Source organism: Salinivibrio sp. ES.052 (assembly GCF_900141775.1).
Taxonomy (GTDB): Bacteria; Pseudomonadota; Gammaproteobacteria; order Enterobacterales; family Vibrionaceae; genus Salinivibrio.
Genome location: NZ_FSRI01000003.1, coordinates 57,672 through 115,342 on the forward strand (window position 1 = coordinate 57,672; position 57,671 = coordinate 115,342).

Annotated in this window: 40 protein-coding genes and 1 pseudogene (2 of these 41 cut by a window edge); 13 read left to right on the plus strand and 28 right to left on the minus strand. The window is 47.9% G+C overall.

Annotated elements, in window-relative coordinates:
* Positions 1-506: the 3' portion of an OFA family MFS transporter gene (locus BUQ98_RS13225; RefSeq protein ID WP_074214279.1), read on the plus strand. It extends 721 nt beyond the left edge of the window; the window shows 506 of its 1,227 coding nt (coding positions 722-1,227); its start codon lies off the left edge, out of view; its stop codon occupies positions 504-506.
* Between the two features lie 329 nt (positions 507-835).
* A complete protein-coding gene (locus BUQ98_RS13230) occupies positions 836-3,514 on the plus strand; it encodes a bifunctional diguanylate cyclase/phosphodiesterase (RefSeq protein ID WP_074214280.1) in 2,679 nt (892 codons plus the stop codon).
* Between the two features lie 179 nt (positions 3,515-3,693).
* Here BUQ98_RS13230 and tssD read toward each other — a convergent pair.
* The 16 genes and pseudogenes from tssD to tssB all read right to left on the minus strand — a co-directional run.
* Positions 3,694-3,888: pseudogene (gene tssD / locus BUQ98_RS13235) on the minus strand (type VI secretion system tube protein TssD); the annotation flags it as partial.
* 59 nt (positions 3,889-3,947) lie between these two features.
* Positions 3,948-5,234: a type VI secretion system ImpA family N-terminal domain-containing protein gene (locus BUQ98_RS13240; protein WP_074214281.1), complete on the minus strand. Its 1,287-nt coding sequence runs from the start codon at positions 5,232-5,234 to the stop codon at positions 3,948-3,950.
* Between the two features lie 47 nt (positions 5,235-5,281).
* On the minus strand, positions 5,282-8,782 hold the full coding sequence (gene tssM / locus BUQ98_RS13245; protein WP_175566336.1) for a type VI secretion system membrane subunit TssM: 3,501 nt from the start codon (positions 8,780-8,782) through the stop codon (positions 5,282-5,284).
* Between the two features lie 61 nt (positions 8,783-8,843).
* The gene (gene tssA / locus BUQ98_RS13250; protein ID WP_074214283.1) at positions 8,844-10,253 is read right to left on the minus strand and encodes a type VI secretion system protein TssA; all 1,410 of its coding nucleotides are present in this window, start codon (positions 10,251-10,253) and stop codon (positions 8,844-8,846) included.
* Positions 10,254-10,255: 2 nt separating this feature from the next.
* Positions 10,256-10,930, minus strand: coding sequence for a type VI secretion system-associated protein VasI (gene vasI, locus BUQ98_RS13255; protein WP_074214284.1), 675 nt, complete (start codon positions 10,928-10,930; stop codon positions 10,256-10,258).
* Positions 10,927-12,507, minus strand: coding sequence for a sigma-54 interaction domain-containing protein (locus BUQ98_RS13260; RefSeq protein WP_074214285.1), 1,581 nt, complete (start codon positions 12,505-12,507; stop codon positions 10,927-10,929). Before BUQ98_RS13260 ends, vasI begins: the two co-directional genes overlap by 4 nt.
* A 2-nt stretch (positions 12,508-12,509) precedes the next feature.
* Complete coding sequence (tssH, locus tag BUQ98_RS13265; RefSeq protein ID WP_074214286.1) at positions 12,510-15,155, minus strand: type VI secretion system ATPase TssH; 2,646 nt, start codon at positions 15,153-15,155, stop codon at positions 12,510-12,512.
* 38 nt (positions 15,156-15,193) lie between these two features.
* Complete coding sequence (gene icmH, locus BUQ98_RS13270) at positions 15,194-15,964, minus strand: type IVB secretion system protein IcmH/DotU (protein ID WP_074214287.1); 771 nt, start codon at positions 15,962-15,964, stop codon at positions 15,194-15,196.
* The gene (gene tssK / locus BUQ98_RS13275; protein WP_074214288.1) at positions 15,964-17,298 is read right to left on the minus strand and encodes a type VI secretion system baseplate subunit TssK; all 1,335 of its coding nucleotides are present in this window, start codon (positions 17,296-17,298) and stop codon (positions 15,964-15,966) included. Before tssK ends, icmH begins: the two co-directional genes overlap by 1 nt.
* A gap of 5 nt (positions 17,299-17,303) precedes the next feature.
* Positions 17,304-17,780 carry a type VI secretion system lipoprotein TssJ gene (gene tssJ, locus BUQ98_RS13280; protein ID WP_074214289.1) on the minus strand — a complete coding sequence of 159 codons (477 nt, stop codon included), beginning with the start codon at positions 17,778-17,780 and terminating at the stop codon, positions 17,304-17,306.
* Between the two features lie 2 nt (positions 17,781-17,782).
* On the minus strand, positions 17,783-19,249 hold the full coding sequence (tagH, locus tag BUQ98_RS13285; protein WP_074214290.1) for a type VI secretion system-associated FHA domain protein TagH: 1,467 nt from the start codon (positions 19,247-19,249) through the stop codon (positions 17,783-17,785).
* Between the two features lie 2 nt (positions 19,250-19,251).
* Positions 19,252-20,253: a type VI secretion system baseplate subunit TssG gene (gene tssG / locus BUQ98_RS13290; RefSeq protein ID WP_083605295.1), complete on the minus strand. Its 1,002-nt coding sequence runs from the start codon at positions 20,251-20,253 to the stop codon at positions 19,252-19,254.
* Positions 20,217-21,986: a type VI secretion system baseplate subunit TssF gene (tssF, locus tag BUQ98_RS13295; RefSeq protein WP_074214291.1), complete on the minus strand. Its 1,770-nt coding sequence runs from the start codon at positions 21,984-21,986 to the stop codon at positions 20,217-20,219. Before tssF ends, tssG begins: the two co-directional genes overlap by 37 nt.
* A 5-nt stretch (positions 21,987-21,991) precedes the next feature.
* Positions 21,992-22,429, minus strand: coding sequence for a type VI secretion system baseplate subunit TssE (gene tssE / locus BUQ98_RS13300; protein ID WP_074214292.1), 438 nt, complete (start codon positions 22,427-22,429; stop codon positions 21,992-21,994).
* A 2-nt stretch (positions 22,430-22,431) separates the two neighbouring features.
* On the minus strand, positions 22,432-23,904 hold the full coding sequence (tssC, locus tag BUQ98_RS13305) for a type VI secretion system contractile sheath large subunit (RefSeq protein WP_074214293.1): 1,473 nt from the start codon (positions 23,902-23,904) through the stop codon (positions 22,432-22,434).
* Between the two features lie 43 nt (positions 23,905-23,947).
* A complete protein-coding gene (gene tssB / locus BUQ98_RS13310; protein WP_074214294.1) occupies positions 23,948-24,457 on the minus strand; it encodes a type VI secretion system contractile sheath small subunit in 510 nt (169 codons plus the stop codon).
* Between the two features lie 786 nt (positions 24,458-25,243).
* Here tssB and BUQ98_RS13315 point away from each other — a divergent pair.
* Positions 25,244-27,331 carry a methyl-accepting chemotaxis protein gene (locus tag BUQ98_RS13315; RefSeq protein ID WP_083605296.1) on the plus strand — a complete coding sequence of 696 codons (2,088 nt, stop codon included), beginning with the start codon at positions 25,244-25,246 and terminating at the stop codon, positions 27,329-27,331.
* A 103-nt stretch (positions 27,332-27,434) separates the two neighbouring features.
* On the opposite strand, the gene BUQ98_RS13320 is transcribed toward BUQ98_RS13315, so the two are convergent.
* Together BUQ98_RS13320 and lamB are read right to left on the minus strand one after the other, a co-directional pair.
* A complete protein-coding gene (locus BUQ98_RS13320) occupies positions 27,435-28,262 on the minus strand; it encodes a MalM family protein (protein WP_074214296.1) in 828 nt (275 codons plus the stop codon).
* Positions 28,263-28,325: 63 nt separating this feature from the next.
* Positions 28,326-29,501, minus strand: a complete 1,176-nt coding sequence (lamB, locus tag BUQ98_RS13325; RefSeq protein WP_074214297.1) for a maltoporin LamB — start codon at positions 29,499-29,501, stop codon at positions 28,326-28,328.
* 412 nt (positions 29,502-29,913) lie between these two features.
* On the opposite strand from lamB, the gene BUQ98_RS13330 reads away from it, so the two are divergent.
* Positions 29,914-31,878 carry a glycogen debranching protein gene (locus BUQ98_RS13330; protein ID WP_074214298.1) on the plus strand — a complete coding sequence of 655 codons (1,965 nt, stop codon included), beginning with the start codon at positions 29,914-29,916 and terminating at the stop codon, positions 31,876-31,878.
* Between the two features lie 42 nt (positions 31,879-31,920).
* Here the strand turns inward: BUQ98_RS13330 and BUQ98_RS16840 are convergent.
* From BUQ98_RS16840 to malE, 4 genes are all read right to left on the minus strand, one after another.
* Positions 31,921-33,149, minus strand: a protein-coding gene (locus BUQ98_RS16840) for an IS3 family transposase (RefSeq protein WP_139294610.1) whose coding sequence is annotated in 2 segments (ribosomal slippage) — positions 31,921-32,798 and positions 32,798-33,149 — 1,230 coding nt in all. Because the reading frame shifts where the segments join, the coding sequence is not laid out codon by codon here.
* A gap of 115 nt (positions 33,150-33,264) precedes the next feature.
* Positions 33,265-34,155, minus strand: coding sequence for a maltose ABC transporter permease MalG (malG, locus tag BUQ98_RS13345; protein ID WP_074214299.1), 891 nt, complete (start codon positions 34,153-34,155; stop codon positions 33,265-33,267).
* Positions 34,156-34,166: 11 nt separating this feature from the next.
* Positions 34,167-35,741 (minus strand): maltose ABC transporter permease MalF, encoded by a 1,575-nt coding sequence (gene malF / locus BUQ98_RS13350; RefSeq protein ID WP_074214300.1) that lies wholly within the window; start codon positions 35,739-35,741, stop codon positions 34,167-34,169.
* Between the two features lie 62 nt (positions 35,742-35,803).
* Positions 35,804-36,985 carry a maltose/maltodextrin ABC transporter substrate-binding protein MalE gene (gene malE / locus BUQ98_RS13355; RefSeq protein WP_074214301.1) on the minus strand — a complete coding sequence of 394 codons (1,182 nt, stop codon included), beginning with the start codon at positions 36,983-36,985 and terminating at the stop codon, positions 35,804-35,806.
* 500 nt (positions 36,986-37,485) lie between these two features.
* Between malE and malK the strand changes: the two genes are divergently transcribed.
* Entirely contained in the window at positions 37,486-38,625 is a 1,140-nt protein-coding gene (malK, locus tag BUQ98_RS13360; RefSeq protein WP_074214302.1) for a maltose/maltodextrin ABC transporter ATP-binding protein MalK, read from the plus strand.
* A 172-nt stretch (positions 38,626-38,797) separates the two neighbouring features.
* Here malK and glgB read toward each other — a convergent pair whose 3' ends face one another.
* The 3 genes from glgB to BUQ98_RS13375 all read right to left on the minus strand — a co-directional run bounded on the left by glgB (position 38,798) and on the right by BUQ98_RS13375 (position 45,558).
* Positions 38,798-40,702 (minus strand): 1,4-alpha-glucan branching protein GlgB, encoded by a 1,905-nt coding sequence (gene glgB / locus BUQ98_RS13365; protein ID WP_254813950.1) that lies wholly within the window; start codon positions 40,700-40,702, stop codon positions 38,798-38,800.
* A gap of 102 nt (positions 40,703-40,804) precedes the next feature.
* On the minus strand, positions 40,805-42,991 hold the full coding sequence (gene malQ, locus BUQ98_RS13370) for a 4-alpha-glucanotransferase (protein ID WP_074214304.1): 2,187 nt from the start codon (positions 42,989-42,991) through the stop codon (positions 40,805-40,807).
* Between the two features lie 116 nt (positions 42,992-43,107).
* Entirely contained in the window at positions 43,108-45,558 is a 2,451-nt protein-coding gene (locus tag BUQ98_RS13375) for a glycogen/starch/alpha-glucan phosphorylase (protein WP_074214305.1), read from the minus strand.
* Positions 45,559-46,063: 505 nt separating this feature from the next.
* Between BUQ98_RS13375 and malT the strand changes: the two genes are divergently transcribed.
* The 7 genes from malT to BUQ98_RS13410 all read left to right on the plus strand — a co-directional run bounded on the left by malT (position 46,064) and on the right by BUQ98_RS13410 (position 54,842).
* Complete coding sequence (malT, locus tag BUQ98_RS13380) at positions 46,064-48,772, plus strand: HTH-type transcriptional regulator MalT (RefSeq protein WP_074214306.1); 2,709 nt, start codon at positions 46,064-46,066, stop codon at positions 48,770-48,772.
* A gap of 195 nt (positions 48,773-48,967) precedes the next feature.
* Positions 48,968-51,844: a pullulanase-type alpha-1,6-glucosidase gene (gene pulA, locus BUQ98_RS13385; RefSeq protein WP_074214307.1), complete on the plus strand. Its 2,877-nt coding sequence runs from the start codon at positions 48,968-48,970 to the stop codon at positions 51,842-51,844.
* Positions 51,845-51,945: 101 nt separating this feature from the next.
* Positions 51,946-52,875 (plus strand): polyprenyl-phosphate transporter, encoded by a 930-nt coding sequence (locus BUQ98_RS13390; protein ID WP_074214308.1) that lies wholly within the window; start codon positions 51,946-51,948, stop codon positions 52,873-52,875.
* Positions 52,876-53,358 carry a hypothetical protein gene (locus tag BUQ98_RS13395; RefSeq protein ID WP_139294758.1) on the plus strand — a complete coding sequence of 161 codons (483 nt, stop codon included), beginning with the start codon at positions 52,876-52,878 and terminating at the stop codon, positions 53,356-53,358.
* Complete coding sequence (locus BUQ98_RS13400) at positions 53,355-53,942, plus strand: SCO family protein (protein WP_074214309.1); 588 nt, start codon at positions 53,355-53,357, stop codon at positions 53,940-53,942. The genes BUQ98_RS13395 and BUQ98_RS13400 overlap by 4 nt, the downstream gene beginning before the upstream one ends.
* 2 nt (positions 53,943-53,944) lie before the next feature.
* Positions 53,945-54,421, plus strand: a complete 477-nt coding sequence (locus BUQ98_RS13405; protein WP_074214310.1) for a copper chaperone PCu(A)C — start codon at positions 53,945-53,947, stop codon at positions 54,419-54,421.
* A gap of 175 nt (positions 54,422-54,596) precedes the next feature.
* A complete protein-coding gene (locus tag BUQ98_RS13410) occupies positions 54,597-54,842 on the plus strand; it encodes an Lpp/OprI family alanine-zipper lipoprotein (protein ID WP_074214311.1) in 246 nt (81 codons plus the stop codon).
* Positions 54,843-54,934: 92 nt separating this feature from the next.
* Here BUQ98_RS13410 and BUQ98_RS13415 read toward each other — a convergent pair whose 3' ends face one another.
* Together BUQ98_RS13415 and BUQ98_RS13420 are read right to left on the minus strand one after the other, a co-directional pair.
* Complete coding sequence (locus BUQ98_RS13415) at positions 54,935-55,954, minus strand: L,D-transpeptidase family protein (RefSeq protein WP_074214312.1); 1,020 nt, start codon at positions 55,952-55,954, stop codon at positions 54,935-54,937.
* 16 nt (positions 55,955-55,970) lie between these two features.
* A complete protein-coding gene (locus BUQ98_RS13420; RefSeq protein ID WP_083605298.1) occupies positions 55,971-56,399 on the minus strand; it encodes a hypothetical protein in 429 nt (142 codons plus the stop codon).
* A 392-nt stretch (positions 56,400-56,791) separates the two neighbouring features.
* On the opposite strand from BUQ98_RS13420, the gene BUQ98_RS13425 reads away from it, so the two are divergent.
* Positions 56,792-57,445, plus strand: a complete 654-nt coding sequence (locus BUQ98_RS13425; RefSeq protein ID WP_074214313.1) for a hypothetical protein — start codon at positions 56,792-56,794, stop codon at positions 57,443-57,445.
* Here BUQ98_RS13425 and BUQ98_RS13430 read toward each other — a convergent pair.
* A protein-coding gene (locus BUQ98_RS13430) for an SgrR family transcriptional regulator (protein ID WP_074214314.1) crosses the window boundary here: on the minus strand, positions 57,442-57,671 show its 3' end. It continues 1,468 nt past the right edge of the window; 230 of the gene's 1,698 nt are visible here — the last part of the coding sequence; the start codon falls outside the window, past its right edge; its stop codon occupies positions 57,442-57,444. The two genes, BUQ98_RS13425 and BUQ98_RS13430, sit on opposite strands and share 4 nt — an antisense overlap.

Here is a 57,671-nt window from a genome sequence, read left to right on the forward strand (position 1 = left end):
GTGAACTTTATGTCCACCTTGATGCTGCCACCGCTGCGGAAGCCGTTGCCATTATCGCACTGGCAAATCTAGGCGGCCGTCTGGTGCTGGGTGTGCTGTCTGACCGCATGGCGCGCAGCAAAGTGGTTGGCTTAGCGCTGTTGGTCTGCGCCGCCGGTGTCGGCATGCTCCGCTTTATGCCACTTGACCAATACAGTTTCTATCTATCAGTTGCTTGTGTCGCATTCAGCTTTGGTGGCGCAATTACGGTCTTCCCAACCTTAGTCAGCGACTATTTTGGTATGAATCATCTCAGCCAGAACTACGGGTTTATTTATCTTGGCTTTGGTGTGGGCAGCTTTATGGGCTCTGTCATTGCTGCGCTATTTGGTGGCTTTGTCGCCGCGTTCAGTGTCATGCTGGTGATGATCGCCATTTCACTTTGTATCGCTTTCACTATTCAGTCGCCCAAAGACAAAAAAAACACCGTCGCACATCATTGGCAGCTGGAATCATCCATCCATTAAACACTAGCCCCAGCCTCCTCGCCCTCGTATTCAGCTTAATACGAGGGCGTTTATACCCCATCCCATTCTAGCCCCCTAACCGATAGACTTAATACGATTATACGTATCAGCAACTGGTTTTCTTTTTCAAATCAAAGTGTGACAATGTCACTTATGTGGTCGAGTTTACACTGTAAAGTGCCTTAATATACTCCACCATCAGTACCATTCATGTTTAAATTCTCTTTCATATCTCAATACATAGCTGACTATATTGATAGTTACACTGTATTCACCTAGTTTGAGAACAACGGTGATTGGCCACCTTTATTTTCTGGCTAGGTGTTTATATGACACGCACGCGGTTTATCACGCTTCACAGCAAAGCAGCACTCATTTTTGTATTAGGTTTACTCGGTATCATTTTCAGTAGCCTGTTGCTAACACGCTATTTCTTTTTATTTGGCATTAATCATTTAGAAGACATAGAAATCACAAAGGCCAACCAACAAGCCAAAGCCGTCATTCAGCGGGTGATAGATAACCAAGTCGAATATGCCATTGATTGGGCTTATTGGGACGATACCTATGAGCTCCTTACGACGACCAGTAGTGACTATGCTGAGAGAAACTTAGAGGATGAAACGTTAATCGCCCTAGGACTCGATATGATGGGATTTGCCGACTTAAATGGCCACGTCGTTGAAGCAAAAGTCATTGGAGATGCGAATGAAAAGTCGATTATTGATGCTATATATCGTTCGCCTGCTGTTGCAGCTCATATTAACCAATCACTACCGGACCAGGCGCTATCGCCTCTTTCTGGCTTACTAAAGTTAAGAGGGCACATTTGGGTCGTTAGTGTTAATCCAATCCGAGACAGCTCTGGTGCTACTCCGGCTGTCGGCTGGATGGTGTGGGGACAAACACTAACGGGAAGATTCCCCTCCGCCTACGACAACATATTAGCGGGTAACAACCGTCTCGCTGACAATGATTATGCCGCAGGAAGAGCGGCAGTTGATCGCATTATCCGCACTGATGATAAAATAACTCGTTATACGTCTTTATACGATTTGAGTCATCTTCCTATTGCGGCCTTAGAAACTTCCGAGCCTCGCCGTTACTTCCAAAAAGGAAAGCAAGTATTTCAATACCTTATCTTAGCCTTACTGGCGATGACCTCTTTCATTGCTTTATTGGTTTATCTACTTTATCGGCACAATATTGCTAGGCAATTTATCTCTTTTGAAAAAAGTGTTAACGCATTGCTTGGTGACACCGCTCCGCAGGCAACACCAAAAGATACCTTTACCCGCATCACTGAACAAATCGAGGCGCTGGCAAGCGCCTCTTCTCACGCCGAACAGCAACTTCAAGAAACATTGGCAAAATTTGATGCGTTATACCATAGCCAGCACCTCGGTATGATCATTCTAGAAAATGAGCGCATTGTGGATGTTAATCAGGCGCTACTTAAGCTGCTTGGCCATCAACGAAAACAGCTAGTAGATACATCGCTCGATACGCTCCTGAGCAATACCGACGGCATACACGCTCTCTTGACCGCATTCCAACATCAAAAAAATCAAAGCGTTGTGAATTTTGAAACAAACCTACGATGTGCAACAGGGCAAGCCATTACCTGCAACATAGAGGCGATACGACTTGATAGCCAAGCTCCCCACACTGCCATGCTCGCGGTAAAAGATATCAGCCAGCAAAAGCAACAAGCCGAGCTAATAGAAACACTCTCACACCATGACACCTTATCTGGTTTGCTCAATAGGCCGTCGACAACCAAGGCATTAAACGAGGCGCTAGATGAAAGTAAGACTGTTTTCACCCTCTACTTTATCGCCACACGCCTTCGCGAAATTTACGAGATATATGGGCATGAAGCCTACGACAGTACGGTTAAGCATATCGCCGACTCTTTACAGAACCAGTTTCCGCATGCAACGGTTGGCAGACTTAGCGAAAACGAGTTTATCGTGTTTACGGATGGTATGGCAGAGTATGAGTTTGTGCGTCACGCACATACGGTGCTTAAAGCCAGTGCGAATCATCTATTCGCGACGAGCGCAGAATTTGATATCGGCCTAAAAGCCGCAATGCTGGGACCAGCATTAGCGTTTACACATTTTGAGCCCCTTGTTCACTGTGGCTACTTTGCGATTGAGCAACAGGAAGGGCCAAATCACAATGTCACTATTGTTGATGACAATACAGCAAAAGCGGCGCAAGAAACCTTGGTGATCAACCGCAACCTTGTTTCGGCGTTGAAAAATAATGAGTTCACCGCCTACTTCCAACCCATTGTTAACGCCACATCCAACCAAGTGATTGGCTTTGAAGCACTAGCACGATGGCATCATCTCGATTTGGGGATGATATCGCCGGGTGTTTTTATCCCTTTGGCCGAAAAACACAAATTGATTATTGAGCTCGATGAACTGGTGTTAGAAAAAGCCTGCGCATTTTTACAAACCATGCAAAAGCATTGGAGTAAAAAATCGCAGCACCGGCTCACCATTCATGTCAACCTCTCTAGCCCTCACTTTGGGGCGAGACAATTATTGGATAAGCTAAAACGCTTGATCAATCGCTATCAGCTTGCCCCGGGGCAGCTAGTACTCGAAGTAACGGAAAGCATTCTACTAGGTGCTGATAAAGAAACCATCAAACGAATGCATGCGTTAAAAGCGTTAGGCGTACAACTGGCTCTCGATGACTTTGGAACCGGATACTCTTCATTCAGTTCTTTATGCAATTTCCCGTTAGATATCGTCAAACTCGATAAATCTTACATGAGCGAAATTGAAACCAATGATAAAGCCAAAACCTTGGTTCGCAGTATCATTAACATGGCGCAAGAGTTGGGAATGACCACAGTTGCAGAAGGCGTAGAAACCGCGTCACAATTGCGTATCCTCAACGTCTGGCGCGTCGACGAGATCCAAGGATTTTACTTCTTCAAACCGATGAGTGCAGAGCAGGCTGTACATAGACTTGTCGGGAATGAATAACTGTAGAAGGTTTGGCAGTGCGTCTCAGCGGGCTCGTAACACCCGTCTAGCAACTTATTCTTACTTAGCGATTTTGCACTTACAAAGAGTTGGCTGTAACAGCTTGCAAATAGACACGACCAAAAGGACGGAACCTACCCTCAAGGCTGTTTGTGTCGTCATAAAGGATTAGGGCTTGCGCCTGACGCCAGTGCGTTATAAAGCAACGGTACCGCTTTGTTGAGCGTAACGGTGAATTTAAATGGCTTGTGCACACGTTGGCCAGATGGCTGACCTGATTGAGGGTCCGTCGGCACGGTCACATTGTGGTTAAACTGTTGTACCAGCATCTCGTCTTCGTGGCCTTCCACAAACGCATCACCGATAGAATCTGACCAATTTTTTGCACGTGCCAAGCAACTTCTTGCCAAGCCAAGCAAAAAGTTACTCAGGGTCATTTGCGCGTTTCTACATCTTTGCTCTTGTTTTCATCAATAACATCTTGCAGCTGCGAGACTTTCCAACTCAGGTGATTCAGACGTTCAGTGAGCACGAACAGCTCATTATTAGCTTTGTCTATCTCTCCCTGCTCGACTAAAGTCGTCACATAATCCGCACGACCATAGATAGGAGAAAGTCCGATAGCAAAACTCTCCAACGAGCGTGTTTGCTTCTGTAATGCCCACCAGCGATTTTGCTCTGCCAGCAACGCGATATTCGCCATCTTGGTTCGAACCGCGCGGAACTTATCTATATATTTCGCTGTACTTTCCAACGCTGCAGCACGCTCAGCTTGGTAAGCGGCTAATAGTGAAGACGTTTTCTCGTTATCACCGTACAAGCTAGTTAACGCATTGAGGTGTTGTTTGGCAGAGACTTTCGCCGCTTCAACCGATTGCGCCATCTCCTGCTCGACCGCGTCAGTGTATAAAGGAATAAATTGTGGCTCCCAACGCGACAACGTTGCCGGCGAATACTGCTTGGAGAACACACTCAGCACTTGAGCGTTGTTAAGGGAAGGCTGTGACGTATCCACTTTATACGGGGTTTGAAAATAGGGAATATGTGGGTAGCCCAACCAGGCGATCGCCACTAAGCCAGCACCTACAATCCCTGCCAATAAACTGCGAAGTCGGCTTTTTTTAACCGTGATCGTAGGGTTAAGGCTCTCGTTTTTCTGCTGTTGTTTTATCACGCTATGAAAACGCGTTTCTATACGATCAATATGCTCAAACAAAACATACGCGAGTCCCTCATAATCAACCACATGCTTTGGTTGCTGCTGTTCGAACACATGATACAGGGTATCGCAGAGCTTTTCACAACGGTACAACTCACGTAATGCTTGTTGATCTGGTTTTATCTGATTAAGCTCCCCCAATACGCGAGCATTCACCCACTCCAGCGCCTCTTTACGCGCCCGGGCCCATTTTTCAGACACCTCTTCCTCGTTATTCAAACAAGCAAGGATCAATTCCAACCCATTTGCAAATCCTGCTAGGCCGCCAATTTTTAACGCCGCGACGGTATAGTAGCCACTGAGCAGTAAATCAATGCCCTGCTCACTGGCGAGCGCTTGACAGTTATCTTTTACAAACTGCCAATCGGTTCCCCCAGATAATGGCGAGTGTCGCTTATTAATTTGATCTCTAATTGCTTGATAACGCTCGTCATCACGCAAGGGTTGAACATCTTGGATAATACGAAAAGGCTGGTTATCAATCGAGAGTATAAAAGACATTTAGCATTCCTGATAAAGCAAGGGCGAGACACTCGCCCCATGATCAGTTAGTAGAGGTTTCGTGACAGCTTGAACGATTTGAACAAGCGCTGCGTGAATGGATTAGTGGCAGCCTGAGCATTAACACGATAGATCATTCCACCGCCATCAACATTGAATTGATAATCAACCGAGGTCGTGCTTGCAGATACCACTGCACCTCGATCTAACAAACGGAACAGAGCCCACGGGCCTCGGATTACAACGCTACGTGGTGACAAATTGGTTTTGGTGGGAACCAAGGTTAATTTAGACGTCGCCGAATCACGAAGCGTATTTGGCCAAATTAACTCAATACTGTCTCGTGGCCCGTGACTATATGTTACATACTGACCATCAACATTGAGGACACTGCGTCGCTTGTTACTACTTAAGCGCAGAGGCTCTACTGAGAAGCTCACATCCAAAATACCTTTACGATTAAAGAAAGCTTCGCGGATTTTTTGTGCTTTTTGGATCTGCGCTAGCAAATCGGGACGAATCAGAGAACCATTTCCCCCCTGCGCACCCACCGAGATATTTTCATCAATGAACATTTTCAGCTGACTATTGTAGAAGTTATCCAGGGTTCCTTCCGGCGCAAAGAAGCTTTCAAAGTCGCTAAGTGATGCATCTTTACTGGCATTCGGGTTAAATGGATATCGATTCGCCAACTTTTGTTGATAAGGGCGGTATACATCTTGATACCAACGAGTTTCAAGGTGCTTAATCGCCGCTTGCTTTACGACATGCCAACTTTCATCAGCCAATGTATCAACCATGCCGTCAAGCGGTTCAGGTAATCCTGTCGCAATACGTTTAAGCGTATAAATGGGGTCAGTATTGACGAGCTTGACACGTGCTTTAGTTGCATCCAGTGCTGCCGTTCCGACATCGGGGGCATCTTGGATAGATTTAAGGTAGTTTTTTAAATCTTGCACCGACGCCAATACTTCATTCAGATAAGCCGGTTTATCATTCACGGCTTTAACAAGGTTATTTAGATCCGAAAAAGGCGCTTGTATTTGTGACGCAACTTCATACTTCGGATTTTCTGCAATTGCCTCTTGGGCATCTTCATCCAACCCAAGTCCCGACGCAAGTTGAGTATTGGTCTCAAGTGTACGCAGTAAACGCTGTAAGGGGCCGACATGACCTGTAAAATTATCCAGAACTGTTACAGCATCATTGATATCACTGAAAAATTTAATATTAATTTCGTTGAGCGCAGTGCGCCACGTATTGGTGTAATCTGCAACGTAAAGGTCACGTATTTTATTTCTTAGCGCTTTTTTATCCGCCTCACTGAACTCCGCCGTCTCGGTCTCACCTAACACCCAGCTATCGATTAACGCCAAGTCAGAAACCGATTGCAGCTTAGGAATAAAATAGTCTTCAAAGCCACTCTTCGTGAGCATTTGAGAAATATATAAGTTGTCGCTATCGACTTCCCGCTCATCAAAAACGACGTCAAAGACGGGCCCTACCTCGTTACGTAGATTCATTCCCGTACCCAGAATCGTCTCCGCATCTAACTTTAAGTTCCGGTACACGCGTTGATCCGTTGGCATAGTCCGTAAATACGCTTGCGTACGAGCGATAGTAAAATCGTAAGGGCGCATTACTCGATCAGAGATTCTATCACCTCTTATGCGCTCGCCAGTCAAATCAGTATGGCGCATAGCGTAATCAAGGTGGTCGAGCAAACGCTCTTGAATCGTTTTTTGGCCTGCAAACTCTTGCTGCCATTGCTGGCTAAAATAGTCCATTACATAATCATGGTAGCGGCCGCTCTTATCAACCATCATCCGGTAAACACGTAACGCAACTAGCTGCTCCTGATCCGTCTCAGCTTGGTTAATATCGACTACAGTATCTGCCATTAAGAGTGGTAAGAATCGGCTCTTTAGTAAATTGAGATAGGTTTGTTCGACTTTCGGCCCAATCACATGACCTTGATACAACCCAAACTCTGAAATATATTTAGGTTTTTTTCGGAAAAAACCGAATTCCAGCGTCGCCTGACGGATCTGATTGAGTGGTTTAAGCACTTCTCGTTGAGATGCACTACTCGTATTACTTGAGAATTGAGCTTTATACTGATCGACCTTTGTCAAAACAGCATCCGCATGCTCCACGTTAGTAACATAATAACGATGCCACGTGCCCACTAATAAAAGAGTAGCAATAGAACAAGCCAATACCGACATTCCCATTAAGCGCCGTTTGTGTTTTTCCACACGAAAGTTATCTGAGGCGAGCCCTGCTTCTGGATAAATAATGTTGCTAAACAGTTTTTGGGTAAAGAAAACCGTTGAGTTCTTAGATTTTTGAGCGTGGTTGACCGCATGTGATAAGCCATAACGACGAGAAGCAGCATCATCAAACGCATTCGTTGGCACCCCTTGTTGATATACAGAGGTGAAATAGGCGCCCCTAACCAATGCCGATGTCGAGAATTGATCACTGGCCAATGCTTCATTAAAAAATGTCGCCAGAATATCTTTAAGGCCGGCGACTTGACGTGAGAAGCTATAAATCGCTTTACGATCTTCAAAATCAAGTGGGGCAGCAAGCGCATGAGGAACAATGGCATTGATGCGATCAATAAACGCAGAGTAATCGTCATCGAACTCTTTCAGCCATGAGTCCAAGTCATCCACCGAGTTTAAAGAAAAGGTAAAGCCAAGCACCTCATCGCGTTGCTGTTTGGAATAATGTTTAAAAAACGGTTCGAAACCATACAACAAATCTAGCTTAGTCAGTGCGATATACACAGGTAGTCTGGTGGATAACGTCTCCATCAGCTCACGTAATCTCGCACGCAACAAATTCGCATACGCTTTGCGTTCTGATGCAGTAGCAGTCGCTAAATGTGACGCATCCAACGTTAAAACAATACCGTTCAGAGGGCGACGACTGCGAGTTTGCTCAAGCCACTCAACAAAATGCAACCACAAACGACGCTCAAGCTCGCCATCATTGTTTTCATCTTTATTGCCTTGCGTCAGCAACTCACCATCCGGATCGATAAGTACAGACTCATCTCCGATCCACCAGTCAAATGAGTAAGGATTTTCGCTCTTTTTTCCCGATGCACGCATCACAGACGAAAAAACAAAGTTTTGGCCTGACCGATTAATCAGGCTGGTTTTCCCAGCGTTTTCAAGCCCTAGAACAAGATACCAAGGCAGGGCGTACAGATGGTTACGTTTATTCAGATTTTGCTTCATGTTAGCAATCACCTGATTCAACTCTTTTTCCTGACGCTCTTCGTATATCTGAATCGGGTCTTCACGCAGTCGCTCAGTGTGCGCTTGCTCTGCCTGGAAACTTTGCAGCTTACGCCATTGCCAAACACCCCAAATGGCTAATGCCCCCAAGGTAATAAAGCCACTGAATATCGCACGCGCCATCACAGATGCCAACGGTGTCTGTTCGCCAATCGTTAACCAAGGGCCGGCCCACCAGATGGCGACATTAACGAGAATAAATATCGCTGCTAATAAAATAGGAAAGGCTGCGACCATGCCAGGTTTAAGCTTTTTCGCTATTTTGAAAAGATGTTTCCACATGAATTTTCGCCCTTAATCACTCTGACGTTGTATTGCGTTCAAGTTGTTCAACCAAGCTGGGTTCCCAGTCGGTGACGCTCATGGTTTTAATTTCTTGATTTAGTGTTTGATACTGCTCCTGAGCCATGCTATTGAGCTGATTAGCTTGCATTAAATCCGCTGAAATCATCCGCCAATAGAAGTGCTCGCGAGGCTCTCTTGACGCCTGTAGCCCATCGTTAAGCATGGATAGAGCCACCGCGATACCACCCTCTTTTGCCAGCGATAACGCTTCTTTTCTCTTTTCCTGCCAATCACCGTTGGTCGTTTGCCCACCCGCTTGGCTGGCAGTGCTATTGGCCAACCAGTCTTTTACGGCATCAGAGACAAACGGCTCTCCACCCTTAAATTGTAAGTCTTTTAGCCCAGGAAGACGCTCGAGGAATTGACTAACTTCGGACTGAATCGCTTCGCACCAGCTTTCATGTCCAAGCTTTTGTGCAATGGTATAGCTCATTAAATGGCCATCAAACCAATAAGGAGCCATCGTGAGACTTTGTTCGACTTGCCGCCATAAGGCCAGGTCAGGGTGCCGGATTTTGTCTTGGTAATCCTTGACACGATCTTGTTGCATACCTCGCAACTGAGTCTCGCCACCTGGTTTATGATCAGGCAGAGCCGTAATGCTATACCAGACAGCATAACGACGAAGCCGAATAGCAAGCGCCATACCATCATCTTGCTCAGCCAAGAACGAGGCAATTTTAAGTAGTGTTTGTTTTGTTGCCTTGTCGCTAGAGTGGTCAACATCCAATCCTGAAGATGCCGTCGTTGTCGCTGCACGTGATGATGTTTGCGATTTTTCTTTAGGCGTTTGATTAGCCCGTTGACGCTCCTCGGCTTTTCGACATTCCGCACGGATATTAACGATGACGCTATTCACCACATCGTTCGCTAACCCTTTCTCTTCGATCGCCTGCTCCCACGCTTCCACCGCTTGGGTAAGTGATTCCCGATCTTGCGCATCGAATTGACCAAAGTCTGTTTTGTCTACCGCGATGGAGAATCGCTGAGCCATTTGGCTGAAAAATTTTCGACGGGGTAAGTGACCACGCTTTCCAGGCGCAGGAAAACTTTCCTCCCAGAATTGAGACATGAAATCTGCCATCACTTCAAACGCCAGGATAAAACGCGCTGGAGAGGCCTGGTTATGTAAGCACTGAAGCAGATAGGTCAACAACTTAATGTCTTTACTCTTCTCTGCCAACAGTGTCACGACACTGTGCTCTACTTCATCCCATTGCACATCAGCATGGGACAGCGAACCCACCTTCATCATTTGATCTTCAACAAAGTCAAACAACGGATCGTCCACTAACCGCTCGCCCACGGCGCTGTTCTCGGAGACTGGTTGCGAAATACAGCGCTTATATTCTTTCAATTCCATGTTTACCAACCACAACGAGAACGAAGCGCACCCAGTGTCTCAGGCAACGGCTGGGTGTCAAAAGTTAAACCATCAACGTATTGGGAATTTGAACGAATGGTTAAGCGATCTTCTGTAGACAATGCCTTCATCAACCGAATAGCAGGTAATCCCCGCGACGAGGAAAGCACGACCCCTAAATCGCCATTGCGCCAGTATTGCGTCTGACCATTTGGGAAAGTCAATTTCATTCTCCCATCCTCGATAGGCTCGGGAAGCATCAGTTCAACGCGGCTTAAATTATCGATACAACTGAGCATTAACAGCGGCTGTTCACCGCCTCGGAAACTAGTTGAAATGTTACTCGCCCGCAATGTAATCCATGCACTGCTACCTCGACCCTCGCCTTTCTCTGTCAACGACCAAGACTGGGGAGCGCTTTGTTGTGCTGCTATCATCGCTCGTCGCCATTGCAACGGCTTTTGCGATTGATTGTCTCTTGCTTCAACCGGTACCACTTGGGTGTTAAATACACGATCAAAGCAGGCAAGACGATCGAGTCGTGAAGTCACCGCGCGGCATTGATTGGCCTGTTCAACTTGTTGCTGAGTAGATACGAGAGTGCTCCCTATCGCGGATGGCGCCAATATGGACGCCAGCATGACCCCTGCCAGGACAAAGTAGTTTTGTTTATTCATGAGGCTTTGATCTCTAGTTTTCGGCACTTATAGGTCAAGGTACGTTTCGGTATTCCTAAACTTTCTGCAGCTTTACTTTTATCGCCATCGAACTGCGACAATCGATCCACGATGATCCGTTGTTCAAAATCAAGCAATGCTTGTTTTAAATCGGCAATGGATGCTGCATCAATATTCAGTACGTTGTTAGCCATCGATGCTCCATTCGCATACCCAGCAGGTAATTCTGCACTTTTGGTCAGCGCGAGCGGAGTATGCCCGCTATTGATACACCCACTGAAAGTTGTCGTACCAATTGATTCACCGTCAGACGTTTGCGCACAAGCATATTCAATGAGATGCTTCAACTCTCGCACATTACCCGGAAAGGTATAGCCCAAAAGAATATCTAGCGCTTGAGACTCAAGATCACGAATTCTTGTCCCATGTCGCTGATTGAACTTAGCTATAAAATGGTAGCTAAGCTGGCGCACATCCTCTTTACGTTGAGCAAGCGAAGGCACATGGATCGGATACTGTAATAAGCGGTAGTAAAGGTCTTGACGAAATGAACCTGATTTCACTTTTTCAAGTAGATGAACATGCGTTGCAGACACGAGGCGAAAATCAGATTGACGTTCTCGATACCCACCTACCGGCCGAAACGATCCTAATTCCAGTACACGAAGAAGCTTGGCTTGCAAAGTCATAGGCATATCACCTATTTCATCAAGAAATAGTGTGCCGCCATCTGCTTGCGCAATCAGGCCCTCTTTGTCTGTGATCGCCCCAGAAAAGGCACCTTTTTCATAGCCAAATAGCTCACTCTCCAATAAGTGCTCTGGAATTGCAGCACAATTAATGGGAATGAACGGTTGATGCTGACGAGGTGATAAATCATGCACTGCACGTGCTACCAATTCTTTACCACTACCGGTTTCTCCCTGAACAAGTACCGATAGCTGCGATGAAGCAGCATTGGCGATTTGATCACGGAGCCGGCCCATGAGGGCACTGTCTCCAATTAAAATCGGCGCCAAGCTCGCCGCCCGCTCTTGCTGACGAGTTTGTTTCTCTATGTCGGTCAAAGACGCTTTCAACGCACGTCGAGTGCTTTCTTCCCCTTCCATCTCACTTAATAGTGACCACTGATGTTCAAATACATCCAATACTTGTAAAAATGACGCATCCTTCCAGAGTCTAGATAACGCTTGACTATCGCCCACAAGGCAAAGAAGGAGCTTCACGCTCTTGTTATCATGGATCAATGGCTGAATTGATACCGCCTCAAATAAGCCGAGCTCTCCAATAGTTCGAGAAAAGGCACGGTTGGACTGCCAAAAAACGATGTCTTCTGCCGCTAAGTGCTTGGGCATCACGTTTTGCAATACATGTGCAAATGGCGTGTCAAAATCGGTTACAGACCAAGATTCCCCACTGGCATGGCAGACAAGTTGCCTGCCATCACAACTAGGAACCAGCAGCATTCCTTTGCGCAGCTTGAGCTCGCTGACCAAAATCTGGATAAAGCGAGACTGCAAATCTGTTGTTCGCCTTTCCCGAGCTAAGTCAGTAACATAAGCTAGCCAGTTATGCATTCTTACTCTACCTCGCCTTTGAATTCGCCATTTTCTGCAAACAGGCGAACACCCGTGATTTGCGCCTTATCGGCCAACTTGTTTAATAGCGCCAATGACACCGGCGGTAACAGCTGCCCTTCGATAATCGCCTCAAGCATTCGTGCACCATTTTCACTTCGCGTTGCACGTTTCAAAATCTCTTCGATAAGGCTGTCATCGATATCAACAGTTGCGCCATAACGCTGGGCGAACGTGTTCTCAAGATGCGTTAACTTGCCACGTACGATTTCTGCTAAGACATCACGTTCAAGCGGAACATAAGGCACCACTTCCATTCGAGCCAATAAAGCAGGCTTAAAGAACGCTGCTAATTCTGGATATAGAGCATCATCGATGCTGGCTTTGTCATGGGCATGGTCAACAATCGTCTGATAACCCAAATTTGACGTAAGGAAAAACACGGTGTTTTGGCAGTCGATCATGCGCCCTTCACCATCAGCCAGCTCTCCTTTATCAAAGGCCTGGTAGAAGATGTTGAGCACCTCAGGATGAGCCTTTTCCACTTCATCAAGAAGCACCACGGAATAAGGCATTTTACGGATCGCTTCAGTGAGGACACCCCCTTCACCATAACCAACATAGCCAGGAGGAGAGCCGATGAGGCGTGAAACCGTATGTTTTTCTTGGTATTCAGACATATTGATGGTGGTTAAAAATTGCTTACCCCCATAGAGTTGCTGAGCGAGCTGAACCACCGTTTCTGTTTTTCCGACACCACTTGGGCCAACCAATAAAAACGCCCCCTTAGGACGGCCAGAGCGTCGTAAGTCAGCACGTGCAGTCAGTAAATGCCGATGTACGCGCTCAATAGCGATGTCTTGCCCTTTAATCGCCTTACCCAGTAGCGTTGTCAGATTGGTGATTTTATAGAGCTCATCGCTGTTCATCTGATCGATAGGTACACCTGTCCAATCCGAGATGACTTCTGCCACCTGCTCAGCATCAACATGGGGGTGCATCAAGCGTTGATCGTGAGGGATCGCATTCAGTGCATCATATTTTTCTGCTAACGTCTTAGCCAGATCGGCACGTTCTTCCTCTAGCGTGCCTTGTTGCTCTTCAGTGAGCACAGACGCTTGGTCATCATCGGATGGAGGGGTTAGCAACGCCGCTCGTCGTTCAATAATGTCCTCAATGAGGCGTCGCTGTTCATTCCAGCGAACCTGTAAGTCTTGCTTTTCAGCTTCATCGGCTTGCTCTTGTGTCTCCAACTCATCCAAGCGCACTTGATCAATAGACTGACCAATATATTGTGCACGCTTTAGCATCTCTATTTCTTGCTGACGTTGGTGGCAGAGTGTCTCTAATAGCGCTAGACGCTTGGGAGGCGTAGTCAGGTTAATAGCAATCCGTGCGCAAGCAGTGTCGAGCACATCAATGGCTTTATCAGGTAGTTGACGCCCAGATAAGTAACGTGCAGACAGCTCAGCCGCCGCTTTTAGCGCATCATCGGCAATCAGAACCCCATGCGCTTTTTCGTAGACACTTCCAAGTCCTCGCATAATGTCAACAGCTTGGTCGACAGACGGCTCTTCAAGCTTAACAAGCTGGAAGCGACGAGTCAGTGCGGGGTCTTTTTCAAAGTATTTTTTGTACTCTTTCCAGGTCGTCGCTGCGATAGTACTCAATTCACCACGTGCAAGTGCAGGCTTGAGCAAGTTTGCTGCATCGCTACCTCCTTCCTGGTTTCCTGAGCCAATGAGCGTATGAGCTTCATCAATAAAGAGAATGACCGGGTTCGGCGCACTCTTTATTCCGTCAATGACGCCTTTCAAGCGTTTCTCAAATTCTCCTTTAACCGAAGCACCTGCTTGCAGTAACCCTAAATCAAGACAAAAGAGCTCAACGTTTTGCAGGCGATCGGGCACATGCCCTGCGGCAATACGCAGCGCAAGCCCTTCAACCATGGCACTTTTACCGACCCCAGCATCACCCACCACGATAGGGTTATTTTTGCGACGACGGCAAAGAATATCGACCATCAAATTGAGCTCTTCTTCGCGACAGAGCACTGGGTCAAGCTCACCATTTTTAGCTTGTGCGGTAATATTGGAGCAATACTTATAAAGTGGGGAGTCACTCCCTTCAGCCACTGGTGCTTTTTTTCCTTTCTCACCCTTATCCATCACCGCCGTCTCAGCGGAGTCTGCCACGATTGCCGAAAAATGCGTTTTTAAGCTTTCTCGATTAATACTCGCCAATAATTTAGAGGCCGGGCGAGACAAGTAGCGATCTGCACGGTTCAGAACAGCGAAGAAAACGCTGCCAGAACGTAACTCCGATTGATTGAGTTCAGTGGTCGATAAAAGCCATGCTTCCTGTAGTCCCTCGACCAATAATGGGGAAAACGCCGGATAAGTATCCAGTGTGTTATCACGCTCATAGTTACCAGCAAGGGCTTGTTTAAACAGCTCAATATCAATATTCGCTTGTTTAGTAATAAGTCGAATATCAGACAACGGATTATCTAATAGAACCTCAAGGAAGTGCTCGATCAACACTTCAGGGTGATGGCGCTCGATACATAATGAAGCGGCTTGTTCGAGCGCTAATTTACTTTGCGCATTCAACTTAGAGATGAGGGTGGATAATTCAATTCGAATCACAGGGACACCTAGTTCTAATCAATATAATGTTGTTCGGCTTACAGCAACTGGTTAAGTTGGCTAAGTACGCTTTCGGACTTTTCATGAAGAAAATATGAATAACCGGCGAAAATACTGGTCCATAAGACGATAAACCCAACAAAAACGGACCAAAGGGGGACTTGACGGCTGAGTGCATATCGAGTGCTTACGACATGATCACTACCCTCACTCAGTTGTTTTGGTTGCTTTTCGTCATCGAGAAACTGGTCGTATAGTCTTTTTATGACCTTTTCTCGTTGCGCATGTCCACCATCAATCACTCTATATTTGCCTTCAAAACCCAAACACAAGCAGTGGTAAATAAAGACCAGTAATGGCTGATACCTTTCTGGCTCACTTTCCAAGCGACCTAAGATGGTAAAGACTTTCTCACCGCCCCATGTTTCATTGTGAAAACGTGAAAGCATCGAATGTTCAGCCCAACACGTTGAAGCGCCCCATGGCGTCCCCATCACGGCTTCGTCGAGAAAGGTGCACAATATATAGCGATAAGCCATTAAAACGGCATGCTCATAACCTTGCTCGGATAGCTCGATTTCAATCGCTTTTATTTCTTCGATGGTTTGATGGTAAATCTGCTCAATGTTTTCACAACTAGATAATGAGCGCACCCGCAGTGCAAGACCAAACAATGGCGTGGCTGCATCAACCAGCGCGTTAGCGTTATGACCACGTAGCTGAAACCAGTAATCTTGGTCATTATTAATTTTCTCAACGTCATCAAATAGAAGATCGTTAAACACACTTTCGTCAGTCGCTGCCATCATCAATCTCTTATTGCCCAGAATTGAATATCAAGATCGTCAAATGCTGCCGCTACATGGAACGCAAAACCACTAGAGTTTGCTAACATTGACCAAGCGGCGCTTTCTTTATCCAGCTGATAATAGGTATAACCTGCATGATAGGGCAGCTGACGCGGCGCAACCGGTAGAGGGATAAGCGGGATACCCGGCAGTTGCAAAGAGATCAGTTCGCGAATTTTCTCAACAGAAGAAACCTTGGTTTGCTGAGTGAACAATCGTCGTAATTCGTCTAACGGCATGCGTGCCTTCACGGCAACAATAAACTCAGCCGACTCCATTAATTGCGGATCTTGAACTGGTGCCACCATCAGGCCGTAGCTACGCTTATCGAGCTGAATAGATACTGCACGAGGCTCTAATACCACACTGAGACTCTGGCGTAAGAAACGAATGACTGGCCAAAATGCATCACCAGGCATATCGTGATTATAAGCGGGCATCGCTGGAGCAAGTCGGCTTTCATCGGTAAAGGTTGCCAATTCTCCACAAATTGACGATAAACACTCATACAGGCGTTCAGGGTGCAAGCTGCCTAACGATGCAAGGTGTTTCATTTGCGGATAAAGGCGGTTTAGCGAGTGCAATAACATAAAGTCTGATACATCCGCGACACCGCCTTGAGAAGGGGAGCTAATACGTTGAGCGATGTTTTTGGCGCGTTCCTGCATCAATCCGGCCATTTCGTTGATAAAGCGGTGCAGTGTTGCATTGCCCGCCACATTGAAATGACAAGGAATAAAGTCTTGATCCAGAACCACACTGCCGTCGGGACGCTTTTCAGAAATACGCGCGATAGGGATCGCCGCATAAGCGCTGCGATCTTCTTTCTCCAGCATCAACTGCAAGTGCACTGGTGACACGTCTAACGTGGTCGTATCGCCCTGAATACTTTGCACATCACGCACATCAATACGACGACTTTCATAGCGACCTGAACCTTTTTCTTCTGGCCAGTTTACTTCCATAATCGATTCACTACGTAAAGGAATCGCGAGGTATATTAGCTGGTTAGAGAGAGAGCCATCTTCTATCTCAAGCGCGTCAGGCATAACATCTTCTTGAGGAATGCGGAATGCCGTTCCATCTGGCATCACGCCCACCGCTCTCTCTATCGCAATTCGACCAAACGCTAGATACTCTGGATTTAGTGACAATTCAGCAATGCCATACAAATATTTGCTTATTGAAGTTAATCGCTCTTCCAATAAGTATTCACTGTAACGTTGGTGCTGCTGAAAGTGCTGAGGCTTAATAAAGAGTCCTTCGCTCCATATCACCCGGTTACGTGCAAACATTAGTTTTACTCTACCTTTTCTAATTTCACGTCATAATCTTTGAAGAGCATAAGCAAATGATACTCTCGGCCTTTATTTAATACTTTGACGACTTTCTTCCACTCGCCCAAGTTAGGCTCAGAAAAATACGCCATGACACCGATGTAATTTGTGTCTTCATTGATCTCAAATGCATTGACAAACTTGAATTGACCTGGTGTCAGCACATAATCATAGTTATTAATAAAATTACTACTAATCGCATCTTCATAATCCGTTCGTAATTGGTCAAACCCCGCAGACATGAACATAGAGTCATCTTCCAGTTCAAACACCTGTACTTCTATTGGCACCGAGTCACCCGTGATATTTGGGTTAACTCCCTCATCGCTCACTAAGCTAAATGTTACAGTTGTTGGTCGCTCTTCAGGTTGATATTCATCTGAAGAACTACACGCTGTTAATACCAAAATTACGCACAAGATACCTAATTTCTTAAGCATGATTATCTCTCCAGTTGTTTTTCACGAATACGCTTGTCATACACCTGCTCAAATATTTCCCAAAAGAGCTTAGAAAACCCTTGCTGACGGTTAGAGGTTAGCTCTCGGTAGTAATTGCAGTACATTTCCCATGCCCACGCGGATTCACCCTCTTCATGGGCATCCGTATTACGTCGGCAATGCTGGAAACGTCGTAATAGCACGTCAGGAGAGAATGCATTGAGAATTTGATCAAGGGCTTCTGATATTGCATCCTGCGTTGCTTCATTATGATCTCTTACATTTTTTAAACTTTCAGCAATTGCCGCAGGGGCTGAAAGATGTACTAGACTTTTATCTGCGTCATACATCGTTCCAACTGTCTCTTCATAAGAGAGCCCAAGCCGTAGTGGGTTATCTTCAATAGGCTGTAGGTTACGGTTCATCGTACCAAAGCGTCCCTCTGCTGCTTGTTCGTGCAAAGCCAATAGGCCTTTTAAACATGCCTGAAGAGACTGTCCCATCTCCTGTGAGAGGAAATGCATCCTTTGAACATCTTGTTCATTGCTCACTCGAACCCCGAGGCCCTCTAGCATCGGACCCGTTAATAAATGCTTGCCATGTCCGGCACTTTCATTTGACGGGGACGGATCATTGTTCAAACTCTTAGCCACTTCTTGCTCGAGAAGTCCTAGCTCTTTTTCATCCATTGGCTTCGTCTCACTTTCTGTCAACGTGGAAGGCATATGATGGGCTGCCGTTTCAATTGATTGTGCATCCAATACCTTTTCATGTGTTTTGTGGCTGGTGTTCTGCTGCTTTCTCTGACCAAAACCAAAAATACGTTTCAACCGAACAGACGCAGACATGGTATCTTCGCTATCCGCTTGTGGCGTAAAAGATGGACCTTTTCCTGTAAGGTTTTTCTTTGAGATAAGGCCGCTATCATTCGCGTTCTCTGATAGATCATTACCCAACAGCCAGTTTGTACCCTGCGCTTCTACTTTTGCTTCTAATTCGACCAGAGGATCAATGGGGGCTGATGCATCCTCAAGCTCTAGCTCGTGGTCAACAGGCTCATGTCCATTGGCCAGTAAGTCGGTATGGTGACCATCAAAAAGCGTATCAATATGGCCGGTATCTATCTCACCATCCTCTCCAGTCAACACACGTATTTCATACGGGCCTATTTGCATTTCATCTTTGTGTGCTAAGCGTGCTAGTTGGCCCTTACCAAGCGGCATATCAGCACCATTAACAAACGTTTGTCCACATCCATCCCGCACGCAGAAAGCACCGTCTACGACCAAAATTTCACAGTGCAAATCATGGACTCGACCCAACCGATCTTTCAATCGCCAACTGGCTGAAGGCGATGAACCAATAGTCCCACCAGATTCCACAAAACGAATCTGAGCGGATAAGCCTGATTCCAACGTTTGAGCATTGGCAATCACAAGTACTATGCCATTTTGATGTTGCGAGACCATGTCTATTGCCTTACTTGAATTAATACACGCTTATCTTGCAAATCTTCACCGAGAAAAGATGTCCACCCCAGCGCGACTTTTTTCCCTAACTGAAGCGCGGGCGTCTCTTCATCCATCATCGACAACTCTAAATCGAATGCCATCTGCTCTCGCAAAATGAATTCAACTAATTTACATAAAGGCTGATACTCTTTACCTACTGGTAAAAAGTCGTCAAAACGCTCCCTAGTTAACTCTTTGATACAAATGATAAATTTTCCATTACAGTCAAAAACTGTCTCACCAATCACAGTATCTTCACCTAACCGACCATTCATACAGCCAAGAGACATTTGCTGATCTTTCGCAATCTTTACTTTGCGCGTGACCCATTGACGAATTTCTACCTGCTCAAGATCGAAACAATGAGCGATAATGCCAGCAACTACTGTAGGTGAACGGCTTCGCCCCGCTAACGTGCCAGCATACGCCAGCATCTTGCACCAGTTAATCGGCGTCTCACCACGCAGCTGCGTATCACCAAGGCCCACTAAAGCAAATAGCTGTGCTGAGAATTGGTCCTCAGCACCAGGCTGAAATCTCACGTAGTAACGGTATTTGCGCCAGATCCGATACACCAAAGCGATCAATCGGTTGTTAAAAAAGTCCAAAAATGGTCTTTTAATTCCGCCAGGCTCTTCATGGAGAAGTTGCTCAGTGATAAATGCTGGTAAAGGCGACTGTGATCCTGCAAGACCTAAGAAATTCGTAAGCACTACCGTGTGATCATTGACTTGATCAAGCGATGCTATATCTGACGCAGCAAACCCAAGGCTTGGGTTGGCACTGAACACCAACTGGCATTCACGCTCCCACTCTTCTTCCTCTGGATTAAGCCCTTTGTACTTTTGTAAAAGCTCAACTAATTGGAAAAAGCTATACACTCTCGCATCTTGAACAAGATCAGCCGCACTGGGTGCCAACTCATCTAGATGAGTGGTTGCATCCCGACTCTCGTCTGCCATGTATAGGTCTCGTTATTCGTTGTGTTGATAACGGTAAGCTCATGAAAAGAATTAATACTCGCGTATAACGAGAAAAAGTGGCTGAGCACCGTTCCAAATAAATATAAATCGCCTTCCGAGCCAAAACCGTCTTGATTGAGATAAATCGTGGACTGCAAACCTCGAACCGGCATGCCACGTAATAACTTATCCATGGGCTTGGATTGAATATCTTCAATCGCGTCTAGGCGTTTCTTACCCACTCGCTCTGCTTGACGATCCACCAACGCACGAAAATCATAAGCGGTTAATACACAGCTCAATGCGTCTTTTGACAGGAGCGACAAGTAATTCAACGATAAATTAGAAATCAACATCCATAGCAAGCTGCCATCCAGCACAGGCCTCAATGCTTGCGTTGGGATTGTAATATTTTCGAACTCTGCAAATGGCGGTGAACTGTCCGTTGGATAGCAAATATCTCCGACACCTAAGTCCAATGGAAGTTGACGATTTGTGCAGGTCAGCTTAATTGACACCGCCTCATCGACATCGACGGATGCTGACTCATCCCCGCGAATAAACGAGATAAAAGAATCAAAACCATCCCCGCGAATGCTGTTTTTCACCCGTGAGCGGTAATAAAGGGTTTCTCGATTACGCACCCGCTCTACTTCATGTTGAAAGCTCTCAAACGGGGTATAAACCCGCTTTTGACCACGTACCGGTTTACCATCAATGACTTTGTCTTGCCGACCCGTGACGCTATCAATACTGAACACTTCATAATGGGCTGGCTTACCGCTTGATGGAATAACTTTGTATTCAGTGCTCTTTCCGGTGAGATCGATCGGGTCTGCGTCATGATCAAACAAGTTAATGACGGGGGTGCAATAGAGCTGAAAGCTCTCTGATCTCACTCTGACATCTGACGGCAACGTTTTAGACAAATGTAACTGCACCGTAAACTGGCCGTAGACATTGTTCGGTATTGCCTTATCTAAACCGCTAATATCAAAGAAATGAAACGCTTCAGGAAATGACAAATATTCCTGCAAAACACGATAACCGTCGTAAACATTTTGTGGATAGGGCAATAGACCATCGCCAGGATTAAATCCAACCGATGAAAACGCATCTCTTGGTAGCGAGAACTCAGTGCCATCGACGTGTACCGTGAGTTTTTCGAGATGATGACTCAGCCACAAATAGATCATTTGTGCGCTATATTTATCACCACCAATGTAAAAACGCAGCGTGTTGATATTGGCATCTCTTACCGACATATCACCGTCTAAGGTCATTTGCAGCTGAATTGTCGTCGCTTCACGTGTGTGTTCAGCGTGAACGTTAGAGCAATACAGAGGGTACAACTCAACCTCTCGGCAAGTTTGAAAGCGACACTGGGTTTCCATAACAGGCTTACTGTCAAGCTCCGTCCCCTTAGCAACAACTTGCTTTTCGCTCAAACTCCCTTCTGGCTTAAATTGTGCGATGCACATACTCGGTACTGGGCGCAAATAGTTGGGCCAGAGCATATTGATAATCGAGTGAGTAAGCTCAGGAAAATCATCATCTACTTTTTCACGCAATTTACCGGTTAAAAACGCGAACCCTTCCAACAAACGCTCTACGTCTGGATCTGTGTGTCGACCATGTAAGAAACGTGCGAGTTGAGGATGCAGCTCAGTAAAAGCTTTACCTTGCTCTTTTAAAAACGCGAGCTCTTCTCGAAAATACTTGTCTTGCGTCATGCGGTTTACAACACTCGATATTGGCGGTTCTGGTCTAAAAGCAAGCTAAGTTGAACTTTCTCGTGGAGCGCTTCGCTATTAACGGTGGCAACAATGTTGAACCGCAGCATGAGTGGTGAGTGCGGATCAAAATCTGATGTCACTAAAATATTGGTAAGCCGCGGCTCATATTTTTCCAAACACTCTTTAATTGCGAGTTTCACCCTCAACGATAAGTCTAAACTTTCGAGCGTGGCATCATTGAAGTCAATTAAACCTAAACCCGGTGAGCTTTGGGCGCCACCCACGCGAGTATTCAACACATTTGCAATGTTGCGTTTAATCGATCTCACGACATCTGGACTACTCGGGCCTTGAGTTATAGACACGGGTTTGGCGTCGGCTTCAAGGCGCTCCAAGAAACCGACACCAAATGCACTGTCTTCTAGCGCAACGTATGCCATGATTACTGATCAAGCCTACCAACAAGAGACAGTTCGAAGTTCGCACCCATATATTTAAAATGAGGGCGAACAGACAAAGATACCTGATACCAACCAGGGTTACCTTCCACATCACTCACTTCGATTTTGGCGGCACGAAGTGGTCGACGGCTACGCACGTCTGCTGGTGGGTTTTCTTGATCAGCAACATATTGCTTAAGCCAAGTGTTTAGCTCGCGCTCAAGGTCTTGTCGCTCTTTCCAAGAACCAATTTGCTCACGTTGCAGCACCTTGATGTAATGCGCGAGGCGATTAATAATCATCATGTAAGGAAGCTGTGTACCAAGCTTGTAGTTCGTCTCTGCTTCTTTACCTTCTTTGGTATTTGGGAATACCTTAGGCTTCTGAATGGAGTTAGCAGAGAAGAACGCAGCATTATCACTGCCTTTTCGCATGGTCAGACCAATAAAACCTTCTTCCGCAAGTTCGAATTCTTTGCGATCAGTGATCAATACTTCAGTCGGGATCTTAGACTGTAGCGCCCCCATTGACTCATAAACATGAACTGGTAGATCTTCTACGGCACCTCCGCTTTGTGGGCCAATGATATTTGGACACCAACGATACTTTGCAAAGCTATCAGTAAGACGCGTTGCAAACGCAAAAGCCGTGTTACCCCAGAGATAATGCTCGTGATCTTGACTAACATTCTCGTGATAAGTGAAAGACTTGATTGGGTTTTCTGTCGGGTCATATGGCACACGCAACAAGAAACGTGGCGCTGCTAGGCCAAGATAACGCGCATCTTCAGACTCACGCAGTGAGCGCCATTTAGTATATTTAGGGCTCTCGAAGATAGACTTAACATCTTTGATATTTGGAAGCTCTTCAAACGACTCAATACCGAAGAACTCAGGCCCTACACTCGAGATAAATGGCGCATGTGCCATTGCCCCCAACGCACCCATATATTGCAGCAATTTCATATCTGGGGTAGAGGGTGTAAAGGCATAGTTACCGATAATAGCGCCTGTTGGCTCACCACCAAATTGACCGTAACCTGACGAGTATACGTGCTTGTACAGACCTGATTGCGTTGTTTCTGGCGCGAATTCAAAGTCGTCTAACAACTCTTCTTTAGTTACGTGTAAGACATCAACTTTGTTGTTCTCGCGGAAGTCAGTGCGATCGACAAAAAGTTTAAGTCCACGCCATGCTGATTCCATCTCCTGGAAAGAAGAGTCGTGCAAAACCTCATCCATTTGAGCACTGATCTTTTTATCAAGCTCAACAAGCATCTGATCAACAAGCGCTTTGTTGACAGGTTCTTCGGTTTGGTTGTTACCAACTAGATTTTCAATAAAGGCTGCAACACCTTTCTTCGCGACATCATAGCCCTCTTCGCTAGGCTCAATACGCGTTTGCGCCATGATTTCGTCAAGTAAGCCACCTTCCTTGACTTCAGGAGACTCTACTACTGATTCACTTGTAGACATGTTTCTATTTCCTAAGGCTTAATTTACTACTGGTTTGAATCAATTACTCTTTCGGAGCATCGTCGTCACTACTGACCACATTCAGTTCAGCAAGCAGTTTTTCGCGCGATTCTTCAGAGTTAAGCAGCTCCTGCAGACGATCACGAAACGCAGGAATATTACCAAGAGGTCCTTTCAACGCGACAAGCGCTTCCCGAAGCTCTATCAATTTTTTCAGCTCTGGAACTTGGGCAGCAATAGAATCGGGGGCAAAATCATTCATTGATTTAAAAGACAACTCCACAGGGAGCTCTGCATCTTCATCATCGGCAAGTCGATTTTTTACAGTGGTGGAAAGACGTAAATTGCTTTCACGCATTACATCTTCAAAATTGTTTTTATCTACCGAAACTGTTGCACGCTCCTCTACAGGCGTATCTTCTGTATGCCCCTTAAAGTCACCAACAACCAAAGTTTTTAGTGGGAGCTCTACTTCTGCTTGCTGATCACCCGTCGCGGGGACGTACTTGATATTAATGCGCTCTTTAGGCGCTACGCTTCCTTCTTTGGACACTTTGAACCCTCGATACCTTCACCAAAATGACAGCACAGCCAGGAGTGACCCTGTCACGCTGAACTGCGTTAACATCTTAAAAACATCAATGACTCGCTGTGCTGCTATCACTGACGGTGCGCCAGCATACATAACGAAAAATTAGACATTAATTAAAATTACACAATTTTGGAGCAATGCCTCATATTTGTATTTTATGTTCAAAATCCCACGAAGAATTGACACTTTGACATTTTCATGACATACGAAGTGTAATGATTATTTTAGTGAGCAATAACTCTAAAACTAGAGTAAACATGCTAATTTTAATTGAGAAAAAAATGACAAGACAAGCGGTTGAATCGTTAAAATACCAACATATTATTAATAGATAAGCATGAGTCAATGCGTAGAACTGGTAGCACATCCGCTGATATGTAACCTCATCCACCTCGCTACGCCCTTCTTACTTACTAACAGAAGTGTGAATAAGAATAAATTAAGAGGAAGCAAATAAGGACACGGTGTGATCCTCGCAGCATTACTGCATCGGCATGGATAATGTTATGTGCGCAGGATCATTTTAATCTTATCCGTCGAGTTCGTCCTTCCCCCTATTGCTCTCCTCCTTATAATCCCCCACTAAGGAGGATGTGCCCTTTTCTTAATTAAGTAACACTAGTGTCACTTATCGTCTCTGTCGGCGCGCTACCGGTTGTGCCATCACTCTTCGCACGACGCCATTGTCTCGCCACTCGACGACTCAGAGTATTTCTTTGTGCGGTTTTCTTTGTGCGGATAGTGATTATGAAAAAGTTGCGTACCCTTTCTATAAGTCAACGGATAAGCTTAGCTGCCTCATCCATCGTCCTGATCGGTCTTGGAGCAGTGAGTGCCGTTTCCTTGTCAACGCTGAATAGCAGTCAGTCAGCAATGTCATCCCAGGTCACTGAAAACGTAAAGCGTGATCAAGTGATTAAGATGCAAAATCGCGCGACCGCGATTAGCGAGGAGATCCATGCGTATATTGCCTCTCCTCTCGACACGGTGCGAACTATCGCTCAGATTTATACCTCCGAAGCGGAAAAAAATAAGTCAGCACGGATCCTCGACCGAGATGATATACCTCGGATCATGTATTCGATTTTGAAACGCCAACCTGAATGGCACAACATCTACACCGAGTGGCAAAAAAACGTGTTGGGCGCCGATGCTTTTTACTACGGCGACCCAACAAGCGCTGTAGATGGCCGCTATGTGCCGTCGGTGTCGGTAGATGAGAGCGGGGAAATGCGCCTTACCGCTGCGCAAAATTTCTCTGAAACCAATCCTTGGTATCAATGTCCGGTGAACACACAAAAAGATTGTATCACCGACCCGAGAACCGCTGAGATTAATGGCAAAACCCAAACGGTGTTTGATGTGACAACCCCCGTTTTCCGTTTCGATAAAACCGTTGCCATGGTGGGTAGTACATTGACTACAGCACAAATCCAGTCCATTCTGGCTAAACGTGCCGACAGTAACGGTAAGCTGTTTGTTGTCAGTCAAAATGGCCGAATCGTTGCTAGCACCGATCAACAAGTCCAGCATGGTGCCGCGGTCTCCAAACTATCCTCTCCCGCGTATCACTCTCTTGCCAAGCTTCAAAAGCAAAGCCATAAAAGCCAATTCAAACAAACCGATTCGCACTTTTATGTGTCGCAACCGATCGAATTTGGCAATATGTCTCAGACGTGGTCAGTGATGATTGTGACCCCCAAGCAGGCCGCGATGGCCCCCGTCACACAGCTGAATCAAATGATGACAGACGCCGAAAGCGATATTCAAAACACCATATATTGGGTGAGTGGCCTCGTGCTTCTGCTGGCCTTTGTGATCATTCAAATCGTTATCAAACGTCAATTAGCACCGTTGAGTAGCGTCGAGCAATCGATTCAAGCGATAGCCCAAGGTGGTGGCGATTTAACGCAGCGTTTGTCGGTTAATGGTAAGACAGAGATTGATCGTATTAAACACTCAGTCAATCATATGTTGGATGCGCTGCAATCGATGGTGGGACAAATTCAACAAGCAGGTGGGCGCTTATCCGACACATCAACGACAGCCAATAACGCCATCACCGATGCCCACCAAGCCCTGTCTGATAATACCGAGACACTACACCAAGCCGCGACCGCGATGGAACAACTGACCGCGACCTCAAAAGATGTGGCAACCAACTCTGAAGCCTCAAAAGAGAAAAATACCGCAGTGGTTTCATCGCTGAATCAATGCATGGAGAATGTGGCTAACAATGTGGCACGTAACCAAACCGCCAACACAGATCTGCAAAAAGCCAACAGTTTTGTCAGCGAAGTCAAAGCCAGTGGTAGCGATATTGCCTCTCTACTCGACGACATTCGCGGCATTTCAGATCAAACCAACTTGCTAGCGCTCAATGCCGCGATTGAGTCGGCACGCGCCGGTGAGGCTGGCCGAGGGTTTGCGGTCGTCGCTGACGAGGTACGTGCCTTGGCCCAGCACTCACAAAAATCTGTCGACCAAATCGTATCGACGCTTGAAACCTTCAACCAACTCCTTACCGATATTGAAGCTGTCATCCAACAAGGTGAGCGTGGTGCGGCGGAGGGTTATCAAGCGAGTGTTTCCGTGCAGGAGACCTTAACCGAGATTGTTGATTTGGTGCAGCAGCTAGGCGATATCAATTACCAAACCGCAGGCGCGGCGGAAGAGCAAAGTGCAGTCTCTCGGCAGGTGGCTGAAAACATCCAGGCACTGTCACAACGCATAGAACAAACCTTGTCACTCAGTGAGCAAGCGCAAGGCGCAAACCAAACCCTCAACCACGAGGCCAAAACGATTCGCCAACTGGTCGATACGTTTACGGTCTAGTTTCCAGCCTTACCTCTCATACTAAAAAAGGGCAACCAACGTTGCCCTTTTGAGGTTATGTCTTGTTGAAGACGCGATGTAAAACGTAGCTTAAATGGTGAGATTACTTCTTGTCTAATTGTGCTTTCATCGCGTCACGAAAGACTTGGTCAGCGTCAGTAATACCCAATTGCTCCGCATCACGCAGCAATCCCATTGCTTTGTCGACATCATTGTCTGCAATGGCGGCCCGAATAGCCTGGTGATAAAAACTAACGCTTTCTTGTTGCGGGCGTTCAGTGGCGGAGAGCGCTGGTAGGATTGTAGACTGAGCCTTGTTACGTGCGCCCAATGCGGTTGCTTCGATGGAAAACGTGCCAGTCAACGCGCGCGGCACTTGAATATCGCCTACTTCGGGTAAGTAGTTACCTCTTCCCTCTGCGTCCAATTTCGCTGGGTGGCTAACCGCCACCGTTTCATTAAGTTTATCTTTATCGGTAAAAATAACCAAATAGAGCGAACTGTCGCCAATTTGTGGATGGACTTTAATATTCCCTTGCAAACGGTTTCCATCGGCTAGACGGGGCTTTAGATAGACCAACCCCTCATCATCAAGCTCAGCACGAATATCGCCAGACTGGTTAATGACTTTAGCACTTGGGACAAAAACACTATCGTTGACTTCTGCCTCAATATTGATAGCTAATCCATTTTTTACCATAGGCAAGTCGAAAATGACGCCAGGGCTATCAATGCTATAGATATCGAGGACTTGTGTTTGCGCGGTGACCGCTATTTTTATCTCTTTGTCCATTTTTATCGGCAGTTGTTTCGCTTTTTCAATCTGCGTCACTGCCTTTCCTGTCGGTGCAACCTTATATTGGTTATCAACGAACGTCGAGCACCCACTAAGTAATAATAGCCCAGAAACAAATAACACTTTCTTATTCATGTAAAACACCTAAAAAAATAGCCGACAATTGTCGGCTATGAAAAAAGACAGTTTAAAAAAGACTTACCACCAAGCTTCCAATTGCACACCCGTTACGAACTCTGAGTCACCCTTGTCACCAAACGTATCTCCTTCTTCATCCGTAATATACGTGCCGTAGAAGCGAATTTCAGGACGCGACCAGAAGCTGTCACCCATTGCCCATGCTTGAGCTAGAGTAAACTTGTGGCCTCCTTGGTCTGTTCCTTGATTTTCGCCATCAAAGAAGCCGACCTCACCAATGGTGCGCATCGTATCGTTCCACTTATAAACAGGGCGCACAACTGCAGTGAACATATCAGAGTCACCCTCACCATCGGTCAAATCCGACCCATTGTGATAAGAAAGCTGATGTCCGAGTTCCATTGACGACCCAACATTCATCACACCCCAGTTGATAATACGATAGCCTTGCGCATCGTTTTTATCGTCTGAACCACGGTTGTACCATGCACCAGACCCAAAGCCAGCAATCTGATCACCGTACCCTGCAGAGCCATATTGCAAGATTGTTTGGTTGAAGCCATTGTCCATATTCTGATGCACAATACCGGTTAGCATAATACCATCATCAGCGGCTTCGGTTTGGTCATCTTTTTCTGTTGCAAAGTTATAGGCCGTGGCAAGCTCTAAGCTAGCGTCTTCCCACAAGCCAATATTGGCTAAACGTGCATCAAAAATATAGCCTGAAGACTGATCATTTTCTCCATCTTGAACAAACGCTAAAGAAAGCTTTTGGTCGCCCAATGAAATATTTTCGATACCACCACCGGTACCTGACGTATTCAAGAAATAGAAGTCAGTAATGTGGATGTCTTTACGTTGATAATAACGCTTACCCGCCCAGATAACGGCTTCAGGGTCAGATGCAATCACACCTTTGGCTTGGACATTAAATTGCGCGACATTAATCTCGCTATCTTCCCAACCATTTTGACCTTTGTCGCTAGAGGCAATCATCGATTCCAGCTTCCATGATTGCTCTCCGGTTTGAAGCTCCTCTGAAAAACCGAACTCGTAGTAGTTATCGTCTTCGTTACCCAAACGACCAACTTTATTCTTTTCAAAAGCACTATCACCTGCACCATCACCACCGATCGCAGCACCCGCACGAGCATAACCATTAAAATCGACAGCGAACGCTGAGGTGGCAGTGACAGCAGCTGCGACAGCCGCCGCAATTAAACTTACTTTTCTCATACCTTACTCCATAATGCGCCTTTTTTACGTGTCTCTTCACACCGGCAGTGGGTAGTGGAAAAAGACAGTGTGTCCAAGGCTTAGCTTTCTTCGTTATCCTGGAAATATCCTATCCCTGCACACTAAAGTGCGCGTCATCCAGGGATGTGGTTGAAGGGGGAGGAGGAGTAAGGAGGAGCTAAGGCGGATTATCCTAACTTGTCGACATCGATCACTGAACCAAGGCGTAATTGGTAATTGGGTTTCTTTTTTACCCCCTACAAAACGTCGAACAGATCACTATTAATAATTTTATTCATAGCGATATGAAACTTTATTACATGAGGGGCAATGATCATAAATGTGACGTCAGATTGAATTATTTATAGTTAACCGCTCTAATAGCGACTCGTCTCATTTAACGGTGTTAGTTATGTCGGTTTGTTTCCCATCTCCTTATGTATTAGGGGCGCAATTACACCCATCAGGCTGTCGGTTTACACTGTATGCGCCAGACCAGGACGGCGTACATTTACTATTGTGGCATCAAGCGCACCAACCTCAGCGGATCGCTATGCACGAATATAAGCGTGGCTACTGGACACAAGATGTTGCTGATGTCGTTGCAGGGCAAGAATACAGCTTTGAGGTCTCACATGATGGTCAAATCTGGTGTGTGGCTGACCCTTATGCTCAGGCCATTACCGGCCCTTTAACCTATCAGCCTCCCTATACATCATCGCAAAGCACACAGGTTGCGCGCTGCCAAGTCGTCGATCACGACTTATTTGATTGGCAAGGCGTGTCATCGCCCCAACGCTCAATGTGCGATACCGTTATTTTCGAAACCCATGTTAAAGGGCTAACTCAACAGCACCCAGATGTCGCGCCAACACAGCAAGGACGTTATTTAGGCTTGGTGTCACCAGCGATGTTGGCGTTCTATCAACAACATCAGATTAATTGCCTGCAACTGCTGCCGATTGCCTGTTGCTTACCGGAGCCGCATTTACTCAGCCAGCAAAAAACCAACTACTGGGGCTACAACCCATACGTTTGGATGGCTCCGGATCCACGCTACGCGGAAAAAAATGCGGTTGACGAGCTGAAAACGGCAATACGCGAACTACACCGCCACGACATCGAAGTCATTTTAGACGTGGTGTTTAATCACACGGCGGAAGGCGGAGAAGGTGGGCCGATTCTTCATTATAAAGCGCTTGATCATGCCATGTACTTACATGATGGCCAACGGCTGCGCAACCATACCGGCTGTGGCAATACCATTGATATACGCCATTCTGCTGCAATGAAGCAGGTGCTCGACACCTTACGGATGTGGGTCACCGACTATCACGTGGATGGGTTTCGGTTCGATCTCGCCGCCACCTTAGGGCGAGACGGCGATACCTTTGATCCCCATAATGCCTTTTTTCTGGCCATCGCCCAAGATCCGATCCTTTCTAAGGTCAAATTGATTGCGGAACCATGGGATATAGGCCCCGATGGGTATCAGCTAGGACAATTTCCGGTTAACTGGGCCGAATGTAACGATAAAATCCGCGACATCACGCGCAGTTTATGGCGAGGAGAGCCAGGTATGCTACAGGATTTCGCCACGCGGTTGATGGGGTCACGCGACTTTTTCAGCGCAGCGTATTGGCCGGATCACCTGCCCATCAACTACATCACCTACCATGATGGCTTTACCCTGCAGGATGTGGTCAGTTATGCCAAGCGGCATAATCACGCCAATGGCGAGAACAACCGAGATGGCCATGGCGATAATCGCTCCGCCAACTATGGTGTTGAAGGATCCACAAACAATACTGATATTATTGAGATAAGAACTCGGCAAAAAAGGAATATGATGGCGAGCACCCTCTTCTCGCTGGGGACGCCGCACATTCTAATGGCCGATGTTTTAGGGCACTCGCAACAGGGAAACAACAATGCCTATTGCCAAGACAACCCCATCAGTTGGTTAAATTGGCAAACGCAGGATCATGTTTGGTCAAACTGGCTTGCCACCATGATTGCACGTCGCAATGCTATCATACCGCGCTTTATTGATGCGTTGAGTGGCACACAGCGCCATTGCAATCAGATTGAGTGGCGACATCCGAATGGCGATCCTATTCACGATCATCAATGGCCAAGCCTGCAAGCACTCAGCTGTCAGATCACACTCGGTGCGCATCATTCTGACGCGGGTCAATCGCTGCTCATTGCCATTAACAGCGGCGACACCGCGCACAACCTACGGCTTCCACCAAATCATCAGTGGCGTATTGTCTGTGACAGCGCAACCAATGAAACAACCATCACCACACCCGAGCCATCTCTGATATTGGCAGGCAAGCGCTTTGTAGTCTGCATTGACGGTGACTGGCTGTAGCCCAATATTACCCTGTCCCGTCCTAATATAGGTTGACAGTTTTTAGGCCAGCTCCAGTAGCTGGCCTTTTTTATTATGCACCTGATTGGGGGTTGCCATACTTAAACTTAGGTGCGGTCTCATTTCGTTGTATATCGCTATCGATTCTTTTACCAGTATTTTAAGCTCTGTCAGTGTCTTACACCGGTACAGTAAAAACTCATGCTTCAGTATGCCATTGACTCTTTCCGCTAACGCGTTTTGGTAGCAATCATAACCATCCGTCATCGACGGCTGGATTTGACTCTCCTGTAGCGCACTCTGATAAACGGCTGAGCAGTATTGCGAACCTCGGTCTGAGTGATGTACCGCATTGCCGATATAGCGCTTATCTTTGACGGCCATTTTCAGCGCTTTCACTACATTGTCGACTTTCATATCTTCGCTAACGTGATGACCCACTATCTTGCGTGAGTTGGCATCGGTCACCAGTGACAGATAGTGCACACCTTGGTCTGATTCAACATAAGTGATGTCGCTGACCAGTACATGCGCAGCATCATGCAGTCCGTCTTCTTTTAGCAGGTTAGGATGCTTCTTCATCCAGTGCTTACTACACGTAGTTTTTGTGTAGCTTTTCTTGGGTTTAACCAGTAAGCCTTCGCTTCTCAGATAGCTAAAAAACCCGTCTCGCCCTAGCTTAATTTCGTGTTCAACTAGCTTGGGCTTTACCAACGCGTAGAGCTTACGCGCCCCTAACCTCGGCATATACTTACGCCAGTATTGGACCCAGTCTCTGATGATTGATAGTTCAGCTCTTCGGCTTTCCATTCGAGCAACGGCTTGATAGACACCTTGCCGAGAAATGCCTGTGGCACGACATGCCGCCGCTAACTTTATTTTACTTTTGGCTTTGGCTTGCCAGATGTACCGGATAAGTACTTTTTTCTGAGGCCGGCTCCGTACTCATTGTCCATGATATCGACCATACCATTGAGGATTTGGTTACGCAGTTTCTCTTCGGCTAACTCACGCTCAAGGCGCTTGATAGTTTCGGATGGGGTTTCTTTTGAATGTGGCATAAGGGGATGCTGAAATGGCTTCGACCAATCGAGTCTACCATGTTTTCTGAGCCAGACGAGTACCGTTGAGCGGCCCTGAATGCCAAAACGGGCTTGAGCTTGTTTGTACGTCATTTCGCCTTTTTCAACACGCTCTACAACGCCTAATTTAAAGGCTAAGGTGTAATCACGTTGCGTGCGCTTACGGCTTGAATTACTTGATGTTGTCATAAAGAAGTCCTCTTTATGTCAACGTATTTCAGGACGGGACACCCGCATCAAAAAAGGCAGCTAATGTTAGCTGCCTTTACTTTAGCGTTCTTGCTTCGCCTGAGGGCGTAACGCCTTAGCCTTTCACACCACCTGCGGTCAAGCCACCCACTAACCAACGTTGGGCCAGTAAGAAGACACCGGTAATCGGCACAGCTGACAAGACTGCTGCCGCCGCGAAGTCGCCCCACAGATAGTTCTGAGGATACAAGTACTGCTGCATGCCGACCGCCAAGGTATACGAATCAACATCCGACAACAGAATCGAAGCAACCGGTACCTCACCCACGGCCATAATAAACGATAATATAAAGACCACCGCTAGGATGGGCACTGACAGTGGCAGCAACACCAGCCTAAAGGCTTGCCATGGCGTTGCACCATCCAGTGCCGCGGCTTCTTCCAATGAGCCATCAACACTTTCAAAGTAGCCTTTAATCGTCCATACGTGGAGCGCTATGCCCCCCAAATAAGCGAAGATCAAACCACCATGGGTATTCAACCCCAAAAACGGGATGTACTGACCCAGCTTATCAAATAGCGCGTAGATAGCGACCAACGCCAACACCGCTGGGAACATTTGGAAGATCATCATCGCATTCAAGATGGTTTGCTTGCCTTTAAACCGCATACGGGCAAAGGCATACGCCGAAGTAGTAGAGAGTACCACGATAAACAGCGAGGTGATCCCAGCCACTTTTACCGAATTCCAAAGCCACAATAGAACGGGGAATGGCGGTGGTGTGACCGAACCATCCGGATTAGTTACCGGGAAGCCCAATGCTAATTTCCAATGTTCAAGTGATGGATTTTTCGGGATCAAGCTCCCAGTGGCGAAATTCCCCTCACGGAATGAAATCGCAATAATCATTAACAGCGGGAATAGGATCAGCGCCAAAAATAAGCACAAGCCAATATGGGTTGCCCAGACGCGATATTTTAAGGATTTACCTTGTACCATTGCCATATTTACGTCCCTCAGTGCTCGTTTTTCTGCGTCATGCGGAGGTTGATTAACGCCAATGCCCCGACAATCAAGAAGATCAGTGTTGCGATGGCACTTGCCAAGCCAAAGTCTTGACCACCACTGCCTTCAAAGGCGATGCGATAGGTGTAGCTGACCAGCAAGTCGGTATAACCGGCCGGCTCCGTGGTGCCAATACGGTTTGGTCCACCTTCTGTTAACAGCATAATCATCACAAAGTTATTGAAGTTAAAGGCAAAAGCAGCAATCAGCAACGGTGTTAATGGTTTAATCATCATCGGCAGCGTAATACGGGTGAAGTTCTGAATGAAATTCGCGCCGTCAATCGCTGATGCCTCGTAGAGATCATCGGGGATCGCTTTAAGCAAGCCCATACAGAGGATCATCATATAAGGGAAACCAAGCCAGGTATTGACAGTTAGCACCATGCTCCGCGCCAAGAACGGGTCAGAGAACCAATTCGGACTGATGCCAAACAGGGCTTCCAATACCATGTTGATTTCACCAAAGCTTTGGTTAAACAAACCGCGGAAAATCAGAATCGAAATAAAAGCTGGCACCGCATAAGGCAGGATCAATAACAAGCGGTAGATCGATTTGCCTTTCAGCTCTTCCCACTGCACCAAGCTCGCCAATATCAAACCGATAAAGAGGGTAAACACAACGGTGAGTACAGAAAAAACAATCGTCCAAATAAAGATGCCAATAAAGGGCTCTTTAATCCCATCATCGGTCCAGACACGCTCAAAGTTATCGGTGCCAATTTGCACCACATAGCCAGGCGACACTGTGTCACCGATAAATTCATCTGACGCATTAACAGGTTGGTAATACCCTATCTCATCATTGGGCTTGAGTGTCTCACCCGTCTTATTATTGATCAGCGTGCGTCCATCCTCCTGCTCACTATACAAAGGCTGAATGGCGGCGAACTTACGTAAACCACTCATGCGAATGGTTTGATCACCTGACAGTTGCAAATCTAGATTACCGAGTGCCTCTCGGTTTTGAATCACATCGCGGAGTGACGCTTTTTGTCCCTCAACACTGTCAATCGGGTTAAGTGATAAGTTTTCATCGGCCAGTGTTGCAAATTCAAATGGCTTGGTGGCATAACGTGTGTTTTCACCCTCCACCACAATACGAACGCCTTGATCCGTTTGATACAAAGAGAAAGGATAACTGTCGCCACTTTGAAAGGTTTGCTCTAGCAATACCGACTGGGCACGCTCGAAAGAGAGCTGGTTCTTGGCGCTATAGTTAGTTAGTGACAGCCCGACGGTATAAACCAAAGGAAAAATAATGAAGAGGATCATCCCCGCGATACCTGGATAGATATAGCGATGGGCGTATGTTTTTTTACTGCCAAAAATGTACAGGGCTAGTGCGGTTAATACCACAGTTAACAGGGCAAAGGCGGTTTCACCACGCGAATACATCAAGACGGTGGCATAGCCATTGATGATGGCCACAGTAGCCAGTAACGCCCACTTTATGAACGCTTTTGTGCTACTGGGCAAAGAAGAGCCTGACGTTGTCATAGCTTGGGAACCTTGGACTGACTGCATAAGGAACGCTACTCACATAGTTTTAAAAAATGCAGGGAGGCAAGCCCCCCTGCAGATAGAGCTTATTTGACCATTTGCGTTTCCGCATCGTCGAGGGCTTCCTCAACGCTTTGGCGGCCATCGACCACATTGATGATGGCGTTTTTGGCAGCGGCCCAGAACCCATTCATTTGTGGAATGTTTGGCATCACTTCGCCATGTTTGGCGTTTTCCATCGTTGCCGCAATGCGCGGATCTTTCGCCAGCTCCGCTTGATAGGCATTCAGTGCCACCGCACCTAAGGGCTTATCAGCATTGACCGTCGAAAGGCCTTCTTTAGTCAGCAGGTAGTTTTCAAGGAACTCAACCGCCAGTGCTTTATTTGGTGATGCGGTGCTGATACCGGCACTCAACACACCAACAAAGGGTTTAGACGCTTCATCTTGGAAGGTGGGTAAGGTGGTCACACCATAGTTGATACCCGACTTTTCGATGTTGCCCCACGACCATGGGCCATTGATGGTCATCGCTGTGTCACCTTGGTTGAAAGAAGACTCAGAAACCGAGTAGTCCATGTCAGATGAAATCACGCCATCTTTGACCATCTGCTTCATGAAATGTAGCGCGTCATGCACACCTTGATTATTAATGCCTGCATCTTTGACATCATAGCCAGTGGCCGTTTGTTTAAACGCATAACCGCCATCAGCCGCCATCAGTGGCCAAGTAAAATACGGTTCTTTTAAGTTCCACATGATGGCTGATTTGCCCTGCTCTTTGAGCTTGGCATCCACGGCAACCACGTCTTGCCACGTTTCTGGTGGGTTGGGCACCAAATCTTTGTTGTAGATAAGGGAAAGTGATTCCACTGCCACTGGATAACCGACGTATTTGCCCTTATATTTCACCGCATCCCAGGCAAAATCGACCATACCCTCTTTTAAACGATCCGACGGACGTATCTCTGCCAGTAAGCCTGACTCGGCATAGCCACCAAAACGGTCATGCGCCCAAAAAACAATATCTGGGCCATCGCCCGTTGACGCCGTTTGCGGGAATTTGTCCTGCAAACCATCAGGGTGAACCACGGTGACAGGAATACCTGTATCTTGCTCAAAGCGGTCACCCACTTCCGCAAGACCGTTATAACCTTTGTCACCGTTAATCCAAATCGTCAGTTGACCTTCTTCGATATTGGCGTTTGCGCCAAATGAACCCAGTGCAATTAGGGTACCGAGAGCAACAGCGCTAAGTGATTTTTTCATCTTTCTATCCTTCTTCTACTGAGGTGTAGCACGATTCCATCGAGGATGAGCTGTATTTCACGGTCTATCATGGGTAATTCCCGTGCATTCCTCATCATCCTGGCTTCTACGCCCTACGCCTGTGCGAGCGAATTCGTGATCCATATCGCTCGTCGCTAATGATGCGGTTCACAAAAATAAACGGTACGTGATCAACTTCAACTAATTTGCTGGTAATTTTGTGATGTACGCCCTCAAATGAGATCAAGGTGAAGATTATCCTCCTCCCCGCCTACTCCCCCCGTAATAATTTTACCCGGGAGGATGTGCCGATTGCACAGATACGCGACACTGCCTGTCATCAAAAAAGCATCGGGTGGAAGTTATCCAATGTGCTTAATCAATGACCAAATAGCGTTCAACAAAAACGATAACGCTCAAAAATGGCCGATATTGAATAACACAGCCACCTATAATGCGTATTGAGCCGAATTAATGAAAAGCGATTGAGGGCGAGCGACATGGCAAGTGTCACGTTTAAAAACGTTTGTAAAGCGTATGACAACGATGTAATGATTTCAAAAAACGTTGACCTAGAGATTAAAGATAGCGAATTTGTTGTCTTTGTCGGTCCATCTGGTTGCGGTAAATCCACCTTATTGCGCTGCGTGGCTGGATTAGAAGATATTACCTCAGGCGATCTCTATATTGATGATCAGCGCGTGAATGATATTGAGCCTTCGAAGCGCGGCGTCGGTATGGTATTTCAATCTTATGCGTTATACCCCCACCTAAACCTTTACGACAATATGTCGTTTGGCTTAAAACTGGCCAAAACCAATAAAGCAGAAGTCGATAAGCGCGTCCATCAAGCGGCGGAGATCTTACAACTCGGCCACTTACTCGACAGACAACCCAAGTCTTTGTCCGGGGGACAACGTCAGCGTGTCGCGATTGGCCGCACCCTGGTGTCTCAACCTCGTGTCTTCCTCCTCGATGAGCCACTTTCCAACCTCGATGCTGGCCTACGCGTACAAATGCGCGCGCAAATCACCAAACTGCAACGCCAACTTGGCTGTACCATGATTTACGTCACCCACGATCAGATCGAAGCCATGACCATGGCAGATAAAATCGTGGTACTGGATGAAGGCCGTGTGGCGCAGGTTGGCAAACCGCTAGAGCTTTATCATTACCCACAAAACCGCTTTGTTGCATCGTTTATCGGCTCACCCAAAATGAATTTTATGAGCGTATTCATAGCAGATGTTGAGCCGACTCGGGTCAAAGTGCAGCTCAGTGAAGGGGCGAGCTTCTGGATACCGGTCGATGGCAAAACCGTCACCCGCGGTGATCGTATGTCCCTCGGGATTCGCCCAGAGCATTTAATCGCCGCCAAAGACGGTGATGCCAAAATCGAAGGGGAAGCGACCATCGTTGAGAAGTTGGGCAACGAGACGCAAATCTATCTCAACCTTGAAAGCGCAGACGCAGATGTCATCTATCGCCAACTCGATACCGTTGAGATTGAACCTGGTGAGAAGTACGCCATTGGTATTCCAGCCCATCGCTGCCATTTATTCCACAGCGACGGTCGAGCGTGCAAACGTCTACATCGTGAAAATGGTGTCACCTTCATTGATGAAGAAGATGCTGCGTAACACCACTTCGAAAAAGACAACGACTAGGCCGCATTCGCGGCCTTTTTTTGTTGCTTCAATCTCAGGGAAAAGGAGATATTGAGCACGATGCCAAAAACAAACGCGCCAAGGGTTAACTTGGCGCGTTTGTTTTTGTGGCGTTTTGTTTGTGGCGTCGAGTCGACTATGTTTTTCACCCTTGCCAGCGATAAAACACGGTGGCTAATGGGGGGAGATTGAGTGTCAACGAATGGGGTTGATCGTGTACCGCGCTTTTATCGGTGCTAAGCACTGTGTAAACCGGATAGCCACTGCCCCAAAATGCCTCATCATCGGCGTTTAATACCAGTTGGTAGTCGCCACTCATCGGCACACCCAGCTGAAAACCATCCCGGGGGACAGGGGTGAAGTTACTCACCACCAGCATCCGCGAGCCGTCATCGCCAAGCCGCTCATGGGCTATCACGCTAATATCTGCAGCGTCTTTTAATCGCCACTCAAATCCTGCCGGATCGCAGTCGAGGCGATGCAGCGCCGGCGTTGAGACATACAGGTGGTTCAGCGCTTTCACCCATGCTTGGATACCTTGATGGCGGCCGTATTGCAGCCAATGCCATTCAAGCTGGCTGTCATGGTTCCACTCTGCGGTCTGGCCCATCTCCGTGCCCATAAAATTGAGTTTTTTCCCCGGCTGGCCATACATGTAGCCCAAATAGGCACGTAAGTTCGCCGTTTGCTGCCACTCGTCACCGGGCATTTTACCGATCAACGAGCCTTTCCCATACACCACCTCATCATGAGACAGAGGCAGTACATAGTTCTCGCCAAACGCATAAACCAATGGAAACGTCAGCGTGTCGTGGTGATAGCATCGATACACCGGCTCTTCACGGATATAACGTAAACTGTCATTCATCCAACCCATGTTCCATTTAAACCCGAAACCCAGGCCTCCCGCATAAATTGGCGCAGAGACGCTGGGAAACGTGGTGGATTCTTCGGCAATCGTCATCGCATTGGGAAAATAGTGATAAACAGACTCGTTCATCCATTTTAACGTGGCAATGGCATCGTAATTCTCATTGCCGCCATCTACGTTGGGCAGCCACTGATCCGGCTCACGCGAGTAATCGAGATAAAGCATCGACGCGACGGCATCGACACGCAGGCCATCGATGTGAAACTGATCGAGCCAATACAGCGCATTATTCACCAAAAAGCGGCGCACATGATCTTTACTCATATCGTAGAGATGACAATGCCAATCGTTGTGCCAACCACGCCGTGGATCGGGGTCATGATATAAGGGCGTACCATCGAAATAGGCCAGACCATGATCGTCAGTAGGGAAATGCCCCGGCACCCAGTCGAGAATGACGCCAATGCCCGCTTGGTGGCAACAATCCACCAAGTACTTAAAATCATCTGGCGAGCCATAGCGGCTCGTCGGCGCGAAAAGCCCCACTGGCTGATAGCCCCAAGAACCATAAAAAGGATGCTCACTGACTGGCATCAGCTCTACATGGGTATAACCCATTTCCACCAAGTAAGGGACTAAACGGTTAGCAAGCTCACGATAGCCCAGACACTGACCCGATGCATCTCGCTGCCACGAACCAAGGTGAAGCTCATAAAAAGAGAGCGCTTGCGTATGTTTTTCAGTCACGGGGCGGTCTTGCCACTGCTGATCGTGCCATTGATAAGCATGTTGATCATAGGTCAGAGAAGCAAATGACGGGTATTGCTCAGCATACGCACCATAAGGATCGGCTTTGTGCGGTAAACATTGTCCATCGGGACCCGTTAACGCATATTTGTAGCGTTGATTGAGGCCAAGATGAGCGACAAACCCCACCCAAAATCCATCTTCGATGGCAATAAGGCTTCCAGCCTCTGCCTGCCATTGGTTCCAATCGCCAATCACACTCACCGATTGCGCGTGCGGCGCAAAAACCACAAACCGAACACCTTCCGTCGGTTTTCCTTCGACAGGGAGGGCAAGAAGGTGAGCGCCCATATACTGGTGTGCGGTTCTGGGATGATGTAAAGCGGCCATATCAAGCGCATAGTGATCAGGCTGAACGGACTGCGGTGTTATCCATGTTGATGAATTTGGCACGGGACGCTCCTTATAAAAAACGCCCCATCCTATGTGTGTTGACTGGCACTAAGGATAGAGCGTTAAAGTATGGTGAGTAGGTTAAACAGTCTGGCGACTCGCTTGCATGCGCACCCGAGATAAGTCTCTGGCAAGTTGATTCAACTCTTCACGACTAAAGAGCGTTTCCAAACTGGCCGAAAGTTTACGCCGCCAGTTGGGGTATTCGTCTACCGTACCGGGGATATTGACGGGTTTGTCCATCTCTAACCAGTCTTCCAACTGGACGCTTAATAGCGCCGATTTGCCGGCGGAAACATGCAATTGCAACGCGCGGCACAAGTGGCCATCCATCGGCACATAGCGCGCATCATCTCCAACCCCATCCGGTAGCATGCCATGCCAGCGCACACTGTCTAAAATGCCCTGCTTGGCTTTCAAACGATCATCAAATAATTGTTGAAGTTGCGCTTCATCTGGGTATAAGCCGAGCTCTTGACCCAGTTTTAAATCGTCGCAATGCCAAAAGCCACGAATGGTTGGCATATCATGGGTGGAAAGCGTCGCCATCGCCTGCTCGGTATAATGCGCCGGAGAAATAAAGCCACCGTCCTCTTCTGATGTTTCAAAGAAAAACACCTTGTACGAGTGCACTCCCGCTTCCGCAAGCAACGCACCAATTTCGTCAGGAACCGTCCCCAAGTCCTCACCAATCACACTGCATTGATGACGGTGCGACTCAAGCGCTAAAATCGCGAGCATGTCTTTAACGGGATAGTACAAGTAAGCGCCCTCGGTGGCATTTTTCCCTTTAGGGATCCACCATAAGCGCAGCAAGCCCAGCACATGATCGATACGCAAAGCACCGCAATGACGCATGTTGGCCCGCAACAACTCAACGTAGGCATGATAGCCAGTGTGTTTCAGTGCTTGCGGATCAAATGGCGGTAAGCCCCAGTTTTGCCCCCGAGGTCCCAACACATCCGGCGGCGCACCAATACTGGCATCCAGTACTAAGGGCGAGTTGTCCGACCAGGTTTCGCTTCCCGCATCAGACACGCCAACGGCGAGATCACGGTACAAGCCCAGCGACATCCCCTGCTCTTCAGCAATGGCTTGTACCTCTTCCATTTGACCTTCGGCAATCCACTGTAAATACATGTACAGTTGAATGTCGTCGCTGTGCTGCTCGATAAATGTTTGCGTCGCCGCGTTCTCATAGCGACGATATTTTTCAGGGAAAACGGGCCAGCCCCAAGTATGAGGGTCTTCCACGCGTAAATGTTGATGCAAGGCATCAAAGGTAGCTTGCTGTTTTAAGCTCTCTCCGCCTTTTTCAATAAAGTCTAAAAACGCACGACCACGTCGTGTCTGTTGCAGCAGCTCGCGTTGCTTAAATTCTTGAAATAACAAAGGCAGCACGGTCATCTTTAAGGCGGCGACTTCGCTATAATCCACCCAGTGCGTGTCGCGCACTGCTTGCAGGCGACGCTGAAACTCGGCACTGCCCACTAATTGCTGCGCATGGGCACTCAAACAAAACTCACGAACGTTGCTTACATCAATGTACAAAAGATTAAGCCAGCGCCGGGAGGACGGGCTATAGGGGCTCGCAGCTTCTGGATTAGCAGGAAACAACGCATGAATGGGGTTAAGGCCAACAAAGTCCGCGCCGCGCGAGGCGAGCTCACTGACCAATTGCTTTAGGTCGCCAAAATCACCGATCCCCCAGTTATGCGGGGTACGGAGTGTATAGAGCTGAATACTCGGCCCCCACATTTTTTTGTGCGCATCCAGTTCCGGTTGTTTATAGCACTGAGTAGGCGCCATGATGAGCGTCATCTGATAGGGCGATTTGCGGCGCTTTCGGTTCACAAAGAGACGGTGGTAGCCCCACGGTAAAGCGCACGGTAGGCTAAACACTAATGGGCCGCCATTACTGCGCTCATCGCGAACGATTTGTGACTGTAAGTAACCCTCAAAGCATTCGCCCTGTTCGGTTTCCAAACGCCAACTAAAATCACTTTCTCGCGCACTGGTCCCTAAATGAAGCGCAATTTCGACTGGCTCATTCTCCTGTACCACTTGCACTGGCGCGAGCACATCCGCTTTATGTTTCTTCGCCGCCGATGCCAATAACGCCTCGTCATTTCGTGTGTCATAGCCAAGTGACGTTAGTAAGTCATGTAAGGTACTGTCCGGCACGGCCGCTTCTGACCCCCATGCACTGATATAGCGATCAGCGAGGTTGGCCATTTGTGCGACTGTCTTCAATGCAGATTCTTTCATCGCTTTCTCCGAGGGGTCTGCCCCCTTCTTTTATTGGGCAATATTGTTGTCATTATTGTTAGATGGCAAGGCTCATTCCCTGCCACCTATGAGGTTGTTAACCCATTATTTTGCAATTAGCGCTTAATCGCTTCTAACTGCCAAATATTATTAACATAATCACGAATCGAGCGGTCTGAGCTAAATTTGCCCACTAACGCGGTATTCAAAATCGCTTTGCGTGCCCACTGAGACGCGTCACGGTAATCACGGTCAATGTCATTGTGTGCGCGCACATAATCCGCGAAGTCAGCCAAACACAGGTACGGGTCACCGCTACCCATGACACTGTCAAAGACAGGACGCAACGCCCCAGGCTGACCTGGCGTAAACGTCTCATCCAACAGACTATCCAAAGCGGCCTTCAATAGAGGCTGGCTGTGATAGACCGCTTCAGGCTGATAGCCTTTTTTGCGCAACGCCGTGACCCCATCGACATCAAGACCAAAGATATAGATGTTGTCGTCACCCACTTCTTCACGGATTTCCACGTTCGCGCCATCCATGGTGCCAATGGTGAGCGCGCCGTTGAGTGCCATTTTCATGTTACCCGTGCCAGACGCTTCTTTACCGGCCATAGAAATCTGCTCAGACACATCGGCAGCAGGAATAATGATTTCCGCCATACTGACACGATAATCAGGAATAAATACCACTTTGAGCTTGTCACCGACCCGTGGATCACTATTAATGGTTTCAGCCACCTTATTAATCGCATAGATGATCGATTTTGCTAATTCATAGCCAGGTGCCGCTTTCGCAGCAAAAAAGACCACACGCGGCGCCATATCGAAATTCGGCTCATTGATGAGGCGCTGGTACAGTGAAATGACGTGTAATAGATTAAGGTGCTGGCGCTTATATTCATGCAAGCGTTTAATTTGTACATCAAAAATCGCATCGGTATTTAGGGTGATATCGAGGTGCTCTTTGACCCATCCCGCCAAACGCTGCTTGTTGCGCTTTTTGACATCCATAAATGTCTTTTGAAACGCAGTGTCATCCGCGTATTGTGCAATCTGCTCGAGTTGCTCCAATTGCGCTGGCCACTGCTCACCGATTTTCTCACTGATCAAGTGGGACAAATCAGGATTACAGAACTTCAACCAACGACGCGGTGTGATGCCATTGGTCACATTTTGAATGCGGCCTGGGTATAGCGCGTCAAATTCTGGGAATAAATCACGCTTAACCAACTGAGAATGCAAGGCGGCAACGCCATTCACCGCATAAGAGCCAACGACACATAAATTAGCCATGCGCACCATGCGCTCACCTTTATCGTCAATCACTGACAACACCTGCTTTTTGGCCACTTCGCCCGGCCACTTCGCTTCTACCTCTTGCATGAAGCGATGGTTGATCTCAAAAATGATCTCCATATGACGCGGCAGCAAACTGGCAATCAACGCCTCACTCCAGGTTTCCAGCGCTTCCGGCAGTAAGGTGTGGTTGGTGTAAGCAAAGGTACGACTGGCGATGGACCAAGCCTCATCCCAGCCCAGACGATAATCATCCAGCAATACGCGCATCAGCTCAGGAATAGCGATGGTGGGGTGAGTATCGTTCAACTGAATGGTTTCGTAGTCTGGCAATGCGGCCAATGCATGCCCTGCCTCTAGATGACGACGGAGAATGTCTGCTACAGAAGCTGCACTGTGGAAATACTGCTGCATTAAGCGCAATGTTTTACCCGCATCGTGGTTATCGTTGGGGTACAAGACTTTGGTCAAATTCCCTGCATCGATGGCGGATTGCTGAGCCTGGGTATAGTCACCGTCATTAAAGGCATCCAGCGCGAACGGCGTTAACGCCCGTCCTTCCCACAGGCGCAATGGGTACACAGTATTGCTTTGATAGCCAACAATCGGCAGATCCCAAGGCATGGCTTGAATTTTCATGCCCGGCACCCACTGACGATACGTGTGTCCTGAGTCTTCTATCACCTCTACATGGCCATAAAAGCCAATCGTTTGGGCAAGGTCAGGACGCACCACTTCCCATGGGTAGCCTTCAGGCTCACGCCAGGCATCAGGCGCCTCTTGCTGCGCCCCTTCATCAAACGACTGGCGGAAAAGCCCATATTCATAATGTAAGCCGTAACCTACCGCGGGATACTGTTGTGCCGCTAATGAATCCATAAAACAGGCGGCGAGACGCCCCAAACCACCATTGCCCAGAGATGGGTCACGCTCTTGTTCGAGTAAATCCGTTAACCCGAGGCCAAGTTCACTCACGGCATCGGCAATCGCATCGTACAAGCCCATGCTAATTAAATTGTTCCCGGTTAACCGACCAATCAAAAACTCGAGGGATAAATAGTTAACACTTTTAGCTTGTTTAATTGTTTGGTCGTTTTCAGTGGCCACCAAGTCACTCGTCGTGTGTTCGGCCAATGCACGACCCAATGCGAGGTACCAGTCGCGTAACTGCGCGGTATCGGGTGCGTGACCTAGCTGGGTTAAATGCTGGACCATACTGATTTTAAACGCACTTTTATCAAACGCATGTTGCTGTTTTGGTGTCATGTCGTAACTCTCGATAATGGAATGAAACCTGATGGTTATTCATCCTGCCCAACCCGCGCACGGCAAACATCCTCCTACCCCATTCCCATCAAAGGAGGAGACCGCAGGGCGTAGAGAGTGAGGTCACATGGCAATAGTGAGGCGCCTCTCACCAAAATAAAGAACTGCCCTCTACCTGGTGATCTTCATCACGCTATGAAACAAAAAAGCATCCACACCGGCGATGAAAAGCTTATTCATTCTTTTGTAATTTTTGTGCACTAGCGCAAGTTAAGTGCCTATAAGCCGGCCTGTATGTGTAAATCGAATATAAAATCAAACCAGCAAACATCATTTAAGTGACAAATATCACATTTAAAAGGCGTAGGCGCACCATATTAGGGCAAACAATCAGAGATCTGGGATAGATCATAGTTTGTGCGTGATGAGTTACATACACTACAACCAGGATAAAGGGTGCGCTCCGGTGAAGACGCACCACATTTGCAGTGAAGGACAGTGTCTTATGTGGATCCCATCAAAGCTGACTCGGCCTGGGCGGCTCTATAACGCAATATTACGCCCGCGGGTACTCGATATTTTACAACAAGCCCCCCACTATAAACTGGTACTGTTTCGCTCCCCGGCCGGCTACGGCAAGACCACCATGGCCGCACAATGGTTGGCCGATCAGCCCAATGTTGGTTGGTTTAGCATTGATGACAGTGATAACGACAGCTTTCGCTTCATTAACTACTTACTGCAAGCCTTGCACCAAGCGACCCAAGAGGGTTGCGCCAACACGATAAAACTGGCGGAAAAACGCCAATTCTCGTCGCTTCGTGCGCTCTTGTCTGATGTCTTTGCTGAACTGACTGGGTTTCATGCCACTAGCTATTTGGTTCTGGATGACTATCAGCTGATTGATAACGAAGAGATCCATGAGGCGATGCGCTTTTTCATTAAGCATATGCCAGATAATCTCACTTTGGTGGTCACCTCACGCGCCAACCCTCCACTCGGTACCGCGAATTTACGCGTACGCGATTTGATGATCGAGATAGGTAATCAGCTTCTCGCCTTCGATAACGAAGAAACGACCCGCTTTTTCAATCAGCGCGTCGACGATGGCGTGGATAAATCCACGGCTAACGCCTTATGCACCTACGTTGAAGGTTGGCCCTCTGCCTTACAGCTGATTGCGATTCAAGCTCAGCACCAAAAGCGCACGCTGATGCAAAGCGCAACATCTTGTGAAAAGTTTAACCATGCCCACCTTTGGGACTATTTAGCCGAAGAAGTCTTCGATTTGCTTGACACTGAGACGCGTCAGTTTCTGATGAAAGTTTCTGTGTTAGAGATGTTCAATGATGAACTGGTTTTCGCATTGACTGAGAGAGAAGATGCACTGGGCATGCTTGAGTCACTGAATCGTTATGGCTTGTTTATTTACCCGCTTGAAGGTGATAACAACTGGTATCGATTCCACCATCTATTCGCGGAGTTTTTGGCTCATGAGCGCCAAGCACGGATACCTCACCAACAACAGCCCTTGCACCGACAAGCCGCACTGGCATGGTTGAAGTTACAATCCCCTCATCAAGCGTTACGTCATGCAGGCTACGCCAAAGACGATACATTGCTAGCCGATATCCTCAATCAACACGGCTGGCGTATGTTTAATCGTGGTGAACTCTCGACGCTAGAAGCCGCGATGACCAAGCTCACTGACGAACTTTTATACCCATACCCCAATTTAAGCCTACTGCGTGCTTGGTTGGCACAAAGCCAGCACAGGTATCATGAAGTCGGCGAACTGTTAGCCAACGCAGAAAAAGCCTATCAATCCCGTCAAATCCCGCTCGATATCGATTACCAAGGCAATGCCAATGCTCTGCTTGCCCAAGTGGCCATTAATGCGAATGAGCCGGAACAAGCGATGCGGCTAGCAGAAAAAGCGCTCGAACAACTCGATAGTGCCAATTACCGCGGGCGTATAGTCGCTACCTCGGTCGTGGGTGAAGTGAATCATGTGCTCGGTGAGCTGGATCGCGCCCTGTCCATGATGCAGCAGACTGAAAAGCTGGCGCGGCAGCATCAAGTTTATCACCAAGCACTTTGGGCGATTTTACAACAAAGTGAGATATTGCTAGCACAAGGCTACGTGCAAGCTGCGTTTGAATTGCTGGATAACGCCGATCAGCTCATTGAAGATCAACAACTGCATCAGGTTCCCCTCCATGAGTTCGCTTTGCGCCTTCGTGCACAAATCTTGTGGTGCTGGAACCGGCTTGAGGAAGCCGAAGCCTGTGCTTACAAAGGGCTACAGGTTCTGGAAAATCAACCACCAAGCAAGCATTTGCATAGCTATTCGATGCTCGCACGTGTCGCTGTTAGCCGCGGTGAGTTAGATAAAGCGGCGAAAAGCATTGAGCACATTGAGCACCTTTTGCGCGAGTCGGTTTACCATGTTGATTGGACCGCCCACGCATCATTGTCGCTGTTGCTCTATTGGCAAGCCAAACATGAACTCACCAACATGGATGAGTGGCTACATCAAGCTGTTCGCCCTGTCACCGCCTGCAATCACTTCAGCCAGCTTCAATGGCGAAATATTGCCCGCGCCCACCTGCATTTGGGTCAGTATGACCAAGCACGTCAAGCGGTTGATTTTCTGCGCCGCGAAGCGAACAGAGCCAATTTGGTGACGGATAAAAACCGCAATTTGATTGTTGAAGCCGTCCTTGCCAGCAAAGAACAAGAGACAGAATACGCCAAAAGCCTCTTGCAAGATGCGCTGATCCTCACCAATCAAACTGGGATGATGGGGAACTTTTTAATCGAAGGTGATGCGCTCTCATCCTTGCTGCATGCGCTGATTGAACAACAAGCCCTCGGCGCATTGGAACGCCATCGGGCACAACAGCTATTGAAGGAAATTGCCAGCCATCAACGCTCTCGTTCAACGCACTTTGATGAAGCCTTTGTCGAAAAGCTGGTCAACCACCCTAACGTGCCAGAGCTCGTGCGAACCAGCTCATTGACACAACGCGAGTGGCAAGTGCTCGGCTTAATTTATTCAGGCTTCAGTAACGAGCAAATTGCTCATGAACTTGATGTTGCCGGCACCACTATCAAAACGCACATCCGTAACCTTTACCAAAAGCTGAATATTGCGAACCGTAAAGAAGCCGTTATCACCGCTGAAAACCTACTGCAGCTAATGGGTGGTTAGTTAGTCAATCATACCTACGCCCCCAGACTTTCATGGGGGCGTAGGTACCTTACCCTCTCCGCCTACCTTCCGTGATATTTTGCTGAATTTCATCAGCTTTTTTTAAATGACATCTTGATTTTTAACTGGATCACGCATGGTAGATGCCACCCTTGAGTATGCTGCGCCTCAGTATTGATACACGAGGAAAAATCAATGAAGCGCACTCACTTTTTGCAACCTCTCAGCGCATCTGTTGCCTTCGCAACTATCATCGCGTTAACGGGTTGTAATACCGATAAAGAAACCAACCTCCCCCCCAGAGATACGGGCACCAATAATGCCAGTGTGCTATTTGCTGACGCCGATACCCTGCTCACTCATCAAACCAACGCCACCTCGCTCACCTTGTATTACTCCGCTGATGGCACGATGCGCTATAACCCGGACACGCAGCAAGTGGAAAACGCCACTGCGAGTGTCGAATCTACCCTTGCTACGAGCGATCATTGGCAACTATCGTTCCCCTATTTGCAAGGAGACGTCAAAGGGTTCGATTTTGATTTTGTTAGCGCCAATATTGCCCTGAAGCAATGGCTCAAAGGGCAACTTCTCGCTATCGCCAAAGACGGTGATACCGTATTAACCGCCACCGATGTGCAACCGGCCCGGGCGCTCGATGCCTTGTATGCTGAACACGCCGAAAAACTTACCTATGGTGCCATCCCTGACGGTGGACACACTGAGTTTCGTTTATGGGCACCCACCGCACAGCAAGTCTCGCTGGTGCCCTATCAATCGGCGAGCACACAAAACGCGTCAAAGCAGCGCCAGACGCCAATTAAAATGGACTTCGACGCCGACTCAGGAAGCTGGCATGTTGCCACCACTGCGCTGAATCATGGCGACTATTACCGCTATCAACTATCGGTCTATCACCCTGAAACACATCGCATCGAGCGCCTTGAAGTCACCGACCCTTACTCACACAGTTTGTCGACCAACTCCAACTACTCACAGGTGGTGGATCTGGATGCGCCAGCACTTAAACCCAGTGGCTGGGATACGCTGAGTGCACCTCATTCGCAGCAAAACCCTGCCAACAGCGTGATTTATGAGGCGCATGTGCGTGACTTTTCCGCGCTCGATCAATCCACACCAGACAATCTACGCGGTAAGTATCTGGCTTTTACCCAAAATAGCATCGCCCCGGTCAATCACTTAAAAGCGCTTTCTCAATCCGGCGTCACCCACTTACACCTGCTCCCCGTGTTTGATATTGCCTCCATCAACGAAGACACGGCGCAACGTATCGATTTAACCGACCGTTTCTCCACGCTATGTGACAAAGCACCTTCGCTGAAAGAGACGCCAAGGCTGGCGAGTGAGTGTGACAACAACCAAACCATCCAAGCGGCCTTGACGGATTTAGCCACCCAAGACAGTGCGGATACCCCCTATGTGCAAACCGTGATGGCGGCGATGCGTCAGTACGACAGCTTTAACTGGGGTTACGATCCTTTCCATTACACCGTGCCCGAAGGCAGTTATGCGACCGAGCCTGAAGGCACCGCGCGTATCCTCGAGTTTCGTAAAATGGTCATGGCAATTAAACAGAATATCGGCATGAATGTGGTGATGGACGTGGTCTACAACCACACCCACCAAGCAGGCTTAGGGCCCTATTCTGTGCTGGATAAAGTCGTGCCTTGGTATTATCAGCGCCTTAACCCCGTCACTGGGGACGTTGAGCAATCCACTTGCTGCTCCAATACCGCGCCTGAGCATCGGATGTTTGCCAAACTGATTGATGACTCGATTGCGACTTGGGTGAAAAACTACAAAATCGATGCCTTCCGTTGGGATTTGATGGGTCATCATCCGCTGGCCCAGATCGAGCACACACTTGACGTTGCCCGCGATATCAACCCAGATGTGTATTTCTATGGTGAAGGTTGGAACTTCGGTGAAGTCGCCAACGATCGCCAGTTTGTCCAAGCCACCCAAGCAAACCTTGCAGGCACCGGCATTGGCTCGTTTTCTGACCGACTTCGTGATGCGGTTCGCGGCGGCGGTCCATTCGATGGCGGCGAGTACCTACGCATAAACCAAGGCTTTGGTAATGGTCAATGGGTCGCTCCCAATGATTTACAACAGCAAAACAGCGGGGAAAGAGCCAGTGCCCTGCATAATGCCGATCTAGTTCGTTTGGGTATGGCGGGTAACTTAAAAGATTTTCAGTTACAGATTGCCAATGGTGATGTCGTGCGCGGTGACGAGGTCGATTACAACGGTCAGCCGGCTGGCTACGCGCAAGATGCTTGGGAGGTTCAAAACTATGTCTCCAAGCACGACAACCAAACCTTGTGGGATAACCATCAATACAAATTCCCTTACGCCATGCCGCTCGAGACACGCGTGCGTGCCCAAGCCGTGTCACTCTCAACGGCACTGCTGGGACAAGGGATGCCTTTTGTTCACATGGGCAGCGAACTGCTTCGTTCAAAATCCATGCAGCGTGACTCCTACGACTCAGGCGATTGGTATAACCGCGTCGACTTTACTCAACAAACCACGCAGTGGGATCAAGGGCTGCCGCGTGAAGATAAAGACGGCGACAACTGGCCAATGATTGAAACCGTGATTGCCAACCACAACAGCGAGGCCAAACCAACACCGCAGGCAATCAGCAACATGGACAGTTACTTTAATGAGCTGGTGGCGCTGCGCACTTCATCTGGGCTGTTCCACTTAGGCCAAGGCAGCGTGATCAACCAACGTGTCAGCTTTCACAACACGGGCGCCTCACAAATCCCAGGGCTAATTGTGATGCTTCTTGATAACAGTGGCAGTCTGCACGACAGCACAATTGATGCAACGCGTGACGGGATTATCGTCGCGATCAATGCCTCAGGCACGGCCGTCAATGACTTTGCCAGCATCAACGCCAGCGGTTATCAACTTCACAGCTTGCAAGCCAATGCGGGCAACGGCTCGATCGCTTATAACCAACAGGCCGCTCACGTAACCAACGGCAAACTCACCGTACCCGCTTGGTCCGTCGCGGTGTTCGAGAAACCTCATCAACCTTAACTATTATTTGGGGGAGTGCTGCTCCCCCTTTTAATCTCCCCTAGCCCACAGGATGAATGTCGGTATAATGCGCGTCTCAGCTTTTATCGATGAATAGCATTATGATCAAGAACCTGATCTCAACTTACCTCAAAGGCATGGCGATGGGCGCTGCGGATGTGGTTCCTGGTGTCTCTGGCGGCACGATCGCATTTATTACTGGCATTTACACGCAGCTATTGGAGAGTATTCGGCGTATCACGCCGCGCCTTTTTGCACTGTGGCGCAAGGAAGGCTTCAAGGCGGTCTGGCAACATGTCAACGGCACCTTTCTTTGTGTACTCTTAGCTGGCATTCTGACCAGCATTGCCAGTTTGGCAAAAGGGATCAGTTGGACCCTCACCCATCATCCGATCCCGCTCTGGTCGTTTTTCTTTGGCTTGATCATCGCTTCAGCGTTGCATATTGCCAAACAGTTGCCCGCCCCCAAGGTTCGGCCTAAAACGGTTCTCGCCGTACTGTTAGGGATCGGGTTTGCCTACTGGATTACCATTGCTAACCCGTTGCAGCTCACCGCGGGCCCGCTCACCGTCTTTCTCGCTGGCGCCATAGCGATTTGCGCCATGATTTTACCGGGGATCTCTGGCAGTTTTATTCTGCTGTTGCTGGGGATGTACAGTCCGATCCTTGATGCGGTTCATCAAACACAGTTTGGCTTATTGGGATTGTTCGCTGTCGGCGCAGTAACCGGCTTACTGACGTTTTCGCACCTATTGTCCTGGCTGCTGCGCCGCTATTATGCACTGACGCTCGCGTTTCTCACCGGTCTGATGTTGGGCACATTGGGCAAAATTTGGCCTTGGAAACACACACTCACATGGCGTACAAATTCATCCGGTGAACAAGTCCCCCTCGTGCAAGATAACCTTTTACCCGGCGCCTACGAGGCAATCGTGGGACACTCGGCACAAGTTGGCTTGGCCATCGTTGCCATGATAGGCGGCTTTGTGCTGGTATTATTGCTGGAGCGTTTCTCGCCTGAGCAGGAATAGATGATGAATGAACCCTCCTCACGGCTCGCCGTGAGTCACCCCTTAATAATCACCGCCAGTATTGCGATGCTGGCAGTGATGGCTTTTTTTCTCCCCTCGTGGCTGTCTGGCTTTTTCTCGACCGCCTCGAGTACAACTATCGCACCAGCCGCCTACTGTTCGCTCAATCAGCGAACGTGCCAATACCAAGGTTATCAAGCGACCTTAGCTGACCCGCTTGTGCATCCATTACATGCTAATACACTGACAGTGATCGCTCCCCAAGCGCTGAACACGGAGACCTTGTTGGTAAAACTGAAAGGCGTCGAAATGAACATGGGTGAATATCGGCTGGCGCTCACACAAACCGGCAAGCTGACTTACCAAGGAGAGTTGATGCTGCCTGTTTGCACCGAAGATAGCATGACATGGGCAGGTTCGATTACGCTTGATCATGAAGCAAAGAAACATTTCCCTATCAAAGTACGCATGGAGCGACTATGAGTAAGAAAGCTTGGCTTGTCGCCATTATTGCCGTTTGTTTTGGCTTAGGTGGTCGCGCGCTATTTGATAACTATCAAACGTCACAAAAGCAGGCTCAGGCAGGGGCATTACAATCACAAGGGCAACCGTTTAATCTTTACAATACCGATGACCCACGTCCGCGCATTGTTTATTTCGGCTATACCCATTGTCCTGATGTTTGTCCCACTTCGCTCGCCGTGTTATCTGCCGCGTTAAAATCGCTCCCTGAATCGACACGAAACGCGGTGGCGCCAGTCTTTATCACCCTCGACCCAAAGCGTGACACCAGCGAAAAAGCAGCCGAGTACGCGCATTTTTTCCACCCCAGCATCACTGGCGTCAGTGGTTCAGAAACACAAATCGCACAGCTGGCAAAGCGCTACGGTGTTTTATATCGCATCACCGAGCTAGAAGACTCTGCGATGGACTATGCCGTTGACCATAGCTCCTTTTTTTATTTTCTCTCGCCTAACGGTGAGCTTTTAGAGAAAGTGCCTCACACCTTAAACCCTGAGATTCTGGTCGCAGCGATTGAACGGGTGACTGATCAAAATAAGGAATAACAATGACATCATTCAAATCTTTTGTTGCCGCTATCGCCTTTATGGTTGCACCATTCGTGCATGCCCATGGTGAGTTTTTTATTCATGATGCCTATGCGCGTGCCACTGCACCTGGCGCACCAAACAGCGCCGCTTTCATGGTAATCGATAATCAAAGTAAGGTGCTAAAACGGGTGGTAAGTGCCAGCACACCTGCGGCAAAACGGGTAGAGTTGCATGAGCATGCCATGGTAGATGGCATGATGGAAATGCGACAGATTGCGCAAATCCTGGTGCCTAAAGGCGAGCAAGTCACACTTAAGCCAGGTGGCCTACATGTGATGCTGTTTGATCTTACCCAGCCACTCAAAGTAGGCGAGCACATTTCATTGACATTAAACACCGCGGACGGTCATTCACTCACCAAGAAGATCCCGGTGAAGTCAGTCATGGCGGGTATGAAACATCACGGCAAAGAGATGCATGCTAACCACGAATAACCGCGATACCGGGTTGCTCTCACCTCGCTAAATGTTAACTGGGTCAAGCTCTGCTATTTAAGTAAAGGATTATCCAGCAAAAATGCGTTTAAGCGTCTAAGGTTGACAATAGTCGCGTGTGTGCGTGACCCTAATGACGCGATTGCTATGACAAACAACAATAGCGAGGTTATTTATGAAAATCCGTCCAATGGCGCTAGCCGCTGTCGCATCGAGCATGTTGCTCGTTGGCTGTACCAGCAACACAGCGTTACAGCAAAGCGTTGATGATTTATCAGCGAAAGTCGATGCATTATCGAACGATGTATCCATGATGAAAAACGACGTGAGTGATACCAAAGATACCTCTCAAATGGCATATGACGAAGCAAAACGTGCCAATAAGCGCATTGATAACATGGCGCAGTCGTACACGAAGTAAAAACAGCGCCGATACGGTCAATCGGTCGCTCACGGAATAAACGATGAAAAACGGCGTATTATGCGCCGTTTTTTTATATTGCTTAGCATGCTTTACTCCTTTTTTTCTAACGCCGCTTGCGCTAAACGCTGCCACGCTTTTCGCTGCGCTGGTGTCAGTGCTACGACCTCAATCGGTGTTCCTTCCTGCACAGATAACGCGGCTCGATAGCGCCGTGGCGACAATTCCAACCGTTCGAAAATAGCCAAGATCTGAGGATCGGGATCAATAGACAGACGCGCTTTGGTCTCTCTCTCGTTTTTTGACAAAGGGCGGTGCGCTTCGACCATCACGCGCCCATCAGGCTCAACGCTTAGCTTCGCGGGTTGATTGATAATTCTAACCGGGGTGTGAACGTCCACTTGCTCAAACAGCCATCCCACATCATCAGGACGGAGACGAATGCAGCCCGCGCTGACTCGCAGCCCAATACCAAACGACTTGTTGGTACCATGAATCAAATACTCACCGTTGCCATAGCCCAGCCGTAACGCATGATCGCCTAACGGATTGTTCGGCCCCGCCGGCACCACATCAGGTAAAGAGATGCCGCGCTGTTTTTTGTACTCATCACGAATACTCTGTGGTGGTGTCCAAGTGGGATGTTCGCGCTTTTGACTAATATAAGTATTCATAGTCGGGGTTTCGCGACCCACTCTACCGATCCCGATGGGAAATACATGAACATCACGTTGAGCGTCCGCCTTTTCTCCCGTTACCTTAGCGTCTGGTTCAGGAAAATAATACAGGCGTAATTCAGCAAGGTTGATCACTATCCCTGAGTGAGGTGGTGAGGGCAACAAGAGCTGGTTGGGTAAGCGCACCAGAGAGCCAGGCTCAGGCAAGTAAGGATCAATCCCTGGATTGAGCGCTAAAAGCGCTAGAAACCCCATATCATAGTGTTTGGCTATAGCTTCTAAGTGCTCGCCCTTTTTGACGATGTGCGCCTCTGGATAGCCAACAAGTCGACTGCCGTCGGTGGGTAACGGATACGGGGTGGCAAACGCTGTCGGCACAGCTAACGCCCAAAGTACCACACAGGCTAAGAATCTCTGGATAGCGGCTTTGCACATCACCGACCAAAAGAAGTTAGAAATAAACGCGCGCCCCAGCGGCTCCCTCAAATTCAATATCGCCTTTCTCCTCCCAGTACCAAGTCGTGCCCGCTTCGGCGAATAGTTCCACATCTCCAGTACCAACGGGCAATGTCACGCCTAAGCCTGCTCGGGGTCCCCATTGGTGCGTGGAGTCATCGACCCACTGGCCGCCTGCGTAAACGTACATGGGCGCATATTCCATCCTGCCTAACCATTCGCCCAAGTTCCAGGTACCATCAACAGCAACGCCAAACTTATCGATTCCTGCCTGAATCTTAAATTGGTTTTGTTTTAGCGTCACCCCTGACATGGGTGATCCCAGAAAAACACCTGCTGCAAAACCATCTGCCGCACGAGCAGAAACAGGAACAGAAAAGGAAATAACCCATGCTAGGGTCCAAAGCCAAGTGCTTATCTTCATTGTCTTCCGTTGTATCATAGTCACAAAAAACAACTTAAAAGCAAATTTAGTGCCAAGTCTCTTTTAGAATAAACATCCATCACATTGAGCAATCGGCGTACAAGCACAATGTCATCAACGGCAAAGTGATGTCATGTCACCCTGACTGGACCGGGTTAAGAGGCAATATTATGCCTTTATTGGGGTTCAGTCATAAGCAAGTTGACCGATAACATCACGACGCAAGAGAGATAAAATTGCCCCCGCCCCGACCGAATGCGATGAGAAAGTGCGCACAAAGTAGCGTTTCTCTCTGATTTATTGGGCGATTTAAGTGATATACTGCATACTTTGATCGGGTGCCGCTTGGTCACGTTCGTTTTCTAGATGTTTTTGGTAGGAGTAACGCGTTTTTGTTAGATGATCTGGTCTCGCTGGCACTGCGCCAGTTTCAGCAAGATTGTGTCAAACTGTGCGAGCATCACTACCCCACGGTTCACAACCGGGGAATGCGTGATCCCCACATGGGCAAAGCACTCGCACGTCGACTCATGCGGGTTCTCGAGGCACATGACAAACCCGCAACGTTTAATTTGCTCGACGATACCCGACCACATAGCCAAACCGTTTATCAGCTACAACTCGACGGCAGCGCCATATACATACTCGCTCATCGCCTACTCAGCGGCAATAACGCCTGTCGTGATTCACTGGTGCGTGATGTTGCCTGGCTACTTAATCATGGAATAACGAACCCTGCCGAACCTGGGCGCGTGATTGTGGTCAGTGATCACTGGATTGATCGTACCAACGCCAGTAAGAGCGTTCCTTCGTGGTGGTTGGGCCACCAGCCTATTCACGCAGACGCCTATCGCGCGCAAGGAATACGCCTGACCAGCGCGACGTCGAGCCTGGCTGAATCCATCGCGCCTCTCGGCTTAACTGAGGGACGATATCGTATCTTTCATCCATTGTTCCGCAAAAAAGATGGCTTGCCTTTGCACAAATACCTTTTGCTTACCGCTACGTTTCCGTTCGGCGTTGAAGAAGATAATAACACCCTTTAATGTGGCTTATGCCACACAGACTTAAAATCAAACCAGCCCACGGCATTCGATGCCACATCTTGGAGATCTGGCGTCGCCATGACCCCCATCCAAATATGAAATAAAGGGATCACCTGGTGCTCGACAAGACCACGAGCCAACATCTCTGCACAATGATCATCTTGCGTTTCACGCCAGCGCTGAGTTTCCACCTCAATCGTCGTCAACAAGCGATCCGTGCAGGCAT

What these genes read in the sequence shown, in the direction of transcription:
- malE (WP_074214301.1), bottom strand. Translation starts at nt 36,985, where the DNA reads ATGAAAAAATCACTTAGCGCTGTTGCTCTCGGTACCCTAATTGCACTG.
- BUQ98_RS13395 (WP_139294758.1), top strand. Translation starts at nt 52,876, where the DNA reads ATGATGAATGAACCCTCCTCACGGCTCGCCGTGAGTCACCCCTTAATA.
- vasI (WP_074214284.1), bottom strand. Translation starts at nt 10,930, where the DNA reads ATGAATAAACAAAACTACTTTGTCCTGGCAGGGGTCATGCTGGCGTCC.
- BUQ98_RS13260 (WP_074214285.1), bottom strand. Translation starts at nt 12,507, where the DNA reads ATGCATAACTGGCTAGCTTATGTTACTGACTTAGCTCGGGAAAGGCGA.
- malG (WP_074214299.1), bottom strand. Translation starts at nt 34,155, where the DNA reads ATGGCAATGGTACAAGGTAAATCCTTAAAATATCGCGTCTGGGCAACC.
- tssF (WP_074214291.1), bottom strand. Translation starts at nt 21,986, where the DNA reads ATGACGCAAGACAAGTATTTTCGAGAAGAGCTCGCGTTTTTAAAAGAG.
- icmH (WP_074214287.1), bottom strand. Translation starts at nt 15,964, where the DNA reads ATGATGGCAGCGACTGACGAAAGTGTGTTTAACGATCTTCTATTTGAT.
- tagH (WP_074214290.1), bottom strand. Translation starts at nt 19,249, where the DNA reads ATGGTCTCGCAACATCAAAATGGCATAGTACTTGTGATTGCCAATGCT.
- tssK (WP_074214288.1), bottom strand. Translation starts at nt 17,298, where the DNA reads ATGTTTGCACGTAACCGGGTGATATGGAGCGAAGGACTCTTTATTAAG.
- tssG (WP_083605295.1), bottom strand. Translation starts at nt 20,253, where the DNA reads ATGGCAGACGAGAGTCGGGATGCAACCACTCATCTAGATGAGTTGGCA.
- BUQ98_RS13230 (WP_074214280.1), top strand. Translation starts at nt 836, where the DNA reads ATGACACGCACGCGGTTTATCACGCTTCACAGCAAAGCAGCACTCATT.
- BUQ98_RS13390 (WP_074214308.1), top strand. Translation starts at nt 51,946, where the DNA reads ATGATCAAGAACCTGATCTCAACTTACCTCAAAGGCATGGCGATGGGC.
- tssJ (WP_074214289.1), bottom strand. Translation starts at nt 17,780, where the DNA reads ATGCTTAAGAAATTAGGTATCTTGTGCGTAATTTTGGTATTAACAGCG.
- BUQ98_RS13240 (WP_074214281.1), bottom strand. Translation starts at nt 5,234, where the DNA reads ATGTCTTTTATACTCTCGATTGATAACCAGCCTTTTCGTATTATCCAA.
- malQ (WP_074214304.1), bottom strand. Translation starts at nt 42,991, where the DNA reads ATGAAAGAATCTGCATTGAAGACAGTCGCACAAATGGCCAACCTCGCT.
- malK (WP_074214302.1), top strand. Translation starts at nt 37,486, where the DNA reads ATGGCAAGTGTCACGTTTAAAAACGTTTGTAAAGCGTATGACAACGAT.
- BUQ98_RS13405 (WP_074214310.1), top strand. Translation starts at nt 53,945, where the DNA reads ATGACATCATTCAAATCTTTTGTTGCCGCTATCGCCTTTATGGTTGCA.
- BUQ98_RS13420 (WP_083605298.1), bottom strand. Translation starts at nt 56,399, where the DNA reads ATGAAGATAAGCACTTGGCTTTGGACCCTAGCATGGGTTATTTCCTTT.
- tssC (WP_074214293.1), bottom strand. Translation starts at nt 23,904, where the DNA reads ATGTCTACAAGTGAATCAGTAGTAGAGTCTCCTGAAGTCAAGGAAGGT.
- tssM (WP_175566336.1), bottom strand. Translation starts at nt 8,782, where the DNA reads ATGGTCGCAGCCTTTCCTATTTTATTAGCAGCGATATTTATTCTCGTT.
- tssE (WP_074214292.1), bottom strand. Translation starts at nt 22,429, where the DNA reads ATGGCATACGTTGCGCTAGAAGACAGTGCATTTGGTGTCGGTTTCTTG.
- malF (WP_074214300.1), bottom strand. Translation starts at nt 35,741, where the DNA reads ATGCAGTCAGTCCAAGGTTCCCAAGCTATGACAACGTCAGGCTCTTCT.
- BUQ98_RS13410 (WP_074214311.1), top strand. Translation starts at nt 54,597, where the DNA reads ATGAAAATCCGTCCAATGGCGCTAGCCGCTGTCGCATCGAGCATGTTG.
- BUQ98_RS13320 (WP_074214296.1), bottom strand. Translation starts at nt 28,262, where the DNA reads ATGAATAAGAAAGTGTTATTTGTTTCTGGGCTATTATTACTTAGTGGG.
- lamB (WP_074214297.1), bottom strand. Translation starts at nt 29,501, where the DNA reads ATGAGAAAAGTAAGTTTAATTGCGGCGGCTGTCGCAGCTGCTGTCACT.
- BUQ98_RS13415 (WP_074214312.1), bottom strand. Translation starts at nt 55,954, where the DNA reads ATGTGCAAAGCCGCTATCCAGAGATTCTTAGCCTGTGTGGTACTTTGG.
- tssA (WP_074214283.1), bottom strand. Translation starts at nt 10,253, where the DNA reads ATGGAATTGAAAGAATATAAGCGCTGTATTTCGCAACCAGTCTCCGAG.
- pulA (WP_074214307.1), top strand. Translation starts at nt 48,968, where the DNA reads ATGAAGCGCACTCACTTTTTGCAACCTCTCAGCGCATCTGTTGCCTTC.
- BUQ98_RS13400 (WP_074214309.1), top strand. Translation starts at nt 53,355, where the DNA reads ATGAGTAAGAAAGCTTGGCTTGTCGCCATTATTGCCGTTTGTTTTGGC.
- BUQ98_RS13375 (WP_074214305.1), bottom strand. Translation starts at nt 45,558, where the DNA reads ATGACACCAAAACAGCAACATGCGTTTGATAAAAGTGCGTTTAAAATC.
- malT (WP_074214306.1), top strand. Translation starts at nt 46,064, where the DNA reads ATGTGGATCCCATCAAAGCTGACTCGGCCTGGGCGGCTCTATAACGCA.
- BUQ98_RS13315 (WP_083605296.1), top strand. Translation starts at nt 25,244, where the DNA reads ATGAAAAAGTTGCGTACCCTTTCTATAAGTCAACGGATAAGCTTAGCT.
- BUQ98_RS13330 (WP_074214298.1), top strand. Translation starts at nt 29,914, where the DNA reads ATGTCGGTTTGTTTCCCATCTCCTTATGTATTAGGGGCGCAATTACAC.